The organism is Ruegeria sp. YTSC192 (assembly GCF_059609705.1).
In genome coordinates this window covers 1-54,609 of the sequence record NZ_JBXWMG010000016.1, presented here as the reverse complement: position 1 = coordinate 54,609, position 54,609 = coordinate 1, and the positions used below count along the sequence as shown (strand labels likewise).

Here is a 54,609-nt window from a genome sequence, read left to right as displayed (position 1 = left end):
GGCGCAAAGCCGCGTGAAGAACCATGTCTTCCACGTGGATGCCGAGGAACTGGTCACGGGTCATATCCATGCCGTCGACCTGCCCGAGGATTTCCCCGAACTGGTCTATGTCAGTTTCGATGTCGATGGGCTTGATCCGGCGCAGATGCCCGCCACCGGAACCCCGGTTCCCGGCGGTTTGGGCTATTATCAAGCGCTCCGACTTGTCGAACACGCACTGAAGGGGCGCAAATGCGTGGGTTTTGACGTTGTAGAACTTGCCCCAAACGACAATGCCGCCTGGGACTTCACGGCCGCACAGATCGTCTATCGGCTTATGGCCGCCTGTTAACCCTCGGACGTCTCGTTCAGTTCCATATGCCCCTCGCCCTTGTTCAAGACGCGACGCAGCATCGGTTCGAAGAATTCCAGCGGTTTGGTCGGATAGTTCGGGTCAAACGCCTTCTGATCGTATTCGTGACAGCTCACCATGGTTGTAGGGGGTCAGGATATCGCCCGTGTCATGGATCAGCGCGGCGACCACAAGTTCTTCATCCCCGCCATCCTCATAGGCCCGCGTCGTAGCCTGCAGGGAGTGTTGGTAGCGGTCCACCGGATACGGTGTCCATTCCTCATCCAATGAGCGAATCGCGTCCAGAACCGATCTGGCAGGGCGGCGTTTTAGGCCTCTTGATAGTCTAAAACTGCGTCCCAGTCGGCCTTAGTGGCCTCTTCAAAACTGGTTCAGGTCGGCTTGTGGCTTTTGTCCAGCATGGCATATCCTATGTCCTGTTCAGGAACAGAATAGCGCAACTCAGGCCACACAGCCGTTGGTTTCAGACACACCAGTCCATAATTTTCATCCGGGAATGAGCAAAGCCTAAGCCGCAACCCTGGAGCGACGCCAGATTGGCCGCCCAGCCACCGCCAGAAACAGGCAAGAGATCAGGATGCCGATGACCGCCGGCGCATAAAGAATGATCCAAACACCCGGGTCATCAATCACGACCGGAGAGACAAAGCCCCGGACCCCTTCCAGAAGAACCAGAATGGTAAACGCCCCCAGAATCTGAGGCCACAATCCAAACCGCGAGAAACTGCCCAGCATCAGGGTGGCATATCCGACCAGCCCGACCGCAACGCAAATCGCGATCCACGAGAATCGCTGGTGCAGTTCATCGGTCAGTTCACCCGGGCTAAACCCTTCAGCGGTGGCTATGGTATCGCGATCCCGGATCAGTTCCATCGTTGGGATCGCCTCAAGACTGCGGATGTTCATACCGCCGGCACTGGCCAGCGCAGAGATATCATATGAGGCATCCTGAAACAGGGTCGACGACAGCGTACGCCCGTCCTTGTCCAGACGCAGGGCGACCCCATCCAGCATAACAAGGTTAATCCCCGCCGCGTTGTTCACCAGATAAGCGGTTGAACTTGAGTAGCTGACAGAATTCGCTGGGTCCCGTCGATCCGAAACAAACACCTCGTGCAGCGTACCGTCCAGATCAATCCGACCGATATAGACGGTGACTCCATTGGCGGGGTGCAGAAACTCACCATCATTCAACAATTGAGCGGTCACATCGCCTGCGACCTCGGCCTGCCGGACCTCTAGCTGTTCGACGGAAGCCGGACGAAGGAAGACGCTGATCGCCGCCATCATGACGCCCGTGACCAGACCGAACAGTACCACCGCCCGCGCCAGACGCCATGGGCTGGAGCCGGTCGCCAGCATCACCGTCATTTCGCTTTCCCGGCTGAGGCGGTTCGTGGCGTAAACGGCCGCAGCAAACACGGCCATCGGCATCACTGTCCGGATCAGGGTCGGCAACGTCAGAGCGGTGAATTCAAGAAACACAATAGCCGATTGACCGCCGCTGATCACACGATCGAACAGGCTGACAGACCGCGTGATCCAGAAAACACCCACCAGAACCAGAGTGAAAAAGCCGAACAGCACCAGCAACTGCCGCAGGAAATATCCATCGAAACGCGACATGTACCCTCATTCCTGGTGTCTGCGATTTGCGGGGACTTTAGGCCATCCCGCGGGCAGAGGAAAGGCGATCCACGTTGTGCTTTGAGATCAGGTGGGGTTTCAGATGACCAGCAAATCGACTTGATGTTCAATCTGCTTAAACTCGCTCCGCGACACAGGGTGAAAGCCCCCAACATGACGATAAATGCCCTGGTAGTTTTCAAACAATAGCTCGCACAGCTCTTGCCGGGTGCTGGACTGCCCGTCCGGAGTGTATTCCAGAAAGATGGGCGGCCTGTATTCAGCGATCAGCGTATTCATCCCTTTCAGGGCCGACAGCTCATGGCCCTCAACATCCATCCAGACCAGCCCGATCTGATCAGCCCGAAGGGTGCCCGACTGCACCAGATCGTCGATCTGGACGATCTCGACCGGAAAACTTTCTCGGGTTTTGCCGCTTGTACGTTTGGCGCCCAAACGTGAGCCGCCGCGGTTGAACAGATCTCGGGTAAATTCTGCCGTTCCAGTCGTGTCAGAGGCCGCGATGCCCAGAATCTCCACTTTGTCTGTAAGCCCGTTCAAAGCAAGATTGTGTCGCAGCAGGTTTATGTTATCCGGGTCCGGCTCGATCGCCACAACGGTTTCACACTGAAGATCGAGAAAGAAATAAACGGTTTGAGTGCCGATATTGGCCCCAACCTCCAGAACGGACATGCCGGGCGTGTAGGCATCGTTTTGGTCAAGGAATTTTCGCAGATCCATGACCGAGTCTCGTGCAAATTCACCGTTTTGACACAGCGAACGCCCGATAGCATCCGTGGGAAAGAAGGCAAAGGCATGATCGCCCAAGTCCCGAAACAGCAACGTATCCTGATTCAGAAGCTCATTCATTACAGCGCGCCGGGTTTTCCCGTTGCCAAGAACGCGAGAGGCAATCTTTTCGGCAATCAGGCTTCGCAATCCCATTCAACACCTTTGAACACAATTCAAAAATTATCTTCGGTGGATAACCCTACGTTCGCCACTCAGCAACATGGGCATCCGACTCAGACGAAAGTTGGTGCATTTGTACCAATTCGACCCAAGTGGGATGGCGGCTGGCTTACATTCGGAATGTGCCGGAATTCTCGCCGCGTGTTCGCGGCTTTTTCATCTCAAGCAATGTCGTTTGAAACAGATTGCGGAATTCAGCCTCTTTCACCGTCGGTTCGCTTGTTTCTTCATCATCGGCAAGTGGCTCTTCGCACCGAGACCGCATTTGGCGCGCCGCGTGCCAGCCGGATTCACGAAAGGTCGACCAAAAACTCTGTACCAAATTCCTTCCCTCCCAACGAACTGCACAAATCTTGTCACTGCGGGGCCGATCCGAACCTCAATGGTTGGACGAGGCTCAAGGATCACAATCCGTGAGTGGCACCCCGCAGCGACGAGGTGCATCTAGGGATTTCATCTTGAGACGTAAGGGGGAAGAAAACGCAGGTTTTCGTCACTTTTGTGCATGTATAATAAAATATCGAGTACAAGCTTACGCTTACGTCAACTGCATCCGGTTGGAAGAATTTTCGCGACGCTACGTCAAATCCTGACCCACCGAACCGAACCTTCAGGACAAGGCCGCAGCCATGGCTGATCCAAAGGTATCGCGAAAGGAATTCGGCCGGACGGGTCCGGGATTCGGCATACCCTCAAACGCGACCATTTCAGTTTTCGGAAGGTTTTTAATGGCAGGGGCAGCAGGGTTCGAACCCGCGACCTACGGTTTTGGAGACCGTCGCTCTACCAACTGAGCTATACCCCTGTGATGTGCCTCAGATATGCCAGCCGCGCGGCGGACTCAAGAGGCTTTTTCAGATTCTCAACCACTTCTCGACAAGACAAACAAGTTGCGCCACGCGCGCAGTGCGGTATGACAAGATTTGTTCAGAAAAAGGAACCACGCGTGAGCCTCCGCAAGAAGATCGCCGACAGCGAAACTGTACTGAACTGGGCCGCGCGGCGGATTGCCAGCTATATCCGGATGGTCAATCGCAACACGCGCTGGCAGCGTATCGGGTATGAGGAACTGGATCAGCTGGCCGAACAGGGTGAGCCCGTGATCGTGGTTCTGTGGCACCAACGCCTTGCGCAATCGCCCTATTTCTTCCCGTTGGACAAGGGGCGCATCTGCTCGATCACTTCCTCGGCGCGGGCGGGCAGCATGGTGGGCCGCGTGCAAAAGCTGTTCGGCATGGACACGATCGCCATGGCCAGCAAACACAAAAGCAACGTCGCCGTGTCGCGCGAAGTTCTGGGCAAGATGAAACAGGGGATATCCATTGGCATCGCCGCCGACGGACCTCGCGGGCCGGAACGGGTGCTTTCCACAGTGCCTCTGGTCTGGGCGCGTACATCCGGCAAACGCGTGTTCGGGATCACCTTCTCGGCTCGTCACGGCAGCGAGGCTGGTACATGGGACCGCCTTTTGATGCCTCGGCCCTGGCGCAACGAAGGCGTGCTCCTGTGCCGGGAATGGACAGAAACCGTCCCGCGTAAAGCCAGTGAGGAGCAGATCGAATCTCTGCGCCAAAACCTTGAGCAGCACATGAATGACATCACGGCCGAGGCCGACCGGATGGTCGGGCGCGAACCGTGGTCGCCCAAACCCTAAAGCGTTTTTCGTTTTACTTGAGGCAAGACCATCGCAATACGCGTTCGACCGCAGGGAGAGGCAGCGTATTTCGATTCAAATCAAACGCAAAGCGCTAGCCGCCGCGCAGCCTCTGCATCAGATAAACTTCGCTGCCTTCCGGAATTGGTTCTGTCAGGCCCGTTGCAATCACGCGCCCGTCGATTGCGATTGAGACACCCGCATCAATGGGGGCCTGCAATTGCGGATGCGCGCGCACCAGGGCACGCAGCAACTCTCCGGTTGTTTTGGCCTCGACCTCAACAACTGCCAGACCCCCGGTCAGAGACCGGAGGCCGGACCAGAGGTGAACCTCAACCATTGCCCTTGAGCGCGGCCAGAATGCGCGGAGGCGACATCGGCAGTTGCTTCATCCGCACACCCGCCGCATTGGAAACGGCGTTTGCGATAGCGGCAAGAGGCGGCACAATGCCGGTTTCCCCCACTCCGCGCACCCCAAACGGGTGGCCGGGGTTGGGCACTTCGACAATCACCGTGTCGATCATAGGCAGGTCGCTGGCAACGGGAATCCGGTAGTCGAGGAAGATCGAGTTCTGCAACCGCCCGTCCTCGCCGTAGATATATTCCTCGTTCAGCGCCCAGCCGATGCCTTGTGCGGCACCGCCCTGGAACTGGCCTTCCACATAGGTCGGGTGGATCGCTTTGCCGGCGTCCTGAATGACCGTGTAGCGGGTCACGCTGGTCTTGCCGGTTTCCGGATCGACCTCGGCATCGACGATATGGGTGCCAAAGGACACGCCTGCGCCTTCCGGAGTTGCCTCGAAATGGCCCGAGATCGGTCCGCCAGTACGCCCCATATCCGCCGTGATGTCGGACAGGGCCAGCGGATCGAAATCGCCTGCGTTGGGGCCTGAGGGCACGGCGCAGCCGTCCTCCCACTTCACGGCCTCAACCGGGATACCCCACTTGGCTGCTGCGCGTTCGCACAGTTTTTCAACCGCGTGTTTGGCCGCTTTGATGGTCGCCAGACCCGACGCATAGGTCACGCGCGAGCCGTGTGAGACGTCGTTATAGCCCAGCGTCGCGGTATCCGCGATGGTCACGCGGATGTTCTCGTATGGGATGCCCAGAACCTCGGCCGCCATCAGCGCCATCGACGCGCGAGAGCCGCCGATATCCGGCGTTCCCACCATCAGCTGGGCCGAGCCGTCCTCGGACAAGGCCAGCGAAACGCTGGTCTCGCCGCCGTGGTTGAACCAGAAGCCACAGGAAATCCCGCGCCCCTGCCCCGGCTTCAGCGGGGCCGAATAGTGCGGGTGCGCCTTGGCGGCCTCCAGCGTTTCGACCAGACCAATGCGTTCGTAGGTCGGGCCATAGCTGGCCTTCGTCCCTTCATGAGCGGCGTTTTTCAGGCGGACATCCACAGGATCGAGACCCAGCTTGTTGCACAGCTCATCAATCACCGACTCAACCGCAAAGGCACCCATGGGAGCGCCCGGCGCGCGGTAAGCGGCCTGTTTCGGACGGTTCGACATCACGTCATAGCCGATCTGCTTGACGTTGGTCAGGTTGTAGGGCGCAAAGGCGCACATGGCGGTCATGTCGCCGGGCGCACCGGGGAAGGCGCCACCCTGCAAGCGGAAGATGCCCTCAGCGGCAGTGATCGTGCCGTCTTTCTTCATGCCGATCTTGATATCCATCGAGGCCGACGAGGTCGGCCCGGTGGCCCGGAACACCTCGGACCGGGTCATAACGATCTTGACCGGACGGTTGGCTTTCCGGCTCAGCGCAAGCGCAACGGGTTCGATGAAAACAGTGGTCTTTCCGCCGAAGCCGCCACCAATCTCGGACGCGGTGACGCGAAGTTGCGAGGTCTCGATCCCCAGCAGCGCAGCGCATGTCTTTTGCGCGATCCAGTGGCCTTGCGTGGTACACCACAGCTCACCCTTGCCGTCATTGCCCAGCATACCCAGACAGGCATGCGGTTCGATATAGCCCTGATGGGTCGCTTCGGTGACAAAGCTGTCTTCGATGACCAGATCCGCTTCGGCAAACCCGGCCTCGACATCGCCATGACCGCTTTCGTGGTAGCGAACGACGTTCGGGTGCAGACCTTCGGGCACCGAATAGTCCGCCGCGCCTTCCCGAATGACCGGCGCATCCGACGCCATCGCCTTGTCCACGTCGGTCACATGGGGCAGAACTTCGTATTCAACCTCGATCAGCTTGAGTGCATCCCGCGCCGCCAAGGCCGACGTGGCCGCAACCGCAGCGACAGCGTGACCATCATAGAGTGCCTTTTCGCCCGCCATGACGTTTTCCAAAACGTTCCAGAACTCGCCCTCGAGACCCGGTTTGAACGGGACATCGGCAAAGTCCGCGCGGGTGACGACGGCTTTGACATCCTTATGCGCCTCGGCCTTCGAGGTGTCGATCTTCACGATCCGCGCGTGGGCATGGGGAGAGCGCAGAACCGCTCCGTGCAACATGCCGGGCGCATAGGCATCAGCCCCGAATTTGGCGCGGCCCGTGACCTTGTCTAACCCATCGGGGCGATCCGGGCGTGTGCCAACGAAAGTGAATTCAGATTTGCGATCGTCGAGTGCCATTACGAAGCCTCCCGCAGTTCTTCCGCCGTTTCCATCACGGCGCGAATGATCTTGTCATAACCGGTGCAGCGGCAGAGATTGCCTGCCAGCCAGTACCGGGTTTCCTCTTCGGTCGGGTTTGGGTTCTTCTCGAGCAGCGACTTGGCCGCCACCAGAATGCCCGGCGTGCAGATCCCGCACTGAAGCGCCGCATGTTCGATGAACTTCTTTTGCAGCGGATGCAGAACGTCACCGTCGGCAATCCCCTCGACGGTTTCGATGGCCTTGCCATCCGCCTCAACGCCCAGCATCAGGCAGGAACAGACCAAACGGCCATCGACAGTCACGGAACACGCGCCGCAATCGCCGGTGCCGCAGCCCTCTTTCGCGCCGGTCAGGTTCAGCTTGTCGCGCAGACAGTCCAGCAGCGTTTCACGCGGGTCGCAGAGGTATTCGACCGTGTCCCCGTTCACGGTGGTGGATACGTGGAGCTTGCTCATGCGTTTTCTCCCTTCGCGCGGGCATAGGCGATTTTCGCGGCGCGCTTGGCGAGCACGCCGGCGACCTCGGTGCGGAATTCAATCGTGCCGCGTTTGTCGTCAATCGGGTTGCAGGCCGCCGAGGCCGCAGCCGCCAACGCGTCCAGCGCGGCGTCATCCAGCATGCTGCCGATGATGGCTTTGGCACAGTCTTCAACCAGCAGCACGGTGGGCGCGACAGCACCCAGCGAGACACGCGCCTCGGTGATCACATCGCCGTCCAGACGCAGGCTGACGCCCACGCCAACCACGGCGATGTCCATTTCGGTACGCGGGATGAAGCGCAGATAGGCGTCGCCTGCATTGTCGCCCCGTGCGGGGATGTTGACGGCCGATACCACCTCACCCTTCGCCAGCGAGGTCTTGCCCGGTCCGGTGGGGATGTCCTCAACTGCAACCTCGCGCGCACCATCCGGGCCGGTCACAGTAACCGTTACGCCCGCCGCGACCATCGCAGGCACCGAATCCGCCGCCGGAGAGCCGTTGCACAGGTTGCCCGTCAGTGTCGCGCGGCCCTGTACCTGAGTCGATCCGATCAGGTCCATCGCCTCGACCACACCGGGCCAATCGCGGCCCAGCTCGGGATGCTCGCTCATTTCAGCGCCGGTAACTGCCACGCCAAGCGTCCAGCTGCCATCATCGTTGCGCGTGATCTGACGCACACCGTTGATTTTCTTGATGTCGATCAGCGTATCGGGCGTCACCAATTCCGAGCGCAGCTGCACCAACACATCGGTGCCGCCTGCCAGAAACCGTGTCGTGCCCGACGCGTTTGCAGCCAGAGCCGACGCCTCGGCAAAGCTGGCGGGGCTGTGATAATCCATGAAAATACCTCGCACCTGTCAATCAGGATTCACTGGGTTCAGAGGGGACGTTAGTGCAGCAGCCCCCCGGCGTCCATGGCCGGAGCGACCAATTTTTTCGCAACTTCATGTCGTTTTTCGACCTCGGATCAGAGGTCGATCTCAATCACGCCATCCGGTTGCGCGGCGCGGCTTTGGCACAAAATGATAGCGCTCTCGCGTTGTTTGTTGGATAAGACGAAATCGCGATGTTCGATTTCGCCCGAAACAACACGGCATTTGCAGACGCCGCAGATGCCATCGGCGCATTTCACATCCACGTGAATGCCCGCCTCATTCAACACCTGCGCGGCATCCTTGTCTTCTGGAACGGTCAGTTCCTGACCTGATTTCGACAGCTTTAACCTGAACGGAAAGTTCTCATAGTCTGGTTGCTCGGGGACCGAGAAATACTCCAGATGCCGCGCCGCGTCCGGGAAGCCCTGCCGCTCGGCCGTTTGCATGACGCCGTCCATGAAACGATCTGGCCCGCAGGTATAGACGTGCCAGCCGTCCTGATAGCCTGAGAGGACCGCATCCAGATCGGCCCGCGTGCCTTCATCCGAGAAATGGTAGTGCACGTGGTCTGCCCAAGGCATCGTGGCCAAGTCGTCCAGATACCCGGCCCCAGAGCGGGTGCTGGCCGAGTAATGCAGCTCGAACGGTCTACCCAGCGCATGCAGACGGTGGGCAAAGGCAATCATCGGGGTGATGCCGATCCCTCCGCCCATCAGGAAGGTTTTGGTGGCTGTCTCGTCCAGCTCGAAATGATTGATCGGCTTCGAGACGAAAACCTTGCGCCCTTCGTTGAAGATACGGTGCAGCAGGGCTGAACCGCCGCGCCCCTCGTCCTCGCGCAAGACACCGATCTGGTAGATCGCCCGGTCCGAAGGGTCTCCGGACATCGAATACTGGCGCAGGAACTCGGGGGCGACCAACACATCCAGATGCGCGCCTGCGGACCATTCTGGCAGAGGTGATCCGTCCAGTGTCGAGAATTCGTATTTGGTCACATCTGTCGTCATCTTGTCGACCTTGGTCAATTCAACCCGCATGACTGGCGCATCGCCTGCGATCTCATAGCGGTGAACGACCGACATATCGCCCGCCGCTTTGCGCGCTTTGTATTCCTTGGCACTTACCATCGCCTCATAGGCGGCAATCCCGGCCTCGCGGTCCATGGCAAAGGGATAGGGCCACGGATGCGGGGCCAGATAGGCAGGATAAACGGCCAGCGTCTGATCTTGGTATTTCAGATCCAGATCGGGCTGCAGGTCACGCCGGTTCAGAGGGTGCACCGAGGGGCGATAGGCGCCGTCCGACTGCAGCTCGATATCCCACCACCACTTTTTGACATCGTTCAGCCCGCCATTGCCCACGGCGTCATCCAGCCTCGCCAATGCCGGGGCGGCCTGAGGGATGTTCATCGCCGCCCATCGGAAGGGGCGTTCTTTGAAAATCCCCTCAAGGTTCCACGGGCAGGTCTTCATGCAGCGCCCGCACATCGACCCTCCGGGCGTTGTTATGCGATAGGTCGCGCATTTCTGGCTGTCGGATTTCCAGATTTCATAGCCATTGAACATCAGCTTGGGCCCGGCAGTAATCGCCCCCGAGGGGCATTCGCGGGCACATTTGTTGCAGCTTTCACAGAAACTCTGCAGGCCGAAATCAATCGGCTTGTCATGCGCCATCGGCATATCGGTGGTCACCGCGCCGGATTTCAGACGCGGTCCGAGATAAGGGTTCAGGATAACCTCGCCGATCCGGCTGACCTCGCCCAACCCCGACAACAGCAACAGCGGCGGCTGCAACATCTCGCCATCCATCACTGTGTGGGCCTTGGCCTTGTATCCGAGGTTGCGGATCTGCTGCGCGATGACGCCACCCAACAGCGAAAATCGCAGATAGGCGCGCATGGATTGCGCGACGCTGATCCAGTCATCGCCGCTTGCGCCCTCCATCGTCTCATAGCCCTGGTCGATGATCATACTGATGGCCTGATCATGGGGCGGCGTGATCTCTTCCCCCGTCGCATCGTGGGAATACCACGCCCAGTCCGGGCAACGGCTGAGGCCAACCGCATCGACCCCAAGGAAGTAACTGGCAGCCTTGATGTTGGCGGCATTGCGCTGCGCATCTGTCGGGGGCGAGACTTTCGTGCTTTCGCCATCCTGCAACAGAACAAACGCGCCCAGCGCCCGGCGTTGCGCGAAACTGGGGGCCGATTTGCGCACGTAATATCCGCCCTTGGCCGCATCCTGCAGGTGTTTGCCCATATCGCCAAACTGCGCTCGCGCGAACATATCGGCGCGCTTGGGAACGCGCGCAACGTTGAGTTCATCAATATAGGTAGTCGGCATCTCGACCCGCTTGAGCCGTTCAAACGGATGCGCCCCGTCCACATAGCGGCGTTTGGCATAAGCATCACGGTTCAGAGCGCTCTTGGCAAACCCGGTACCCAGCCACCACGCCGGGCCTTGGGTCCGGAACCACGGTTGCTGCCCCATCGGCTGCAAGGGCCGATCGTGGGCGATCTCCATCTCGGTTGTGACAGCAGCCAGACCAAAGCGACGCCCTAGCCACGGGGCAACAAGCGTGCCGTCCTCGACCGAGGCCAGACCCGCCGCGACCGCCAGCTTGCCCAGATCAACCTCGGACGACATGGCTGTATGCGCACGCGCATCGAATCCCAGCAGCCGGATGTAGTTGGCTATCACAACGGCATTCTCGGTCGCCAGCAGGCAGGCCCGGTGGTCCTGCGCATCCGTGATCCACTCGGACCCCGGCTCGTCCGGGTTCGGATCGCGGTTGTGTTCATACAGGAACACCAGAACATGACGATGCGAGGCCATCGGACGCGGCGCGGCCTCCATGCTTTCCTTGAGATCGGCCATGATGACGTCGATCCCCGAGGCCAGTGTTTTGGTCTGACGGGTTTTCAGCGCATGGGCCAGACGGTCGATATCGGGATTGCGTCGCGGATCGTCCAACAGCGCCTCGGGCGGCAGCGGCCCGCAGCCCATCATCGAGGCATCGTTGAAATAGCCAAACGCCTTAAGGTGATCTGCCCGCGCCTGCGGGTCCTGCGGGATGTCCGAGGCGACAGGGTTCACCAGCCCATCCCGGATCGTGTCCAACATAGCCTGAAACTCGCCCATCGCATTCACGATGCTCTCGGGCCGGTCAGGCCGGTGAAAGCTAAGCTCGGGCATCGGGGGCAATTGGGACAAATCGGGCATCACCTGCTGACGCGCCAGACGCTCTAGCGGGTACGACCCCATGTGAACGGGTCGGTTTTTGTCCGAGAAAAAGCGAAGTCCCATATGCGTGCCCCTTGTTTGCAACTGAACTAGCGCCCTCTCGACAGCAAAACCATTCATACTTAATCATAGATTGTATGAGCAAAATCGATTTCACTGATCTGGACGGCAAGGTCCTGCGCATTTTTCTGACGATACTCGAGGAAAGCTCGGTCTCGAAAGCGGCGGATCGGCTGGGGGTCACACAATCCGCCATCAGCCACACCTTGGCCAAGCTACGGCAGGTTTTGGGCGATCCGCTATTCGTGCGATCCGGTCAGGGCCTGACACCGACCGAACGCGCGCTTGCCCTGCAAGAGCCGGTCCGCAACGTTCTGGACGGCATGCGCGCCCTGACGGATGAGCGCCCCTTTGATCCCCTGTCCGAGCAGATGGAAATCCGCATCGCCACCAACGATATGCCGCGAGAGCTGATTTTTCCCGACCTCCTGCGCGCGACCCGTGCCGAGGGGATCAGGCTGCGGTTGGAATTCATCTCATCCGGGGTGCCGGGGCCGGACATATTGCGCAGCGACCGGTGCCAGCTGATGCTGACGCCGCTGCCTCCGGACGGGCCGGACATCTTTCAGAAACAGCTGTTCTCAAGCCCGTTGATGGTGTTTTTCGACCGGACCCAGCGCATCGCGCCCGAGACGTGGGAGGCCTATTGCCAGAGCGAGCATGTCGAGGTCCGCTTTCCCGACGGTCGCAATGCACGCGCGGTGATGCGTGGCGTGGATCAAAGCCAGATCCGCCCGCCCACAGTCGTGCTGCCGCATTTCAACGCGATCCCGTCTTTCATCGCAGGTAGCCCCCTGATTTCCACCGACACGGCGCTGATGAAAAACGGACCACTGGCGGCACTGGATTGCGCGCCCTTGCCGTTCGACTGTGAGCCGGTCTCGATCTACATGGTCTGGCACCAGCGCTCGGCCAATGACCCGGCCCATCGCTGGTTGCGCGACCGGATCGAAACCCTCGCCAGCGCTATTCAAGCTAAAACCTGAAACAGAGCCTAGCCCGTCGCCAGCGCCCTCTGATCCTCGCGCCCCATGGCCAACAGAACCGGTGAGCCCTCTTGCCGCGCGGTGAATGAGGCCTTGTCGGTCATGCCGCTCCACCCTGCCATGGTCAGAGACTGCGCCACCGCACCACTTAGCGTCGCCCCCGGCCCCGTCACTATGAACAGGTCCGGTGCGAACTCTCGCGCGGCGGTTTGAATGGCATGGGTGAAATCGTAGGTCTCGGTCACCTGATGGCCCAGCGTATAGTCCCACAGCGCCTCGGCATCGGTGGCGCCCGGCCACCAGATCTTGCCGCGCCCGTCGATCATCGGGTGACGGGGCTGGCCGAACAGATCGGCCTTCAGCCGCGCCCGACCCTCAGTGGCAATCGGGGCCTGTAGCGAGGTATGGAACGCCGCATGGTTCGGCAGCCGCATGGGAAAACGGTCCTGAATGGTGGGATGAGACGCTTCAAATGCGGACAGACCGGCCTCATTCCCGGCCAGCACCAGCATACCGCCCAGATCAATCGACAGCGCCAGATCCTGCCCCTCGACCGTGTTGATGTCAGAGACGTCCTGCAACAGCGCCTGTTTCTGGTTCGCGCTGTCGACCCAGCTGTCATCGGTGAAGGGATAGACCAACTGCCCGCCGATCAGATGTTCCTGCATCAGAGTGCCCATGGTGTTCACCACGCGGAACCCGTTCTCAGCGCTCAGTGCGCCAGCGGCGGCCAGCGCGATATACCAACCCATCGAGTTGCCGGTCACGGCCACCACCTCGATATCATCGGCCAGCGACTGCGCATCCGCCAGCGCGGCAGCATAGATCAGGGGCGAGGCTACATCGCCGCGCGAATAGGTACTGACCGCAAAGCGCGCGGCCCCGTCCAGCGCTATTACCCCCTCTTGTCCGGCCTCGGCGCGCATGGCGTCAAAGCGCTGAAACATCGGCATCTTGTCCGCGTGATGACGGTGCAGGTAGCCCAGTTCGGGCTTGTTATAGGTGCCCCGACCGGGGCAGATGACGACAGCCGTTCGGGTCATTTCCGCACTCCGGTCAGGTTCATGGCCGCGGCAACAATACCGTCCTTGGACGGCAGGGGCGCGGCATAGGCCGGGCCGGTCGCGATAAAACAATCCTCTGCAGCAACGCGGGCAACCCGCGTCTGGGCGCTTTCTTCGCGGAAGAGGGTCATCAGCCCCTCGGACTGGCTGCCTGTGCGGCGGCATTCATCCACGATTAGAACGTTTTCGCAGTCCTTGGTCGCCTCTAGCAGCGCCTCAGCCGGTAGCGGGGCCAGCCAGCGCAGATCAACGATGCGAGCGTTCACCCCAGCCGCCTGCAGCTCAGGCAGCGCCTGACGCGACAGGTAGTGACCATTGCCATAGGTCACGATGGCCAGATCAGTGCCGTCGCCATGCACCCCAACCTCGCCCAACGCAATCCGGCGGTCGGGCGAGGGGTAGGTCGTCATCCAGCCCCCGTCCTGCGCCGCACTCAGATCACGCATGGGATAGAGCGCGATCGGTTCGAGGAATACAACGACCCTCTGCTCTTCCCGCGCCAGCCGCACGCATTCGCGCAACATCTGTGCCGCGTCTTCCCCGGTCGAGGGACAGGCAATGATCACACCCGGAATGTCGCGCAAAACGGCCAGAGAGTTGTCGTTGTGGAAATGCCCTCCAAAGCCTTTCTGATACCCCAGCCCAGCGATCCGTAGCACCATCGGGTTGGCGAATTGCCCATTGGAGAAGAAGGGCAATGTGGCAGCCTCACCGCGGATCTGGTCCTCGGCATTGTGCAGATAGGCGAGGAACTGGATTTCGGGGATCGGAACAAACCCGTTGTGGCCCATGCCAATGGCGAGGCCGAGGATGGATTGTTCGTCCAGCAGAGTGTCGATCACACGGTCCTGTCCGAACCGCTGCTGCAGCTTCTGCGTCACGCCGTAGACCCCGCCCTTGCGGCCCACATCCTCGCCCATGCAGACGATCTCGCCATGTTCCAGCATCAGATCGGTCAGCGCCCAGTTGATCAGGCGGCTCATGGGCTGCGGGTCAGCCATCGCGCGCATGTCGCCCCCGAACGTTTTTGCGCGCGCATCCGCGCTGGGGCCATTCGTCGGCTTGCAGGTGCGTTTGGGCGGGATCAGGCTGGCCATGACATCCTGCGCGGTCGACAAATGCGGACGCGTGGCAGCCTCGGCAGCAACACGATCCGTTCGGGCGCAGCAATCCTTGTAGATTTTCAGCGCCTCATCCGGAGCCAACGCCCCCGCCTGATCCAACAGGCGAACGGAGTGGAGAAGCGGATCATTTGCCTCATCCGCCTCAACCTCGGACTTGCTGAGATATGTGGTCGGCACATCCGCCCCAGCATGACCGTAGAGGCGTACGGTCCGCAGGTGCAGGAAAGCGGGCTTACGGCGCGTGCGGACATAATGCGCGGCTTCTTGAGCCACGGCGTAGGTCTCGTAGATGTCCAGCCCATTGGCCTGAGAATACTTGATGCCCGGGCGATGCGCCATCGACGCCTCGATCCAACCTTTGGGTGTTTTCACTGAGATCCCGATGCCGTTGTCCTCGCATACGAACAGCAGGGGCAGCGGTGTGGATTGCACGCTGGTCCAACCCGCCGTGTTGATCGCCCCCTGCGCGGTCGAATGATTGGCCGAGGCGTCTCCGAAGGAACACATAGCGATGCCATCTTCAGACAGCACCCGATGCTCGGGGGCATGCCGCCGCGCGGCCCCCAACGCATAGGCCGCGCCAACTGCTTTGGGCAGGTGGCTGGCAATGGTCGAGGTCTGAGGCGGGATCATCAGAGCCTTGGAGCCAAGAACCTTATGACGCCCGCCCGAAGTCGGGTCCTCTTTAGAACACCCAAAGCTCAGCAGCATATCCCAGGCGATCTGTTGGCCGGGAACCTGCTCGGCCCGGGCAATCTGGAACGCCGCATCGCGGTAGTGCAGAAAGGCAATATCAGTTGGGCGCAAAGCATGGGCCACAGCAGCCATACCCTCATGTCCGGATGAGCCGATGGTATAGAACCCCTGCCCCGCCTTTTGCATCACCCGGCTGGTGCGATCTAGCGCCCGACTGAGGACCTGTGAACGATAAAGCGACACCGCTTCTGGATGGCTCAGCCCGCCGACCGGGGGCGCACCTTCAGGAAAATCCCGGTTTGCCACGCGGGAGAGGAAATTCTCATGGACGATCTGCGCGCGATCCATAGCTCGGCCTTCTCAAATGGTGCGGGTCTTGTTCTCGAACGGCGCAGGCGCGCGCGTCACAGGCCAGTATATCCGACTGGTGTCGGGAAAAAGCCAGTGATAATCAAACTCAAAGGTATGAGGAAATGTAATATGATCGCGCCCCGCCGCTTTCTTCCGTCAATTTCATCCCTCCTCGCGCTTGAGGCCGTAGACAGGTTGGGCAGCGCGTCCGCCGCAGCCGAGGAGCTGTCGCTGACCCAAAGCGCCATCAGCCGCCAGCTGAAAACGATGGAGGAGCAGTTGGGCATCGAACTGATCCAACGCACCCAGATGCGGCTGCACCTGACCCCGGCCGCGCAAGAGTATGTTCAGACGGCCCGCACGGCCCTGCACCAATTGGCGCAGGCCTCGCTGAAACTGAAGGCAAACCCGACCGGCGGCTCCCTCAATCTGTCCATTCTGCCGGCATTCGGAATGCACTGGCTGGCCCCGCGCCTTCAGGACTTCGCCCGCAATCACCCTGAGGTGACAGTCAACCTGAACACAAGGCTGCGACCTTTCGATTTCGAGACCGAGTCCTTCGACGCGGGTTTTCACTTTGGCCGCCAGAACTGGAGCGGCGTGAACTACCTAAAGATCATGACAGAGTATGTCGTGCCCGTCTGCGCACCTGATCTTTTACCCGACCAGAGTGATCAAATCGACTGGCTGGAAAAGGCGCCTCTTTTGCACATGGAAACGCGCCCCGACGGATGGGAACGCTGGTTTACTGCTCAGGGTCATTCGGTTAGCGGCTCGCGCGGGATGCTGTTCGATCAGTTTTCAACGATGATACAGGCTACGATCCATGGCTTGGGTGTCGGTTTATTTCCCAGCTATCTCGTCGAGGAGCACTTCAAAACCGGCCGCCTCGCCTTGGCTTGGGACGGGCCCGAGGTCAGCTTGGGCGCGTACTATCTGGTATGGCCCAGGAACAGGATCGAGTCTGAACCGTTGAAGTCATTCCGGGCATGGCTCGATCGGCAGCTGACCCCGGAGATCACTTAGAGGTCTGAACAGGCCCCCAACCGAAATACTGCGCGGCCTACGGCCTTGCGTCCTGCGGACGGCAGGGGGCCGGGCAGGCGCGGGCTGCGCCCGCGCCTGCCCGGCCCAACGGGAGGAGATGTTCCGACAGGAACCTCGACGACGGGCGGGAGGGCCTCAGACGTCTATCGAGCGTGCAATGAGTTCCTTCATGACCTCATTGGTGCCGCCATAGATCATTTGCACGCGTGCGTCGGCATAAAGGCGGGCAATTGGGTACTCCATCATGAAGCCATAGCCGCCAAAAAGCTGCAAGCATTCGTGCATGATCTCGTTCTGGACCTCGGACCCCCAGTATTTGACCATGGATGCGGTGGCAGCATCCAATTCTCCCGCCTCCAGTTTTCCAATGCAATCATTCACGAAACTGCGCAGCACTTCCGCCTTGGTTTTGCACTCGGCCAGTTTGAACCGTGTGTTCTGGAAATCCATGACCCGCTGACCAAAAGCCTTGCGCTCCTGCACGTATTTCACAGTCTCAGATATGGCGAAATCAATCGCACCCAGCGCCATGATACCGATGGTCAAACGCTCCCACGGAAGCTGTTTCATCAACTGGTAGAACCCCTGTCCCTCTTCCGCACCAAGCAGGTTGGTCATCGGCACTTTGACATCTTCAAAGAACAGCTCGGCGGTGTCATTGCCCTTCATGCCCAGCTTCTGGAGGTTGCGCCCGCGGCGAAAACCCTCGGCCCCGTCCGTCTCGACCGCGATCAGAGAGACCCCTTTGGCACCCAGCGTCTTGTCCGTCTTGGCGGCAACGATGATCAGATCCGCGCTCTGACCGTTGGTGATGAAAATCTTCGACCCGTTCAGGCGATAGGAATTGCCGTCCTTCTCAGCCGACGTCCGCACCGCCTGCACGTCCGAGCCCGTGCCCGGTTCGGTCATGGCCAAGGCTCCGACCATCTCACCCGAAGCCAGCTTGGGCAACCAGCGTTGCTTTTGGTCTTCGCTGCCATAGGCCGTGATATAGTGCGTCACGATCGACTGGATACCGTATCCCCATCCGGCATCTCCACGCGCCGACTGTTCGTACAGTGTGACCGAGTCGAACCCCATGCCCCCACCGACGCCGCCGTATTCCTCCGGGATTGCACCGGCCATCAGACCTGTTTCCCCGGTTTTGTGCCAGAATGCACGGTCTACGATGCCATTCGCGGCCCATATTTCCGCATTGGGGACCAGTTCATCATCCAAAAACCGCCCCGCCATTTCGGCAAACATCCGGTGTTCGTCTGTGACCCAGGCTGCGGTCGAGGTAAAAAGCGACATGTGGTATTCTCCGATCAGGTGTTGCCTGAAAGGCTATCGCGGCACCGCAGACAGGCCAATCCACGTAACGCCGCGTTCCGTCAATGCAACGCAGCGTTCTTTCGGGTCAGGGCGGCATCCAGCAGCAATTGCGCGGCGACCTTGGCGTCTTCTGCAGGATTGCCGTTTTTCAGTAGAACAGCAGAGACGATCGCTCCCTCTTGTAGCAAAACAATCTGACGGGCCAGAAGCTCTGGCTGATGCGCGCCGGATTGGCGCGCCAATAAGGTCAGATAATCCAACATAGCCCGTTTATGCTCGGCTGCCTGCACATGAATCGGATGGTTGGCGTCCTGATATTCGGCCGCTGCTTTCAGGAACATGCATCCACGAAAATCATCCTCTTCGAACCATTCTTTCAGCGCATCAAAAATGGCAATCAATTGCCCGGCTGGCGTGTCTGCCAGCTGCTCAACCCGCCGCATAATCCGGTTGCGAAAACTCTCATCCCGCAGGCGCAGAATGGCTAGGATCAGATCTTCTTTGGTGCGGAAGTGTTTGTACATCGAGGTCTTGGACACACCCGTTTCCACCACCAGCTTATCCATGCCAGTCGCGTGAAATCCGTCACGATAGAAGACCTCCATCGCCTTGCGCACCAGTTCATCGCGTTTGTTTGGACGCATCAGCAAATACCCGAATGTTTTGATCTGTGCATGTCTCTGTCCCGCTTTCGTTGCAGCCCCCACACCTTGCGGCGCATCACGAACCTCGTGCCTCAATACCTCTTCACGGTTTTGAAACGTTTTTCCTTGCAAAACCATAGCGGACCGGACCCTGTTGAAAAGGGTTGCCGATACGTTCACTCTGGGAACTGACGAAGAAACGTCACACCAGCCTTGTTAGCCCGCGATATGTAGCGATCCCGTCGGCGGCAGCACTGCAGAGCGTGGCAAAGGCGGGGTCGGCAATCCTTGCCGGAAGGCTTTTTTCAGCCCAAGGACCGCTGAATATTCACAAATATCGCGTTGCCCTCTTGACCTTCCCGTCACTGGAACCCCCATGTGGGTGGCAAGATTTCTGTCAGGATGAGTCGCATGACCCAGGGCACTCAACTAAAGATTACAGGCATGAACTGTGCCTCATGCGTTGGACGCGCCGAGGCTGCTTTGCAGGCTGTTCCCGGTGTGCAGGATGCCTCGGTCAATTTTGCAACCAAAACGGCTCAGGTCACGTTTGACGGCCCGATCTCGGCCCTCAATGATGCTTTGGAGGCCGCGGGCTACCCGGCAGCCACGCATCAGACCGCCCTGCAGATCAACGGGATGAATTGCGCGTCCTGCGTGGCCAAGATCGAACGCACCCTGCAAGCCAGCCCCGGCGTTCTTGAGGCCAGTGTGAATCTTGCCAACCAAAGCGCATCGATCACCTATGTCGAAGGCGCGACCACGCCGCAGGCACTGGCACAGATCACAACTCAGCTTGGATTTCCCGCGCAGCTCAAGACCTCTCCGGGGTCGGAAACGCGGTCCGATGACACGCCGGATGAGGCGCGGGACCTGAAACGCGCGACAGTGCTGGCCGCCATTTTGGCCCTACCCGTATTTGTTCTGGAGATGGGCGGGCATATGTTCCCCGCATTCCACCATTGGATTCACGCAACCCTCGGGCAGCAGACCAGTTATCTGATCCAGTTTGCCCTGACCACGGCCCTTCTGGTTGGTCCGGGTCGCGTGTTTTACGCCAAGGGCATTCCATCCTTGCTGCGCGGGATGCCGGATATGAACGCTCTGGTCGCTTTGGGGACGGGGGCGGCCTATCTGTTCTCTATTGTGTCGACCTTCGCGCCCGGACTGCTGCCGCAGGGCGCGGCGAATGTGTATTTCGAGGCCGCGGCCGTGATCATTGTGCTGATCCTTTTAGGCCGCATGATGGAGGCGCGCGCCAAGGGCAAAACCGGCGCGGCCATCCGCGCGCTGATCGGGCTTCAGCCAAAAACCGCGCGCGTTGAGCGAAATGGCGTGACCGAGGATCGCCCCATTGCAGAAATAACAGTGGGCGACGTACTGCAAATCCGCCCCGGAGAACGGGTTCCGGTGGATGGAGATATCCTCGACGGAACCTCTTACGTCGATGAAAGCATGATCACCGGGGAGCCCGTACCGGTTGGAAAATCCGCTGGCGACCCGGTGGTGGGCGGCACTGTGAACGGAACCGGCGCGTTGCGTGTTCAAGCAACGCATGTTGGGGCGGATACGGTTCTGGCCCGGGTCATCGCGATGGTGGAACAGGCGCAGGGGGCCAAGCTTCCCATCCAAAGCCTGGTCGACCAGCTGACCTACCGCTTTGTTCCTGCGGTGATGCTGGTTGCGGCTTTGACCATCCTTGCATGGCTGATCTTCGGGCCTTCTCCGTCGCTGCCGCTGGCTTTGGTGGCCGGGGTATCGGTCCTGATCATCGCCTGCCCCTGCGCCATGGGTCTGGCCACGCCGACCTCGATCATGGTGGGAACAGGCCGAGCGGCGGAACTGGGTGTTTTGTTCCGCAAAGGCGACGCGCTGCAACATTTGCAGCAGACCAAGGTGATCGCCTTCGACAAAACCGGCACGCTGACGCTTGGGCGCCCCGAACTTGACCACGTGACAACCACCAACGGCTTTGAGCGGGATCAAGTCCTACGACTGGCCGCCGCGATCGAGGCGCGCTCGGAACACCCTATTGCTACTGCGATCACCCGCGCCGGGCCTTCTGATCTGCCCGAGGTTTCTCAGGTTCAGTCCCTCACCGGTCTTGGCCTTCAGGGCCGTGCAGAGGGGCATGATCTGCTGATTGGCTCATACAAGCTGATGCATCAGAAAGGCGTGGATATTTCGGATCTGAAACCGGACGCCGATGCACGGGCCGCGCAGGGGGCGACTCCTCTATTTCTGGCCATTGATGGGGTGGCGGCGGCGAGTCTTGCCGTCTCGGACCCTGTGAAGCCGGGCACGGCCGAGGCACTTGCAAGGTTACATGAATTGGGCCTGACGCTTGCCATGGTGACAGGGGACAACGCGCAAACGGCGCACGCACTGGCCGACAGGTTGGGCCTTGATCACGTGGCCGCCGACCTGCTGCCCGGTGACAAACAGAAAACGCTTGAGGGATTGGGCCGCGAATTCGGCGCGCTGGCCTTTGTGGGCGATGGGATAAACGACGCGCCTGCACTGGCGGCGGCTGATGTCGGCATCGCCATCGGCACCGGAACGGATGTCGCGATCGAGGCCGCCGATGTGGTTTTGATGTCCGGCGATCTGCGCGGCGTGGTGAACGCCATCGACATCAGCCACCGGACCATGCGCAACATCCGCCAGAACCTTGGATGGGCGTTTGGCTACAACACATTGCTGATCCCGGTGGCAGCCGGAGTGCTGTACCCGTTTGGTGGGCCTTTGCTGTCCCCGGTGCTTGCAGCGGGCGCGATGGCCCTGTCCAGCGTCTTTGTCGTCACCAATGCGCTGCGTCTGCGATGGGTCCGCCCCCACGTCGCCGAAGGCGCCCAGAATACCGCGAAGGAAGCCCACGCATGAATATCGGTGATGTCTCAACCCGCACCGGCCTGCCTGCGAAAACGATCCGCTACTATGAGGACATCGCGCTGATCAAACCTTTACGCGATGACAATGGCTATCGCCGGTTTCGCGAACAGGACATCCACAAGCTGACCTTTCTGGGCCGCGCCCGCGCCTTGGGGTTTACCATCGAAGACTGCCGCACGTTGCTGGCGCTCTATGAAGATGAAAGCCGGGCGAGCGCCGATGTAAAGCAAGTTGCGCGGGATCATCTGGCGCAGATCGATGCAAAGATCGCCGACCTAAAGGCGATGCGCGACACGCTGAGCCATCTGGTCGAGGCCTGCGCCGGAGATGACCGCCCGGACTGCCCGATCCTGAAGGATCTGGGCGGGAACGGCTAACGCGGGGTTGCCCTTTCGCGCAGGCTTTGCTTTGTCAGTGCCAGACATTCCGGTACGCCACTTGAGTACCGGTCAGCGGAGAGGATCATCCCATGGCAAAAGTCGCGTTTCTTGGTTTGGGTGTCATGGGCTATCCCATGGCCGGGCACCTTCAGGCCGCAGGTCATCAGGTCACCGTTTTTAACCGGACCGCCTCCAAGGCCGAGGCCTGGGTGGCTGAACATGGCGGAGCAATGGCCGCGACCCCAAAGGGTGCTGCAGAGGGGGCCGAGTTTGTCATGGCCTGTGTCGGCAATGATGACGACCTAAGGATGGTTTGCGCTGGCGCGGATGGTGCCTTTGCCGGAATGTCGGAAGGCGCAATCTTTGTCGACCATACGACCGTCTCGGCCAAGGTGACGCGTGAGCTTTACGAGGCGGCCAAAGGGCGAGGGATCTCTTTTGTTGACGCGCCGATCTCGGGCGGTCAAGCGGGGGCCGAGAATGGCGTGCTGTCGATCATGTGCGGCGGCGATCAGATGGTGTTTGATGCGGCTGAACCTGTGATGCAGGTCTACTCGAAAATCTGCCGCCGGATTGGCGACAGCGGGGCCGGTCAGATGACCAAGATGTGCAACCAGATCGCCATCGCCGGTCTGGTTCAGGGCCTCAGCGAAGCGCTGCATTTTGCCGAAAAGGCCGGTCTGGACGGGCGCGCGGTTGTTGAGGTGATCAGCCAGGGCGCGGCGGGCAGCTGGCAGATGGCAAACCGGTACGAGACCATGCTGGACGACCATTTTGACCACGGCTTTGCGGTCGACTGGATGCGCAAGGATCTGGGTATCTGTCTGGATACGGCAAACGAAACGGGCGCATCTTTACCTGTCACCGCGCTGGTCGATCAATTCTACAAAGATGTGCAAAAACTTGGCGGTGGACGGTGGGATACCTCGTCGCTGATCAAGCGGTTGCGGGCGTTGGATTAAGGGGGCTGTCTGCCCCCTCTTGGCCCTGTGGGCCAATTCACCCCCGAAGGTTTTTTTGGCCAGATGAAGAGATCCGCGTTGCGCGGCGGATAGGGATGAGAATGAAAGACATGAGTGATTTCTGGGCAGATGCCCTGCGCAAGTATTGGGGGCTCGACGCCCGTCTGACACGGCTGGACGGAGAGTATGACCTGAACTTTCTGGTCGAAGCGAAGAACGGACAGGACTATGTTCTGAAAGTCATGCGCGCCGGGTGCGAGCCAGAGTTCGTCGACCTTCAAATCAAGGCTCTCAAACATATCGGGACCGAGGCTCCGGGCCTGCCCTTCCCCAAGGTATTCCCCTCGCTGGATGGTGCTGTCCTGCCCGAGATCGAAGATCAGGACGGTCAACCACGCCTGGCTTGGTTGTTGGAACGCCTTCCGGGTCAGTGCTACGCCAAGGTTGAGCCGAAATCCGAAGACTTGATCCTGAAGCTCGGACGCGTTCTTGGCGCGACAGATCGCGCTTTGGCCGGGTTTGCGCATGACAGCCTGCAGCGGGACGATTTCAAATGGGACCTGATGCAAGGCGGTTGGATTGCGGATCAACTAGACGCGGTCAGCGACCCGGCCCGCCGCACGCTGTTGGAAGAGATCGTTCAAAGATTCTCCGCGATCTTGCAGACGCTGCAAAGCCTTCCCACGCAAGCCATTCACAACGACGCCAATGACTACAACATTCTCGTCGAAGGTGAGCTAAGTGAACGCCGCGCCGTATCCGGCCTGATCGACCTGGGCGACATGTGTACCGCGCCGCGTGTATGCGAGGTCGCCATTGCCGGGGCCTATATCGTTCTGGATCACCCGAAACCAGAACGCGCGCTGACCGCTCTGGTCCAAGGCTATCATGCCGCTAATCGACTGAGCGCTGAAGAAGTTGATCTGATCTGGCCCCTTTTGCGCATGCGGCTCGCGGTGTCCGTGGTGAACTCGACCCTGATGGCGGCGGAAAACCCCGATGATCCTTACGTGACCATCAGTCAGGCCCCGGCCTGGCGGTTCCTTGAGAATGAGGCCGTCAATGGCGGCCTGATGTCCGCCCGCTTGCGCTGTGCCTGCGGCTTGCCGGTGGTCGATGGGGCCGAGCGCATTCACGCTTACCTCTCCGACCATCGCGGCCACTTTGCCGAGATGTTTGGCCAGGACCTGAGCAATGTGCCGATGGGGTCTCTTTCTGTTGAGAACTCCACCTGGCCGCAGAACCCGTTCCACATGCCGCTCGAAGAAGCCGCGCGGGTGGGTGAGGAATTCGGTGAAGGACTGTGGCTGGGCTACTACAACGAACCCCGCCTGATCTATGCCGAGCCCGGGTTCCGCAAGGGGCCGTGGAAAGCCTCGGACCGGCGCACGGTGCATCTGGCCGTAGATGTCTTCGCCCCTGCTGGCACCGTTTTGCACGCCCCGATGAGCGGCCGGGTCGAAGTGGTCGAGAACCGCGACAGCCATCTGGACTATGGTGGCGTGGTGATCCTGCATCATGAAACGCCCGAAGGGGATCCGTTCTATACGCTCTACGGTCATCTGGACCCAGAGGTTTGCGATCGTCTGAAACCGGGCGATCCAGTTGCGCAGGGCGCTGCCTTTGTGCGGCTTGGGGATGCTTCGCAAAACGGCGGATGGGCCCCGCATGTGCATTTCCAGCTTGCCCTGACAACCGACGGCATGGAGGCCGACTGGCCCGGCGTCGCCGATCCCGATGAGTTGGAGCTGTGGAACGCGGTCTGTCCAAACCCGGCGGCCATGCTGAACCTCGCTGATGACAAGGTTTGCTACCAGCCGACGGACAAGCAATCCGTTCTGCAAGGGCGGCACGACCATTTCGGCGGCAATCTGAGCCTGACCTACAATGACCCGGTCATGTTGGTGCGCGGCTGGAAACACCACCTGTTCGACGAGTGGGGCCGCCCCTATCTGGACGCCTATAACAACGTCCCGCATGTTGGCCACGCACACCCACGCATTCAGGCCGTTGCGGCGGATCAGTTGAAGCGGATGAACTCGAACACCCGATATCTGCACCCGGCGCAGACCGCGTTCGCCGACAAGGTGCTGTCGAAGCTGCCGGATCACTTTGAGGTCTGCTTTTTCGTCAATTCAGGCACCGAAGCCAACGAATTGGCCCTGCGTCTGGCCCGAGCGCACACCGGCGCCAAGGGGATCGTGACGCCCGATCACGGCTATCACGGCAATACCAACGCGGCTGTGGCGATCTCGGCCTATAAGTTCAACAAGCCCGGCGGGGTTGGTCAGGCCGATTGGGTCGAACTGGTTGAGGTGGCGGATGACTACCGTGGCTCGTTCAAACGTGACGACGCTGACCGCGCGCAAAAATACGCAGATCTCGTGGACCCGGCGATTGCTGCTCTGGAAGAGAAAGGTCAGGGCGTGGCCGGATTCATCGCCGAGACCTTCCCCTCGGTCGGTGGGCAGATCATCCCGCCCAAGGGGTATCTGCCTGCGGTGTATGAGAAAATCCGAGCGGCTGGTGGTGTCTGTATCGCGGATGAAGTTCAGACCGGACTTGGACGGCTGGGCGAATACTATTTCGGTTTCGAACACCAAGGCGCCCTGCCCGATATCGTCGTCATGGGCAAACCAATCGGCAACGGTCATCCGCTGGGCGTGTTGGTCACAACCAAGGAAATCGCCCGGAGCTTTGACAACGGGATCGAGTTCTTCTCGACCTTCGGCGGGTCCACCCTGTCCTGTCGCATCGGGAAAGAGGTTCTGGACATCGTCGATGACGAAGGCCTGCAGGACAATGCTCGCGCCATGGGCGACCGTCTGATGGCGGGTCTGCGGCAGATCGAATCCGAGTTCGGCTGCATTGGGGACGTGCGCGGGATGGGCCTGTTTCTGGGGGTCGAATTGATCAATCCGGATGGCTCGGAAGGGACCGAGATCTGCAGCTTTGTGAAGAACCGGATGCGCGATCATCGTATTCTGATCGGCAGTGAAGGCCCGAAAGACAACATCCTGAAAATCCGCCCACCTCTGACCATCGAGGCCGAGGATGTGGACATGATCCTATGGGCGCTGCGGGATGTCCTAAAAGGTGTCGGCGACTATACCCCTGCCCCGGTTTGCGACCACGATCACCATCACGCGGGATGTGGCTGCTGCTAAGTAGCAACCCCGGCGCAACCGCCGGGGCTTCATTCGCTGATCAATGCAACACGGCCGAGGGGGTCTGATGACCGGTTGTCGGCATTGGAACAGCGGCTGTCATGCGGCGCAAGGCCATCCCCAGCTCTTCTGACAGAGAGGCAAGAGCGGGCGCAAAGTCCGGGCGCACGATCAATGAGGCCATCATCATCGCATCTTCGCGCGCGCCTTCCGATGCGGCCGCAATCATCTGGGCAAAACAGTTCTCATCCGCGCCCAGACAGGCACATCCCAATCCATGCCGGATCAATGGGCGACGGCCATGACTGGCGCAAAGCGAACACAGCCGATCCAAGGTCAGCATCGCGGCACGCCCTTGATCCGCGCCCAGGGCGAGGTCGAAATCATTGGCAGCGTCTGCGCGGCCTCTCGCGCCTTCGCTCCAGAGGCGCAGATACATCACCGCGCCTGCTTCGATTGGGGCAAGGTCCGTCAGACGGCCAACCGCTGCGCCGCCCCGAGACGACGGGCTGCTCATTTTGTCAGGATCAGCTTGCCGGCACGGGTGATACGCAGCGTGTAAAGCTGATCACCCAGTTCAATATGGGCGAGATTGCCGCCTTTGGTCAGCTCTTCGGCCTTGTGCGAAGGCAGAATGGATACGGCAAAGGACTGGGTGGCGATAGGGGTCTGCGCGTTCATTTGACAACTCCGGGGTATCTCAGGCATGGGCCTGATCTGTTCGCTTTCTCAATGACCTGGCTGACCCGAGTCCGGGGTGGCTGGCGGCTTCTCTCTTTATTCTGATTATTTTAGTAAGGATTGTCAAGTCACGCATTTGCGCTTGCAGAAAGATGCCGTGTTGCGCCTTCTTGGCGGGCGGGTTAGGCCTGAACGCATAGGCAAAACACTGAGGTCACAATGGGCGCGGCAATTGTATTTGATCTGGACGGAACTCTGGTCGACAGCCTGGGCGACATCGTTGCAGCCGCGAACCAGACCCTGAGCGATCTCGACCTGCCCCCTCTGCCACGCGAAGTGATCGGGCGATTCGTCGGCAACGGTCTGCCCCAGCTGGTCGAACGGATGATCCGGCACTGCGAGCTGCCTCTGGATCGTCATGACGAGCTGACGAAAGTGACGCTCGCGCATTACACGGCGGAGGCCAGCAAGACGACGGTGCCCTATCCCGGCATTCCTCAGGCGTTGGCCAGCCTGCAATCGCAGGGGCACATACTGGGCGTCTGCACCAACAAGCCCGAGGCCCCTGCCCGGCATATTCTCGATGTACTGGACCTGTCGCAGTATTTCGATGCGGTTCTGGGTGGCGATAGCCTGACCACAAGAAAGCCCGACCCTCAGCATCTATTTGCAAGCTTCGACGCATTGCCAGCTCATGGGTCGCGTGTTTTCGTGGGTGACAGCGAGGTGGACGCCGAAACAGCCCAGCGCGCCAGGATCCCCTTTCTCCTGTTCACGCAAGGCTATCGGAAGTCGCCCGTGACAGAAATTCCGCACGACATTGCTTATGACACGGCGGAGGAGATTCCGCCCCTGGTCGCGCAAATTGTGCAGATGTCTGATCAGCTGAAATAAGCCTCAGCGCGTACCCTGAAATTTATTGAGGGGCCGGCCGAGGGGGTATGACCAGCCCCTCATCGGGGAAACTCTGTGTGGCCCTGTAAGGCCAGCTGTTGCCCTTTGTCTAACCGGACGTGATGGGTGGCGAAATTGGGGGTTTCCCGTAGGATCGATTTTTTTTGCCTCAGCGTCGTAGTAAAACCTGCGCTTTAGATCAGGTTTGCGGGGCGATCAGCCCCCTGACCACGTGGAACGGACGCACTGATTTCGGGACTTGGCCAACAAACGGCATACAACGGCACCGCACCGTGACAGGGCGCAGGCCCTTTACAAATAAGGGGGCGAAATCTGCGCCAGCGCCTATTGTTCAGGGTCCGCGTAGTTCCGCGCTTTGGACATCTTGCCGACCCCCGGATTGAAAGAGTTGGTCGGATCACAGCATTTGTAATGCGCGGCCAGATCGGGCTTGGCCTTGTACAGGTGCCCCACATTGTGTTCGGCAGGGTATTCCGCGCCGCGTGTGTCGAACGACTCCAACATCGCGGCTTTCAAAGCCTTTGGGTCAGCGCCTTTTTTGACCACGTAGTCCTGATGCATCACGTGGCACATGAAATGACCGTAGTAGAGCTTGTGGACCAGTTGATCCTCAATCTCGGGCGGGAGCGTCTCAAGCCAGTCCTGATCATTGCGCCGCAAGGCCACATCAAGCGCAATGATGTCTTCCACCTCATTGCCATGCAGCGCCATGTACCTGACGGCAGCCCCGGCGGCGGCAAAGCGATGCAACCCTGCGATCTTGGCCTCGCGCGGGGTGCATTCGAAAGCATCGCCGTCCCGATCTTTCAGGAAAGTGGGCAGCCATTCGGCAGCCTCGGAAATCCCTTCATTCTTCATCTTCAGGATCAGATGGTGTTCGTAGCGGTCGCGAAACTCGACCATCCGTTTCGGCAAGACACGCGGCCAGAGCAAGATCGCCATCTGCATGAAGCGGTCGGTAAAGTTGCGCAGGAACGGAATTCGGCGCAGGCGGGCATCGACTGCACCTTTGAGCGCAAAGAACATCGGCAACCGGTCGGTGCCCAGCTTGTCGATCATCACGACCGTATCCTTGCCGTATCGCGCCGTGATGTCGAAGACCTCGCGCTGCATATATTCGGCGGACACAGGCAGCGACTTGAATTCCGACAGGATATGGCGACGCAGGGCGGCCAGATCATCCGGGTTGTTTGTCCCGATGTAAAAGACCTTCTCGACCTCGTTCTTGGGAAACGTATCAAGCCGCACGGCAAAGACGGCCAGCTTGCCAGCCGAGCCAGCGGATTCGAACAGCTTTGCCTTGTCCGCGTTGAACCGCGCAGGCGTTTCGGCGTCCACATCGCGCACGATCTGCGCGTAGTCACTGGCCGAGGCGCGCTTGTTCGTGGCCCCCGGGTTCCGGTCGAACGTGCCTGCATCGAGATTTGCCAGAATCTGTTCCGGCGTGTCGCCCAGATCAATTCCAAGATGGTTGACCAGCTCCAGCTCACCCTGCTCGGATATCCGCGCGTGAACCGAAAGCTCGGTGTAAACGGGGCCTCGTTCCACTAGCGACCCGCCCGAGTTGTTGCAGACCCCGCCCACAATCGACGCGCCGATGCACGAGGACCCGATCACCGAGTGCGGCTCTCGCCCCAGTGGCGCCAACAGTTTTTCCAGCGCAAACAGGGTGGCACCGGGAAAGCTGACGATCTGCTCACCATTGTTCAGTGGCACCAGAGTGTCCATGCGGCGCGTGTTGATCAGTACCACGTCCCGGTCATAGCTGCCCGAGGGGGTCGAGCCCTCGGTCAGGCCGGTGTTGGCCGCCTGCATAATGACGATCTTGTCGGCTGCAACGCACGCCTGCAGGATCTTCCACTGTTCCAGAAGGCTGCCGGGCTGGATGACGCACAGCGCCTCGCCCTCGCCCGAGCGGAAACCGCGCCGGAACCGTTCCGTCGCGCGTTCACCAGTCAGGACATGCCGCGCGCCAACGACAGAGCGGAAATGTTCAATCAACGCGTCATTGGTCATGGCATCCCTCGTGTCTTTATGCGGCGCGGAAACGGATATTCTCGCGGCTCAGTTGGTCGATTCTGGTCACGCCCATCAGCTTCATGTCGCGCTCGATCTCGGCCCGCATGAGGCCCAGCGCGCGTTCGACACCCGGCTGACCAGCGGCGGCCAGAGGATACAGGTACTGACGTCCAACACCGACCGCTTTCGCGCCGATCGAAAGCGCCTTCAGCACATGAGTACCGCGTTGAATGCCGCTGTCCATGATCACGTCCAGCTTGTCGCCAACCGCATCTACGATCTCGGCCAGTTGATCAAACGGCGTGCGTGAGCCATCCAGCTGCCGCCCGCCATGGTTCGATAGAATGATCCCGGTACAGCCAATCTCGGCCGCGCGTTTGGCATCTTCGACGGTCATGATCCCCTTGAGGCAGAACTGACCACCCCAATCGCGCACCATCTGCGCGACGTCATCCCAATTCATCGACGGGTCCAACATCTCGGTGAAATAGCCGCCGATCGAGCTGGCACCGCCACCCATATCCACATGCGCGTCCAATTGCGGCAGGCGGAATTTTTCGTGGGTGACATAGTTGATCCCCCACATCGGCTTGATCGCAAACTGGATCATGCCGCCCAGTGTCAGGCGGAATGGGATCGAGAAACCGGTGCGCAGGTCACGCTCGCGGTTGCCGCCGGTGATGCTGTCGACCGTCAGCATCATGACCTCGACCCCGGCCTCTTTCGCGCGCTGCATCATCGCCGAATTCAGGCCGCGATCCTTGTGGAAATAGAACTGATAGACCTGCGGGTTCTTGTGTTTCTTGCGCAGTTCTTCAAGCGAGACGGTGCCCAGCGAGGACACTCCGAACATGGTGCCATATTTTTCGGCTGCGGCGGCGACGGCCCGTTCACCTTGATGGTGGAACAGCCGCTGCAGAGCGGTGGGCGAGCAGTAGAACGGCATGTCCAGCTTTTGGCCCATCACGGTGACAGACATGTCCACGTCCTTCACCCCGCGCAACACGGAGGGCAGCAGATCGCAGCGGTCGAAAGCAGCTGTGTTCTGGCGATAGGTCACCTCATCATCTGCGCCGCCGTCGATATAGTTGAAGATCGGCCCCGGCAGGCGGCGCTTGGCCAACTGCCGGAAGTCGTGAAAGTTGTGACAATGCTTGAGACGCATAGCGTGATCTCCTTAGTACGCCACAGAGGGCAGCCAGGTGGCGAGTGTCGGCCATAGGAAGACAAGCGCCAATCCGGTCAGTTGTAGCAGCACAAAGGGGATGATGCCTTTGTAGATATGCATCAGCTTGATCTCGGGCGGGCAGACGCCTTTCAGATAGAAAAGCGCGAAGCCAACCGGCGGGGTCAGGAAGCTGGTTTGCAGCGTCACCGCCACCAAGATCACGAACCAGACCAGCGCGGGTTCATCCAGCACTCCGAAGCCCGGAATGTCGATGCCCAAGCCGTTCACGATCGGACGCATCAGAGGCAGCACGATCAGGGTGATCTCGATCCAGTCCAGAACAAAGCCCAGCAGGAATACGATGAACAGGATGAACAAGATCGTGCCATTGGCACCGAAGCCGGTGGATTGGACCACATGTTCGATCAGTTCATCGCCGCCAAGTTCCCGCAGCACATAGGAGAATACCGTCGCGCCAAGGAAGATCGCGAAGATATAGGCGGTGGTGTTGAAGGTCGAAACCAGCACGTTCCACAGTTTCACGAAGGTCAGCTTGCGATATCCCAGCGCCAGCAGCGTCGCGCCCAATGCGCCGATGCCAGAAGCCTCGGTCGGGGTGGTCAGACCTCCAAAGATTGAGCCCAGAACCGCAAGGATCAGCAGCAGCGTTGGAATGACCGCGATCAGAACGTCTTTGACAGCATCCCAGTCGGGCGCTTTTGCGCCTTCGGGCACGGGGGCCGCATCACGCTTCACCTGTGCGAGAATGAAGATGTAGGTCAGGTATAGCCCCCCAATGATCACACCGGGAAAGACGGCGGCCATGAACAGGTCTCCGACGGACAGAGCCATCTGGTCGGCCATGATCACCAGCATTATCGAGGGCGGGATCAAGATACCCAGCGTGCCCGAGGCAGAGACCACGCCCGCTGCCAGCGTCGGCTGATATTTCTGCTGCATCATCGACGGCAAAGACAGCACGCCCAGCAACACCACGGAGGCACCGATAATGCCAGTCGAGGCCGCCAGAATGATCCCGATCAGGGTCACGGTGATGGCAAGGCCGCCCCGCACGGTGCCGAACAGGCGCTGCATCGAGGTCATCAGACGCTCGGCCACACCGGATTCGTCCAGCATCAGGCCCATGAAAATGAACATCGGCAGGGCAACCAGAACCGCGTTCGACATGGTCGCGTAGACCCGGTTCACCACCGCGCCGAGGGTCAAGTAATCGAGCCCGGTAAAGGTGCTCTCCAACCCGGTCCAAAGCATCAGGTCGTTGTCGAACAGATAGGCTAGACCGCAGAAAGCGACGCCCACACCGGCCAGCACCCAAGCCACCGGATAGCCAGTGAAAAGCAGCGCGATGAAGGTCAGGAACATCGCGATGACCAGCTTTTCCTCGGTCGTCTCAACAAGGAAGGTCAGGCCCACACAGACGGCGGCGAACACAGCCAGCACCAGCAGGATACGGCGCAGCGGAGCGCCCTCGCGTTCCGAGGCCGGCCCGTAGATCAGTGCGTGCCCGTCGTGGATGAGCCGCGCCAGAGCGGCCAGCGCCAGCAGAACAAAGCTGATCGGAATGACCGACTTGAAGGCCCAACGCGCAGGCAGACCGGTGGGGCTGTCCGAGCGTTCGTTGACGCGGAAGCTTTCGTAGAAATAGTCATAACCCTGATCAATCATCAGATAGATGAACGGGGTCAGCAGGGTCAGAATGCCGATCACCTCAATGATCCGCTGCGCCCGCCGGGACAGCTGCATATGCAACACGTCGACGCGCACGTGGCTGTCTGTGATCAAGGCATATGAGATGCCGATCATCGTGACGATGCCGTAGAAGTGCCACTGGATCTCATCCAGCTTGGGGTAGTTCTGGCTGAACAGATAGCGCAGAGCGACCTGCGAGAAGATTGCCGCCATCAGCAGCACATTTGCCCACATGACGACATGGCCAACAGCCTTGACGCTGCCATCAATGGCGACGGCGATCTTTTGGCGGTCGGTGTCGGGATGTTCCAGGATGCCTTCATAGGCCTCAACCGGATCTTTGGGGGTATTGGGATTGCTCATGGTCATTCCTCGCCCGGCAGCCCTGTGCAAGGGCGGTGAAAGTTTGGAAAAATCCGAAGATCAGAAATCGACTGGGGCAGCAGTGTCCGCTGCCCCAGAGACGTCAGTAAGGAAGTTACTGACGTGGGAGGAAGGCGTTGGTCTTCCAGAGGTTGTAGCCGTCACGGAACTCGGTCATGTCGGCCAGAACCTTGGCAAAGAAGGCGTCATTTGCGGCCTCTTCTGCGGCGACCTCTTCCCAAGTGCTGCGGAAGGTATCCAGCATCTCGGGCGACCACTGCTTGAGGGTGACGCCGTTGTTTTCAACGTTGTCGATCAGCGCCGCATGCTGGATCGCTTCGCCTTCGGCAAAGCTATCGGCCATCGAAGCCTTACAAGCGGTTTCGATGATCGCCTTGTGCTGCTCGCTGGTCTCTGCCCAGACGTCTTTGTTGATCATCAGCTCGAACACTGTCGCTTGCTGGTGCCAGCCGGGGAAGTAGTTGAACTTGACCAGCTTGTGGAAGCCCAAGCGCGCATCGATCGCGGGCATCGAAAACTCGGTCGCGTCGATCGCGCCTTTTTCCAGCGCCGGGAAGATCTCACCGCCGGGCAGCAACGAGGTCGCAACACCCAGTTTCTGCATCACCTTGCCGCCCAAACCGAAGAAACGCATCTTCAGGCCGCTCAGGTCTTCGGGTGAGTTGATTTCAGTCGCGAACCAGCCCGAGGTCTCGGGGGCAATGACAGCGCAAGGGATCACGTGGACGTTGTAGCCCGCCTGATCATACATCTCTTGGTACAGCGTCATGCCGTTGCCGTAGTAGAGCCACGCCATGTATTCGCCCGCCTCAGGGCCGAAAGGAACGGCCGAGAACAGCGGGGCAGCCGGGATTTTGCCCGCCCAGTAACCAGCGGTGGTATAGCCCGAGTTGATCTTGCCAGTCGAAACCGCGTCCAGAATTTCGAACGGCGGAACCAGTTTGCCCGGCTCATACACCTTCATCTTCAGCGTTCCGCCCGATATCAGGTCCAACTGCTCGGCAACGCGTGGGATTGGCGACCCAAGACCCGGCAATTCGGTCGAGAATGCAATCGGGGTTTTCAACAGCAGCTTATCTTTCGCAACCGCAGGTGCGGCCATCAGGCTGGCGGCTACGGCAAGGCTCGTCAGGGTCTTTTTCATAATGTCTCCTCCAGGGTGGGTCGGGCATCTGCCTCAAACACAAACGCAGACCCTTGCGGGTTTGCACTAGTGGTTCATTAACTTTACCATTGATATTCAGTCAATAATTTTATTTACCAATGGATCTGCGGAATTGCCCTGACAGGGCGCCCTAAGTTTGGATGAATTACTGCATTATTTTGGAAATTATTATTTTGTTGAAAGCGTTAAGTTGCGTTTTCATGCTGGAACTGAATGCTTGAAAAACGCACCAATATGGTTACATTTATTTACCAATATATCTCACTTCGGCATCTTTCTTAAGTAGAGCCCATGAACACCAAGGCGATTTTTGAACCCGTCGGACACGAATCGCTGGCCGATGCCGTGGTGGCGCAGATCGAAGACCTGATCGCATCGGGCATACTGAAACAGGGGCGCAAGCTGCCGTCCGAGCGTGATCTGGCCGAGATGCTTCGGGTCTCGCGTCCGAAACTACGCGAAGCACTGGCCGTGCTGGAGGAACGAGGGCTGGTCACCACCCAGCATGGTGAGGGGACGTTTGTCGCCGCCCTGACCGGGCAAGCGATGCTGCCTGCCCTTCTGGCGCTTTATGAACGGCACGAGCCTGCCTTCTTCGACCACCTGGAATACCGCCGGGAACAAGAAGGGTTCGCCGCCCGTCTGGCGGCCGCCAGGTCCACCAAGGCCGACAAGGAGAGGATCGCCGAAATCCTCGACGAGAACGTGCGGGCGTGGGAGGCGAACGATGCCAAAGCCTCACGCGAGGCGGATTTCGCCCTGCATGCGGCCATCGTCGACGCCAGCCAGAACGCCACTTTGATCCATATGATGGCCTCGATCTACGAACTGACCAAGCGAGGTGTTTTCTACAATCGCAGCTTCCTGAAATCGATTGACGGTTCGGGCAAACAGCTACTGGATCAGCACCTTGCCCTGGGTCAAGCGGTGATTGACGGAGACGAAAAGCGCGCCGAACAGGCCGCACTGGACCATATCGATTTTGTCGAGCGTTCCTTCAGGACGGGGATAGAACAGCAGCGCCGCGAGGTCATGGCCGAGAAACGGCGTCTTCTGTCGCGCTAGACATTTAGTGCCAAAGCCGCCCGCAAAGGACGGCTTTGATCAGTGCATTCAGCAAAACCGACGAGGTGTTCAGGCCTGTACGGCCTTCATGAAACGATCTCGGATCACCACGGGGTCCATAGTGATCGGCGGCATCTTAGCGTTGCCGCTTTCGCATTTGCTGACGATGATGGTCATCTGCCGGGCATCCAGCGCCTCTTGCAGCACACGGCCCGTATCCTCGGCGGCGCATTCTACCACGCGCTCACACCCAGCCGCAGCCGCCATTTTCGCCAGCGACGTCTTCAATCCCGCATAGGTCGGCTGATCCCCGGTGGACCCGTATGAGCCATTGTCGACGATCAGCAGAATGTAATTGTCAGCCACGTTATTTGCGATGGTCGGTAGCGTTCCCAGATTGGTCAGAACGGACCCGTCCCCGTCGATCACGATCACCGGCTTGGGCTGGGACAAGGCCAACCCCAGACCAATGGATGAGGCTAATCCCATCGTGCCCAGCATGTAGAAATTCGTGGGCTGGTCATCAATCGCGTGCAGTTCTTGGCTGGGAATGCCGATGTTACAAACCACCAGTTGATCCCGCAGGATCGGAGCGATTTCTTTCAGGATTTCAGAACGGATCATTGGTCGCCATAGCCTCCCCAGAAGTTGGCATCGGTCAGAATGGCAACCGGCTTGTTGCACATGAACGTGTATTTCAGGATCGCATCCAACTCGGCCACATCCGCTTGATGATGGAAATGGTAAGTCGGGATATTGAGCTGCGCCAGCAAAGCTTTGGTGTGAACCGCCATCTCGACCTGGCAGGCAATCGGCTCGCGCAGCTCACCGCGATACGAGATCAGCATCGGCAGTGGCATCCGGTAATACTGGATCAAAGTCGCCAATGTGTTGATCGTCACCCCGATCGCTGTGTTCTGCATGATGATGGCAGGACGCTTGCCGCCCATCCAGGCGCCTGCACACAGGCCCATCCCTTCGTCCTCTTTGTTCGAAGGGATGTGATAGATGCCCTCACGCTGGTCGATCTCATCAATGACACCAGCCAGTTGTTTGCAAGGGACGGTGGTCACGAACGAAATATCATTCGCCACCAGATCGTCAGTGATCTTCTTGTCTATATTCATCTTCCGGCTGTCAGTCCTGTTGTTGGCGCGCAAGAGCGCGATTGACGGATATCACCTGCGGTACACATGCACCGCGCAAGGGGCATGACGCACCACGCGCGAGGCGGTAGAACCTAGGAAATAGTCGCTGAGATCGGGCTTGTGAGACCCGATAACGATGCAATCGACAGCGTTCTCCGCCGCAAAATCTATGATCGTGCGCCCCGTGTGGCCCTTTACGATTTCGCAACTCACCCCATCCAGCCCTTCGACTTTGCGCGACAGTTCCAGTCGGGCGCGCCGAAACCCTTCTGCCACCACATCCTTGTCCAGAAAAGCACTGACCGAGCCTTGGGGCATTTCGTACACATGCAGCGCGATGATCTCTCCGCCACCCTGCGCCAAAGCTCGCGCCACTTCCAGAGTGTGTTGCGAGATATCGTGATCCAGCGCCATCGGGACGAGAACTTTCTTATACATGTCAAACTCCTTTCGGCCTTATCGAACCAAGGATAATACCCAGAACGGCATCAAGGCCAGCGTACAGTTGAGCAACCTGTCGAACGAGCCGATACGAACATACAGACGGGCAAAAAGAAAACGCCCCTGACCAAGGTCAGAGGCGTTTCCGAAAATCTATCCAGAGAGCGATTAACCGCGCTCTTCGATGATCTCAACCAGATGCGGGATCTTGTTGACCATGCCGCGAACCGAAGGAGTATCCTCCAACTCGCGGGTTTTGTGCATCTTGTTCAGGCCCAGACCGATCAGGGTTGCGCGCTGTTCGGCTGGACGACGGATCGGGGAACCGATCTGCTTGACGACGATGGTTTTTGCCATGACGTGCTCTCCTTATGCTTCTGCTTCAGCAGCAGCTGGGGCTTCGTCCCGCTTGGGCAGGATGTCAGCAACCTTTTTGCCACGACGCTGTGCGACCGAACGCGGGCTCTGCTCTTTGGTCAGGCCGTTGATGGTTGCGCGGATCATGTTGTACGGGTTCTGCGAGCCCAGCGACTTGGACACAACGTCCTTGACGCCCAGCATTTCGAACACAGCACGCATCGGACCACCGGCGATGATACCAGTACCTTCAGGTGCAGTGCGCATAACCACTTTACCGGCGCCGTGACGGCCTTCGATGTCGTGGTGCAGGGTCCGACCTTCGCGCAGTTGCACGCGGATCATCTGACGCTTGGCTTGCTCAGTCGCCTTACGGATGGCTTCAGGTACTTCTTTCGCTTTACCTTTGCCAAAGCCAACGCGGCCTTTCTGATCGCCGACAACCACCAGAGCGGCGAAGCCAAAGCGCTTACCACCTTTTACGGTTTTCGACACGCGGTTGATTGCGACCAGACGATCTGCAAATTCCGGTGCTTCTTCACGGTCGCGGCCACGGCCCCGACGGTTTTCACGTTCTGCCATTTGGCATCCCTTTTCTCATGTGGCGCTTCTCGGCGCCGTTTTCTGCAATCCAAGTGAGCCCCGACTGTTGCCGAGGCCCCCGGATCATCGGGGCGGATCGAAACCCGCCCGCAAGTCTTAGATCTTCAGACCACCTTCACGCGCGGCGTCGGCTACTGCCTTCACCTTGCCGTGGAACAGGAAGCCACCGCGATCGAAATAGGCCTCTTCGACGCCTGCCTTCTTGGCACGCTCGGCGATGGCCGCGCCCACTTTGGTGGCCGCTTCGACGTTGTTCTTGCCAACAACACCCAGATCTTTTTCCAGGGTCGAGGCCGAGGCCAGGGTCACGCCACGTACATCGTCGATCAGCTGAACAGAAATGTTCTTGTTCGAACGGTGTACGGACAGACGCGGGCGACCCGCGTTGACCTTGCGAAGTTTGTTCCGAACGCGCAGGCGGCGCTTCAGAAACAGGGTTCTTTTGCTGTTTGCCATTGTTTGCGTCCTTACTTCTTCTTGCCTTCCTTGCGGAAGATGAACTCGCCCTTATAGCGGATGCCTTTGCCCTTATAGGGCTCGGGACGGCGCCATTCGCGGATTTTGGCCGCGACTTCGCCCACCTGCTGCTGGTCGATACCTTCCACAACGATCTCGGTCTGCTTCGGCGCGGTGATGGTGACACCTTCCGGAGCGGTGAAATCAACATCGTGGCTGTAGCCCAGGTTCAGCTTCAGGGTGTTGCCCTGCATCTGAGCCCGGTAACCAACACCCTGGATCTCCAGCTCTTTTTTGAAGCCGTTGGTGACGCCTTCAACAAGATTGGCAACCATAGTGCGGCTCATGCCCCACTGCTGGCGTGCGCGCTTGGACATCCCACGAGGGTTGATTTGCACAACGTTGTCTTCAACCGACAGCGTTACGTCATCAGTTGCGGTGAAGCTGCGGGTGCCTTTCGGACCTTTAACTTCGATGGTCTGACCCGACACAGCAGCAGTAACGCCGCTGGGCAGCTCGACCGGTTTTTTACCAATACGAGACATTGCAGACCTCCTTAGAAGACGGTGCAGAGCACTTCGCCACCAACATTGTTGGAGCGCGCGTTCTGGTCCGACATCACACCTTTCGGAGTGCTGACAATCGACACGCCCAGACCCTGACGGACCTGCGGGATGTCATTGACGCCCATGTATACGCGGCGACCGGGCTTGGAAACCCGCTTCAGTTCGCGAATGACAGGGGTGCCTTCGTAGTATTTCAGGCTGATTTCGATGGCCGGATGACCGTTTTCACCGGTCGTCGCTTCATAGCCACGGATATAACCTTCGTCCGCCAGCACGTCCAGAACCCAGCCGCGCAGCTTGGAAGCCGGGGTGGAAACGGTGGACTTGCCGCGCATTTGCGCGTTGCGGATACGGGTGAGCATATCGCCGATAGGATCGTTCATATCTATGTCTCCCTTACCAGCTCGATTTCACCATGCCGGGGATCTGACCAGCAGAACCCAGCTCGCGCAGCGCGATACGGCTGACCTTCAGCTTACGGTAGTAAGCGTGGGGACGACCGGTCAGCTGACAACGGTTGTGCAGACGGGTAGCCGAGCTGTTGCGCGGCAGTTTCGCCAGTTTCAGACGCGCTTTGAAACGCTCTTCCATCGGGCGGCTCTCGTCATTCGCGATTTCTTTCAGCTCGGCACGCTTTGCGGCATATTTGGCCACCAGGCGTTCGCGCTTCTTTTCGCGTTCGATCATTGCTTTCTTAGCCATGTCTCAATCCTCCCGGCGCTTACGCGTTGAACGGCATGTTGAACGCTTTCAACAGGCTTTTCGCTTCAGCGTCGGTTTTCGCTGTGGTGGCAATTACGATATCCAGGCCCCAGACCTCGTCGACCTTGTCGAAGTCGATTTCCGGGAACACGATGTGTTCTTTCATGCCCATGGCAAAGTTGCCCTGACCATCGAAAGAAGGCTTAACACCGCGGAAGTCACGAACGCGCGGCAGCGCGATGGTGATCAGGCGATCCAGGAATTCGTACATCCGGTCACCGCGCAGGGTCACTTTCGCACCCAGCGGCATATCTTCACGGACGCGGAAACCCGCGATCGACTTCTTCGCCTTGGTTGCAACGGCCTTTTGACCAGCAATCGCAGTCAGATCTTCGACAGCAGCTTTCGCCTTTTTCGAGTCTTTGACCGCCTCAGCACCACAACCGATGTTCAGAACGATTTTTTCCAGCTTGGGCAGCTGCATGTCGTTCTTGTAGCCGAACTCTTCCTTCAGAGCGGCCCGGATGGTTTCAGCGTACTGAGCTTTCAAACGCGGGGTGTAGGTTGCGGAATCAAGCATCGATCACGTCCCCTGTGGTCTTGGCGAAGCGAACCTTCTTGTCACCTTCCATGCGGAAGCCAACGCGGGTTGCTTTACCGTTCTTGTCCAGCAGCGCCAGGTTCGACAGCTCGATCGGGTTTGCCTGAGGCAGGCGACCACCTTGCGAGGTTTGCGACTGACGTGTGTGACGGATGGCAATGTTGATGCCTTCGACAACAGCTTTACCGGCTTTCGGGTCAACCGAGGAAATGGTTCCCTCTTTGCCCTTGTCCTTGCCGGCCAGCACGACGACCTTGTCGCCTTTGCGGAGTTTAGCAGCCATGATTACAGCACCTCCGGAGCCAGCGAGATGATTTTCATGAAGTTCTTGCCGCGCAGTTCGCGAACAACGGGGCCAAAGATACGGGTACCTACGGGCTCGTTGTTGTTGTTCAGGATGACGGCGGCGTTGCGATCGAAACGGATCGCGGTGCCGTCTTCGCGACGGACTTCCTTGGCGGTGCGTACAACGACGGCCTTACGGACGTCACCTTTCTTTACGCGGCCGCGCGGAATGGCTTCCTTCACCGAGACGACAATGATGTCGCCGACGGAGGCGTATTTACGCTTGGAACCACCCAGGACCTTGATGCACTGAACTCGGCGTGCGCCGGAGTTGTCAGCGACATCCAGATTGGTCTGCATCTGGATCATGTGGTTTCTCCCGACCTGTGGGGGCTGGTCTGGTTAGATCCCCCAGGGTTTCGACAAATGGGAAAATCCCGGAGGCTTACGCTTCCAGAACTTCCCAACGTTTCGTCTTCGATTTCGGCGCGCATTCGATGATGCGTACAGTGTCGCCGACCTTGAAGGCGTTCTTTTCGTCATGAGCCCGGTATTTCTTGGACTTACGAACGGTTTTGTGCAGCAGCGGGTGCTTGAAGCGACGTTCAACCGAAACGGTTACGGTCTGCTCGTTTGCGTCGCTGGTTACGGTGCCGGACAGGATACGCTTGGGCATCTGATTACTCCTCGGATGCCGCGGCAGCGGCCTTTTCGTTCAGGATGGTTTTAACGCGGGCAGCGTTGCGGCGGGCCGCTTTGATGCCGGCGGTGCTTTCCAGCTGACCGGTTGCCTGTTGAAAGCGCAGGTTAAAGCTTTCTTTCTTCAGGTTGGCCAGTTCCTCGCGGAGCTGGTCCGGGGTCTTGTCACGCAGTTCTTGGGCGTTCATCGCCTTTTTCCTTTGCTCAAAACACCAGAAGGCCCCGTACACGGGTCACCTTTGACCTGGTGGATGAATGATAGACATACGAATCGCCCGACTACGCCGGGTGATCGCAAGATGCCGCTCTATAGGGGGTTAGTGGATGGGTGGCAAGAGGAAGTTTGGGGCCGGTTCGGGGAAGCCTAGGGAGTCAATTCGCATTCAAGTCAGCTTGCACGCTTCCAATGTCTGAAACACAACAAAAAACACTGCGCCCAAAGTAGCCATCATAATCAATAGTTCTGCAACCGTTTTGCTGTGCCAACCACGAAACCCAAGGATTTCCATTAGGGTCTCACGAAAGCTCCAACCTGTTCGACGAAATGTCACAAGGACTAGCAATGCAACTCCACCCCAAAGAACAGGTGTTGAGACCTCGACAGCGTATTTGAGGCAGGGATTAATCCCGCTCATAGTTAGAGCCAACACTGATCCGTCCGTCCTCGGCCATGTTCACGGTACCTCCTAGCAAGACCAATCATTACAACGACTTTCCCTAGCTTACAAAACGCAAAACGCGGCCTCGTTTGCACGAGACCGCGTCTGCAACTGTCTAAGTCTGAGTGACTTACGCCAGAGCGATGTTCACAGCCGACTCGCGACCGTCACGGCCGGGCTCGATGTCGAATGTTACTTTCTGGTCGTCGGCCAGGCCGGTCAGACCCGAACGCTCGACAGCAGAGATGTGTACAAACACGTCTTTGCCACCGGTCTCCGGTGCGATGAAGCCAAAACCTTTAGTTGTGTTGAACCATTTTACGGTGCCATTGGCCATATCCGTAGTCTCCTAATAAATTGCCATCCGCGGAATTGCGACAGCGCGGCGTTGTCGGTCTGGATCGAGAGACTGAACGCCGAAAATCGGGAGACAGTGGTCGAAAAAGAAAAACGTATGCGTGGCTCACATGGGGCATTCCACGATACATTGCAAGGCTTATTCCACACCTGCGGAAAAGCGTGATCGCATTTATCCGCCCAGCGTCAGTCCCATTTGTAATTGAAACTCACCGAAATCCGCTCATCCTCAGCCATGTTCATCGGCACCTCATGGCGCAGCCAGCTTTCCCACAGCAGGACATCACCCACCTGCGGCCTCATATAGATGAACGGCTGCAAATCCCGCCGTCCGCCTTTCAGTCGCGTCGGCGCGGCCATCATGCGGCCTGAGCGGGGGTCCTCAAGTTTCAGCGCGCTCGCCCCTTCGGGCATCGCCACATAAGTCGTGCCGGAAATGACGCTGTGCGGATGCAGGTGGCTGGAGTGCATCCCGCCCTCGGGCAGGATGTTGATCCAAAGGTCTTCCAGCTTCAGCTCTCCCTCGCCCAGATCAAACTCAAGATCTTTGGCAAAGGCTGCGACGTGGCTGTCCAGCGCCGTCACCAGATCGGCAAAGATCGGGAAGCGCCAGGGCAGATCGGTCAGCGAGGCATAGCTGGTATAGCCGGGATAGCCGTTTTCCTCACACCATTCCTGCCCGGCCTCGTCATCCTCGGCGATAACAAGACAGGAGTTTTCCAGCTCGCCCGCGTCGATCTTGGGATCGAACTCGGACAATGCTGCGCGATAGAGACGGGTAACGAAGAGTGATTCAATCTGTGCCATGCCCCGCCTATATCCCAGCCCGGGCACAAGGGCGAGAGCAGCCGCCTCAGAAAAGCGGCTGCTCGGGTGCGACTTGTCGCCTGGCGCTTTAGTAGAAGTAGCGCAGCCAGAGGTAGACGTTGGCGATCATCAGGGTCAGGATCATGATCGGGAACGCCATAAGCGCGAACTTGACGAAGCCAATCGGCTGCTTGGCCTTTTCGGCAAAGGCCGCAACCGTCAGGTTGGCGCTGGCGCCCAGCAAGGTCCCGTTGCCGCCCAGACAGGCGCCCAAAGCCAGCGACCACCACAGCGGCTCGATCGCGTCAGGCCCGCCGAAAGTGTCAGCTGTGGACTCGATCAGCGGGATCATCGTGGCCACAAAGGGGATGTTGTCCAGAATGGCGGACAGGATGCCCGAAGCCCAGAAGATGAAGAACGCGGTCCACATCATGTCGCCTTCGGTCAGTTCCAGCACTTTCTCACCGAAGAATTCAAGCAGGCCGACATGCTCGACGCCTGCAACGATGACGAACAGACCTCCGAAGAAGAAGATCGTGATCCACTCAACCTCGCCAAAGATGTGGTGAACGGATTCGGACTGTTCTTCTCCGTGCTGGTGCCCGTAGGCCAGCAGCATCAACAGCGCAGCACCGGCCAGCGCCGAGGTGCCCGGCTGGATACCGTAGCCATGGCCGAGCGTGAAGCCAAGCAGCGTCAGCGCCAGAACCGACAGGGATTTGAACATCAGGCCAAAATCGGTGATCGCTTCGTTTTCATTGAAACGCATGATCTTTTCGCAGGCCGATTGGGGAATGGCGGCCAGTGTACGACGGTTCATCAGGTAGATAATGCCGGTCAGAACCACCAGACAGATGGCCGAGATCGGCGCCAGATTGACTACAAAGTCATTGAAGCTGAGACCCGCAGCCGAGCCGATGATGATGTTCGGCGGGTCACCAATCAAAGTGGCCGTACCGCCGACGTTCGAGGCCAGAATTTCGGCAAAGAAGAACGGATACACGCGCGTCTCAAGCGCATCGGTGATCAGCAAGGTGATCGGCGCGATCAGCAGAACGGTGGTCACGTTATCCAGCAAAGCAGAGAACACCGCCGTGATCAGCGTCAGCATGATCAGGATACCGGTCGGATTGGCCTTGACCACCTTTGCGGCCTTGATGGCGACGAATTGGAACAACCCGCATTTACTGGTGATCCCAACGATCACCATCATGCCGATCAGCAGCGCCAATGTGTTGGCATCAACGCCCGCGACGGCCTGTTGCTGGTTGATTATGCCAAACAGCACCATCAGAGACGCCCCCAGCATGGCCAGAATGGCGCGGTTCACTTTTTCGGTCACCAGGACGGCATAGACTGCAATCAGGATGCCAGTGGCGACCCATAGAGGGTCAATCCCCAACAGTTGAGGAACGGAGAACGCCTGTTCTCCATGCGAAACGGAATGGTCGGTCAATGTTCTGATCCGGTCTTTAGGGGTTAGGTCAGCGCGTGATCAATCAACGAGTTCGGGCTGACAGAGCCAACGAACAGATTGGTCTCGGGTTCCACGAGGAAAACGTGGCGTTTGAATTTGTGGATCAGGAAGATGCCTTCCATCACCGGTGTATCGGGTGCGAGAACCGGGATGTTGGCCGGGTTCGACATGTGATCTCCGACCCGCTCTTCGTGCAGGCGCTTGATCTGTTCGCTGATGTCTTCCTTGGTCAGATCCATAAAGCTGAGATGGCTGATCGCAACGCGCGACGTCTCATCGCTGACGCCAATACGGGCCGCGCTCGGCAGGATCATCTTTATCAGCGTGGGCGCGGTGAAAACGCCTTGGAAGCTACCGTCGTCCCCCACCACCGGCAAGAACCGGGCGCGGCTGTCGCGGATGATCTCAAACGCCTTGGCGACTGTGTCATCGGGGTGAATTGTCATCTGTTTTTCAGGGGGGACCATGACGTCCCTGCAGGTAAGGCCCATAAGTGTCCTCGGTTCTTCAGCGCGGTTTCAGAGCTAAGCCTTGACTAGTGGTCAAACCCTTCCATGAGGTCGATCAACCCCAGCTCTGATCAGGAACAGGTTTGCGGCCGCTTCTTTCACCAGATGAGGGAATATGCCACCCCTGAGCCTCGCATTTTTTGCATTGCCGCTATTGAAATAGCGAAAAGTGCAACTATCGCGGACGAGGAACCCGCAAAACGAAAAAGCCCCCACCGATGTCTCGGCGGGGGCAATGCTGTTCGGGTTTCCCCGGACTGCTTACCAGTCTTCGCGAACCACGACGCGGGTCTTGATCGGCAGCTTCATCGCAGCCAGGCGCAGGGCCTCGCGGGCGATGTCGTCATTGACGCCGTCGATCTCGAACATCACGCGGCCAGGCTTGACTTTGCATGCCCAGCGGTCGACCGAACCTTTACCTTTACCCATACGAACTTCGATCGGCTTGGCCGTGACCGGAGTGTCGGGGAAGATGCGGATCCAAACACGACCCTGACGCTTCATGTGACGCGTCATGGCACGACGTGCAGCTTCGATCTGGCGTGCAGTCACACGCTCAGGCTCAAGAGCTTTCAGGCCGTAGGTGCCAAAGTTCAGATCAGAGCCGCCTTTGGCGAGGCCCTTGATCCGGCCTTTGTGCATCTTGCGGAATTTAGTACGCTTTGGTTGAAGCATATCTTTCCCTCCTTAGCGACGACCGCCACCAGCACCACGAGGTGCAGGGCCGTCCTGGAGTTCCTGTGCTTTACGGTCACGTGCCTGCGGATCGTGCTCCATGATCTCACCTTTGAAGATCCAGACCTTGATCCCGATGATCCCGTAGGGGGTCATCGCTTCGGCATGTGCGTAATCGATGTCGGCGCGCAGTGTGTGCAGAGGCACGCGGCCTTCGCGGTACCACTCGGTCCGTGCGATTTCGGCGCCGCCCAGACGACCAGCGACGTTCACCCGGATACCCAGGGCGCCCATACGCATGGCGTTCTGAACCGACCGCTTCATTGCGCGACGGAACGAAACACGACGTTCCAGCTGCTGAGCGATGGACTCGGCAACCAGCTGCGCGTCAAGCTCGGGCTTGCGCACTTCGACGATGTTCAGGTGCAGTTCGCTGTCGGTCATGCGAGCAAGCTTTTTGCGCAGAACTTCGATGTCTGCACCTTTCTTGCCGATGATGACACCGGGACGTGCTGTGTGGATCGTAACGCGGCACTTCTTGTGCGGACGTTCGATGATCACACGGGCAACACCGGCCTGCTTGCACTCTTTGTTGATGAACTCACGGATCTTGAGGTCTTCCAGCAGAAGATCACCGTAGTCCTTGGTATCGGCGTACCAGCGGCTGTCCCAGGTGCGGTTGACCTGAAGGCGCATGCCGATCGGATTGACTTTATGTCCCATTAGGCTTGCTCCTCAACTTGACGCACCTTGATGGTGATCTCCGAGAACGGCTTCATGATTTTGCCGAAACGGCCACGGGCACGCGGACGTCCACGTTTCATGACCAGGTTCTTGCCAACCCATGCTTCAGCGACGATCAGCTCGTCAACGTCCAGGTTGTGGTTGTTTTCGGCATTCGCGATTGCAGACTGCAGGCACTTTTTGACGTCCTGCGCGACACGCTTGTTGCTGAAAGTCAGGTCGGTCAGAGCCTTCTCAACTTTCTTGCCGCGGATCATTTGCGCAACCAGGTTCAGTTTCTGCGGGCTGGTACGGAGCATGCGCGTTTTCGCCATTGCTTCGTTTTCAGCCACGCGGCGGGGGTTCTTTTCCTTGCCCATGACTTACTTCCGCTTCGCTTTTTTGTCAGCGGCGTGGCCATAATAGGTGCGGGTCGGCGAGTATTCACCGAACTTCTGACCAATCATGTCTTCCGAGACGTTGACGGGGATATGCTTCTGGCCGTTGTACACACCAAAGGTCAGACCCACAAACTGGGGCAGAATGGTGGAACGACGCGACCAGATCTTGATGACTTCGTTGCGGCCCGACTCGCGCGCTGCTTCGGCTTTTTTCAGCACGTAAGCATCGACGAAAGGACCCTTCCAAACAGAGCGAGACATGGATTAACGTCCCTTCTTCTTGGCGTGCCGCGAGCGGATGATCAGCTTCTGGGACGCTTTGTTCTTGTTGCGGGTACGCTTACCCTTGGTGTCCTTACCCCACGGTGTAACCGGTGTACGGCCACCCGAGGTACGACCTTCACCACCACCGTGCGGGTGATCGATCGGGTTCATTGCAACACCACGAACCGACGGACGCACGCCCTTGTGGCGCATACGACCGGCTTTACCGAGGTTCTGGTTGCTGTTGTCGGGGTTGGACACGGCACCAACGGTGGCCATGCATTCCTGACGGACCATGCGAAGCTCGCCCGAGCTCAGACGGATCTGAGCGTAGCCGCCATCGCGACCAACGAACTGAGCGTAAGTACCGGCCGCACGCGCGATCTGACCACCTTTACCAGGCTTCATCTCGATGTTGTGGACGATGGTACCGATAGGCATGCCCGAGAACGGCATTGCGTTGCCCGGCTTGATGTCGGCCTTGGCGGATGCCACGACTTTGTCACCAACAGCCAGACGCTGCGGAGCCAGGATATATGCCTGCTCGCCGTCTTCGTATTTTACCAGTGCGATGAATGCGGTCCGGTTCGGGTCATATTCGATCCGTTCGACGGTTGCCGCGACATCAAATTTGTTCCGTTTGAAGTCAACGATCCGGTAGAGACGCTTTGCGCCACCGCCGCGGCGGCGTGAAGTGATCCGTCCGGTGTTGTTCCGGCCGCCCGATTTGGTCAAACCCTCAGTGAGAGACTTGACCGGACGTCCTTTCCAAAGCTCCGAACGGTCGATCAGCACCAGCCCGCGCTGGCCCGGCGTCGTCGGCTTGTACGACTTGAGTGCCATGCTTTCTGTCTTCCGTTTAGCAAGTGCAGGGGGGTTTCCCTGCTATGTGATAGGCCCCCGTAGGTGCCAAGGGTATAGGGCCCCGAAGGTCCCCGGTTACAAATATCAGAGGCCCCGGAACGAATCCGAGGCCGCAAGATTGGGTGCGTATAGCCGTGTTGGGGGTGGGTGTCTATAGGAAACTCTGGGCCTGACTCCACAATGGTTTAATCCAACTACTTACCCCCGCGGATCAAAATCCGTCAGTTGACCGGAAAGCTCTCATCAAAAGCCTTTAGGAAAGCGATATTTCCTGAGGTCAACGCGCTATCTCTTAGCGCCTCAATCTCTCCTTCTTTTTGGGCAAAACGCTTGATCATCCTATAGCATGGATGGCTAACGTGAGCGCTCATACCGTCAAGAATGACGCGAGAAAAACCGGCGTCGTTTTCAAAGAAGTACGTCAAAAGAGGAAAGTTTGGCGAGTACTCCGCGAACTTATCGGAGTTGGCGATTTCACAGTAAGCCCAGAGAAGACCCCCGTCTCCTCCAAAGTCTATTCTAGATGTAAGATGATCAGAGTAGTCATATCCGCTTGGCGATTTGGTAACAGATTGTATACCTCTCGGAATGTGCCCATTAAAAGAATGCGAGTACGTGACATCAAACTCGACTGCACTGCCGACAAAGTGTAAAAACACTTTGTTTATTTCTCGTGAACCATTGGCTTTGACTTCATAAGGAACGATGGTATGGAGAACAATCAAAGGAACCAGCCCAGAATCAACGGCATTGTTGCCATTGCCGTTTAGCTGAGCGCCAATTTTTTTCAACCAGAGCAAATCATCCTTAAACGTTATGCCCCTGTACGAGACATCCAGTATCGTACAGCTTTTGTTGAACCCGCCCATGCTCTCCACTGTGAGTGGTATATGGCCGCTATCAGTCGTTCGTCCCCTAGATCTTGTCAGGCAAAGAAGATCAGCTCTCGAAAGGTCCAACGGCCTGATCTTGGACAAAAGTCTGTATGCCTCAGGGCCACGTTTGAAGAACGAACTCTCAGTTGGCCTGCCGGATGAAACATTGGGGTTTCGACGAGCATGCGAAGCCAACACAAAAACACTTTCCCAGTCGTAGTCGGTCGGCAACAAGTCATTTTCGATGTAATATTCTGCGGATGAAAAATCGATATCGTCGTTGTACCAGTACTCGAATGCATTCTCAATTTCAGCAAGAAACCCATTGATGTACTTGGTGTCAGTTGTCTCCGCTTGAACAAGATTCGAAAAAAAGAAAATCGCTGCGGCGAAAGTGGAGAAAAAAGGCTTCACAATTGATACTCCCAAGCTAGTCAAAATCGAACCTGCATCGATCAGACTTTTTTTGTCAATTGCTTCTAAATGACTTCTACCATTTTATGTACCTTAGCAGAAAATCGATGTGGCAAGAGATCCGGGAACTAGCTACTCGCCTAAAAAAAGCGCTTCCGCGGGGGGCCATTGTTTCTCTCCAAAGACGGGTCCGATCAGCGACCAGTGGACACATCAATGGCTCTCCCCACTTCCAGGGAAACAATGTAACCTTGACGTCTTTCCGTTTGCCCAACCGGCCTCGCACGATCACTTCTTGTCGCGCGCGGCCTTCTCTTCCTTGGTCAGCTTGGCGTTCCAGACATTCTTGCTCAGGCCCAGCTCAGCCGGCGCGGGTTTGGTTTTGCCAATGCTGACTTTGCCGCCTTTATCCAGGTACTCCTGAATAAGGGCCTCATCTGTCGTTTCTTTGGGGACATGTTTCATGGCGCTGACCCTATCCGCATCACACGCACGGGGCAACGGCAGCAACGCAGGCAAACTTGATACAGTCCCGAAATTGTCCGGGTGGCGTTCAAAACCTCTGGCCGAACCCCTCAACCATACAGCGCACGGGCCTCGGCGAAGGACAGCAGACGACGACTTTTCTCATCCCACAGGTGCAGGCGCGCGTTGGCAAGGCTTTCGCGGATGGTCATCTGGTTGCTGTTTTCCAGCTCATCATGATCGCGCAGCACTTCGGTCAGGCGATAGAACGGGATGCGGCTGTACAGGTGGTGTACGTGGTGGATGCCGATATTGGCGCTGAACCACTGCAACACCGAAGGCAGGATGTAATGCGAACTGCCATGCAGGGCGGCCTCGTGCAGCTGCCAGTCCTTGTCGGGATCCCACTGCGTCTCTTCGAACTGGTGCTGCACGTAGAACAACCAGACGCCTGCTGTCGCAGCCAGAAGGGTCGACGGCAGGAAGATCAGCAGCAACGGCATCAGCCCGCCAAAATAATATATGGCCAGCAGGGCCAGTAGTATCGCCAGATTGGTGGCCATGGCGCTGATCCAGAACTTCAGGTGGCCTGTCAGGCCAAGTGGCAATCGGTTCTGAAACAGAAACAGGTAGCCGGGACCAAAGCCGAACAGGGTGATCGGGTGGCGGTACACGCGATACCAGAACCGGTTCATGGGCGATTTCGACTGATACTCGGCCACCGTCAGCGTATGAATGTCGCCCATACCGCGTTTGTCCAGATTGCCAGAGCTGTTGTGATGCGTGGAATGCGTCCGGCGCCAGACATCATAGGGTGTCAGGGTCAGCACGCCGATCACGCGCCCAACCCAATCGCTGACCACCCGGTTCTTGAAGAACGCCCCGTGCCCGCAATCATGCTGAATTGCGAACAGTCGCAACAGGAAGGCCGCGTTAAGCACAGAAATCGCAAAAGCCAACCAATAGCTTAGCGACAGCGACATCCAGGACAGCGCCCAAAGCGCGAAGAAGGGAACAATGCTGACACCCAGCTCAAAGGAACTGCGCCATTGGTTCGGCTCACGGTATTTCGCAAGCGTCGTAACCCAATCCCGCGCAGCGATCACATCCGGCTTGTTCCGGGTCGAGAGATAGGGTTCTGTCATGCGCCTGCCATGTCTTTTCTATGTAGGGACCGGATAGACTACCAACCCCGCTTAGCAAGCGATTTGTGCAAAACACGATTGTTTTACGCTCAATTTCTTGTGTCGCTGCCAAAGAAAAACCCCCGCTTTCGCGGGGGTCTTGATGGTTTGTCCAAAGACCGTCCCGATCAGAGACCGGTGGACACGTCGATGGTGTTACCCTCTTCCAGGGTCACATATGCTTTTTTGACGTCTTTCCGACGGCCCAGCTGACCGCGGAACCGCTTGACCTTGCCTTTGGTCACGGTGGTGTTCACCGCTTTGACCTTCACACCAAACAGCGCCTCAACGGCCTCTTTGATCTGCGGCTTGTTGCTGTCGATCGCCACTTCAAAGACAACCGCGCCGTTTTCGGACGCCATGGTCGACTTTTCGGTAATGATCGGCTTGCGGATCACGTCGTAGTGTTCTGCCTTCGCGCTCATTTCAGACGAGCCTCCAGTGCTTCGACAGCCGCTTTGGTGAGCACCAGAGTGTCACGCTTGAGGATGTCATAGACGTTTGCGCCCATCGACGGCAGGATATCCAGACCTTCGATGTTCTTGGACGCTTTCAGGAACCCTTCGTTCACGGTCGCGCCGTCGATGACCAGAGCGCGTTTCCAGCCCAGGTTTGCAACCTGTTTGGCCAGGGCGGCGGTCTTGCCTTCGGCTTCGGCGTTCTCGATTACGACCAGTTCACCTGCCTTGGCTTTTGCCGACAGAGCGTGGCGCAGGCCAAGCTTGCGGAACTTCTTGGGCAGGTCGTGGCCGTGCGAACGCACGACGGGGCCTTTGTAGATACCACCACCACGGAAGATCGGCGCGTTACGGTCACCATGGCGTGCGCCACCGGTGCCCTTCTGGCGATAGATCTTCTTGGTCGAGTAGCTGGTTTCCGAGCGGGTCTTGACCTTGTGGGTGCCGGCCTGCGCGTTGTTGCGCTGCCAACGGACCACACGGTGCAGGATGTCCGCACGCGGCTCGAGACCGAACAGATCGGCGTTCAGCTCGATGTCGCCGGCTTTGCCGCCGTCCAGTTTGATTACATCAAGTTTCATGCTTCACCACCTTCCGCGGGCGCTTCTTCCGCAGGTGCTTCAGTTGCAGCACCTTTTACGGCCGCCGGGAAAGGCAGACCTTCGGGTGCTTTCTTCTTGACGGCGTCCTTGACGGTGACCCAGCCCGATTTCGGTCCGGGAACGGCGCCTTTGATGAAGACCAGGTTCCGGTCGGCGTCGGTTTTGACGACTTCCAGGTTCTGGGTGGTGACACGGGCAGCACCCATGTGACCGGCCATCTTCTTGCCTTTGAACACCTTGCCCGGGTCCTGACACTGACCGGTTGAACCGTGCGAACGGTGGCTGATCGAAACACCGTGCGAAGCGCGCAGACCACCGAAGTTGTGGCGCTTCATTGCACCGGCAAAGCCTTTACCGATCGAGGTGCCCGAAACGTCAACCTTCTGACCTTCCAGGAAGTGTTCTGCCGAAATCTCGGCACCCACTTCGATCAGGCCGTCAGCAGAGACGCGGAATTCGGCCAGCTTACGCTTGGGCTCGACCTTGGCAGCGGCATAGTGGCCGCGCATGGCCTTCGAGGTGCGTTTTGCCTTGGCAGCACCCGCACCCAACTGAACGGCGGTGTAGCCGTCTTTGTCATCGGTGCGCTGTGCAACAACCTGCAGATTGTCCAGGTGAAGAACGGTCACAGGGATCTGCTTGCCGTCTTCCATGAACAGGCGGGTCATGCCAACTTTTTTTGCGATAATACCAGAGCGCATAATCTATACCCTCCGATCTTACGACTGCAGCTTGATCTCGACGTCCACACCAGCAGCGAGGTCGAGCTTCATCAGCGCGTCAACGGTCTGGGGGGTCGGATCAACGATGTCGAGAAGACGCTTGTGCGTGCGGATCTCGAACTGGTCGCGGGATTTCTTGTCAACGTGAGGGCCACGGAGAACCGTGAACTTCTCAATCTTGTTCGGCAGCGGGATCGGGCCGCGCACGTTCGCGCCGGTCCGCTTGGCAGTGTTGACGATCTCTTGCGTGCTGGCATCCAGAACGCGATAGTCAAATGCCTTCAGCCGAATACGGATATTTTGGCTTTGCATAGATACAGCCTTTTATCAGGCGTTGAGGTTGAGAGGAGGACAAGCGCGCATCGCCAACCCTCTTCGAACCCAAAAGGCGGGAATCACCCCGCCTTGATGTTCTTATTGAGAACTCGCGCGATATACAGGCACGCAGAGGGGCTGGCAAGAAGAAATCACGCGTTGCTTCGTGCCGTTGAGTCATCAACGTGTGTCGTCGATCACCCTTGGTCAAACACGGCCATCATCGCATTGCGAAGCCGGACAAGATCCTCGTCAACACTGGCATGCGGATCGCAGTGAAATGGCTCCAGCACCCGAATACGGATCGTACCGCTTTTTGGGAAAAACCGGCTGCGCGGCAACAGGCTGTCACTATCGAGAACTACGATGGGTCGGATGGAGCGACCAGCTTCGCGGGCGACAACAACTGCCCCGGCTCTGAACTCTCCTAGGCTCTCGCCTTTCGTGCGCGTCCCTTCGGGAAACAAAACAACGGAACGGCGCGCGGGCATTTCGCGAACGGCGGCGCTCAGGGTCTCCATCGCAATTTTTCCGCTCTTTCGGTCAATCTCGACCAGACCCGCTCCAGTGAACCCGGTGTGCAGCAGCGGCGATTGAAAAAGCTCCTTCTTTGCGGCGAAGGTGAACCATTTTTGATCCGGAATAGCGTCCATCAGGGTGAAACCATCGAGATGAGAGCGATGGTTGATGACGATGACGCTATTTGCGTCACATGCCATCGCCTCCTGCTCTTGGGGTGATATGTGGACGCGGATGCTCAGGAGCCAGAGAAGACGGGAACAGGCACGTTTGACTGTTCGCCAATACCAGCCGCGAAAGCCCTTTCGTTTACCACAGAAAACCGGCGCAACTGCGATAACCAGAAAATAGATCGGCCCGAACAGAACAAGACATATGCGCTTTAACAAACGCAACGCCCACGGATCTGTGGATCGGGTCAAAGTCTGAGTGTTCATGAAAGTCCATCGCTTTAGCGTGCCCCACCGGGGTTAGCCGTCTATCCGCCATTCCTGGCGACAATTCAATGGATAAGTGACGCTAGGGAAATGGCCCCATTGAAAAAGGTCGCCCCCTAGGGAGCGGCCTTCTTTAGTTCACCCGAGTTGCTCTCGGCAGATTTTCCGTTGGAAAATCGCCTGCCGCAACCAGTCGGCAAAGCCGCCTTACTCAGTGATTTTCGACACACTATTTTTTGTGCGTCTCGGGATTATTGAATTCAAACAAAAAGGGCGTCCCTCGGGACGCCCTTTCTGTCTGATCATTCACTTGCGCGAATTATTCAGTAATCTTCGACACGACGCCGGCGCCGACGGTGCGGCCGCCTTCGCGGATGGCGAAGCGCAGGCCCTGCTCCATCGCGATGGGCGCGATCAG

62 protein-coding genes and 1 tRNA gene (1 of these 63 only partly in view) are annotated in these 54,609 nt (G+C 58.6%); 11 read left to right on the top strand and 52 right to left on the bottom strand.

All coding sequences use genetic code 11. The features are described 5' to 3' along the window. A protein-coding gene (gene speB / locus AC2FD8_RS18875) for an agmatinase (protein ID WP_496858647.1) crosses the window boundary here: on the top strand, positions 1-331 show its end. It extends 512 nt beyond the left edge of the window; the window shows 331 of its 843 coding nt (coding positions 513-843); the start codon falls outside the window, past its left edge; it ends in the stop codon at positions 329-331. On the opposite strand, the gene AC2FD8_RS18870 is transcribed toward speB, so the two are convergent. The 4 genes from AC2FD8_RS18870 to AC2FD8_RS18855 form a co-directional block, all read right to left on the bottom strand. Continuing rightward, entirely contained in the window at positions 328-468 is a 141-nt protein-coding gene (locus AC2FD8_RS18870) for a hypothetical protein (RefSeq protein ID WP_496858649.1), read from the bottom strand. The genes speB and AC2FD8_RS18870 overlap by 4 nt on opposite strands. After that, the gene (locus AC2FD8_RS18865) at positions 434-592 is read right to left on the bottom strand and encodes a hypothetical protein (RefSeq protein ID WP_496858651.1); all 159 of its coding nucleotides are present in this window, start codon (positions 590-592) and stop codon (positions 434-436) included. Before AC2FD8_RS18865 ends, AC2FD8_RS18870 begins: the two co-directional genes overlap by 35 nt. 267 nt (positions 593-859) lie before the next feature. Beyond that, positions 860-1,978, bottom strand: coding sequence for an LPS export ABC transporter permease LptF (gene lptF / locus AC2FD8_RS18860; RefSeq protein ID WP_496858653.1), 1,119 nt, complete (start codon positions 1,976-1,978; stop codon positions 860-862). 99 nt (positions 1,979-2,077) lie between these two features. Further along, the gene (locus tag AC2FD8_RS18855) at positions 2,078-2,719 is read right to left on the bottom strand and encodes an FkbM family methyltransferase (protein WP_496858655.1); all 642 of its coding nucleotides are present in this window, start codon (positions 2,717-2,719) and stop codon (positions 2,078-2,080) included. 75 nt (positions 2,720-2,794) lie between these two features. Between AC2FD8_RS18855 and AC2FD8_RS18850 the strand changes: the two genes are divergently transcribed. Continuing rightward, a complete protein-coding gene (locus AC2FD8_RS18850; RefSeq protein WP_496858657.1) occupies positions 2,795-3,367 on the top strand; it encodes a hypothetical protein in 573 nt (190 codons plus the stop codon). A gap of 312 nt (positions 3,368-3,679) precedes the next feature. Here AC2FD8_RS18850 and AC2FD8_RS18845 read toward each other — a convergent pair. Continuing rightward, positions 3,680-3,755, bottom strand: a tRNA-Trp gene (locus AC2FD8_RS18845). A gap of 141 nt (positions 3,756-3,896) precedes the next feature. Between AC2FD8_RS18845 and AC2FD8_RS18840 the strand changes: the two genes are divergently transcribed. Continuing rightward, positions 3,897-4,604, top strand: coding sequence for a lysophospholipid acyltransferase family protein (locus tag AC2FD8_RS18840; RefSeq protein WP_496858659.1), 708 nt, complete (start codon positions 3,897-3,899; stop codon positions 4,602-4,604). Positions 4,605-4,698: 94 nt separating this feature from the next. Here the strand turns inward: AC2FD8_RS18840 and AC2FD8_RS18835 are convergent, their stop codons facing one another. The 5 genes from AC2FD8_RS18835 to AC2FD8_RS18815 form a co-directional block, all read right to left on the bottom strand. After that, on the bottom strand, positions 4,699-4,944 hold the full coding sequence (locus tag AC2FD8_RS18835) for a MoaD/ThiS family protein (protein ID WP_170468530.1): 246 nt from the start codon (positions 4,942-4,944) through the stop codon (positions 4,699-4,701). Next, positions 4,937-7,192 carry a xanthine dehydrogenase family protein molybdopterin-binding subunit gene (locus AC2FD8_RS18830; protein ID WP_496858661.1) on the bottom strand — a complete coding sequence of 752 codons (2,256 nt, stop codon included), beginning with the start codon at positions 7,190-7,192 and terminating at the stop codon, positions 4,937-4,939. Before AC2FD8_RS18830 ends, AC2FD8_RS18835 begins: the two co-directional genes overlap by 8 nt. After that, entirely contained in the window at positions 7,192-7,671 is a 480-nt protein-coding gene (locus AC2FD8_RS18825) for a (2Fe-2S)-binding protein (RefSeq protein ID WP_170662786.1), read from the bottom strand. The genes AC2FD8_RS18830 and AC2FD8_RS18825 overlap by 1 nt, the downstream gene beginning before the upstream one ends. Further along, positions 7,668-8,534: an FAD binding domain-containing protein gene (locus tag AC2FD8_RS18820; RefSeq protein ID WP_496858664.1), complete on the bottom strand. Its 867-nt coding sequence runs from the start codon at positions 8,532-8,534 to the stop codon at positions 7,668-7,670. The genes AC2FD8_RS18825 and AC2FD8_RS18820 overlap by 4 nt, the downstream gene beginning before the upstream one ends. A 128-nt stretch (positions 8,535-8,662) precedes the next feature. After that, complete coding sequence (locus AC2FD8_RS18815) at positions 8,663-11,875, bottom strand: reductive dehalogenase (protein WP_496858666.1); 3,213 nt, start codon at positions 11,873-11,875, stop codon at positions 8,663-8,665. 74 nt (positions 11,876-11,949) lie between these two features. On the opposite strand from AC2FD8_RS18815, the gene AC2FD8_RS18810 reads away from it, so the two are divergent. Beyond that, positions 11,950-12,858, top strand: coding sequence for a LysR family transcriptional regulator (locus AC2FD8_RS18810; protein ID WP_496858668.1), 909 nt, complete (start codon positions 11,950-11,952; stop codon positions 12,856-12,858). An 8-nt stretch (positions 12,859-12,866) separates the two neighbouring features. Here AC2FD8_RS18810 and AC2FD8_RS18805 read toward each other — a convergent pair whose 3' ends face one another. Together AC2FD8_RS18805 and AC2FD8_RS18800 are read right to left on the bottom strand one after the other, a co-directional pair. Beyond that, entirely contained in the window at positions 12,867-13,901 is a 1,035-nt protein-coding gene (locus AC2FD8_RS18805) for an ACP S-malonyltransferase (RefSeq protein ID WP_496858670.1), read from the bottom strand. Next, positions 13,898-16,090, bottom strand: a complete 2,193-nt coding sequence (locus AC2FD8_RS18800; protein WP_496858672.1) for a dehydrogenase E1 component subunit alpha/beta — start codon at positions 16,088-16,090, stop codon at positions 13,898-13,900. Before AC2FD8_RS18800 ends, AC2FD8_RS18805 begins: the two co-directional genes overlap by 4 nt. Positions 16,091-16,222: 132 nt before the next feature. On the opposite strand from AC2FD8_RS18800, the gene AC2FD8_RS18795 reads away from it, so the two are divergent. Continuing rightward, positions 16,223-17,119 carry a LysR substrate-binding domain-containing protein gene (locus tag AC2FD8_RS18795; RefSeq protein WP_496858674.1) on the top strand — a complete coding sequence of 299 codons (897 nt, stop codon included), beginning with the start codon at positions 16,223-16,225 and terminating at the stop codon, positions 17,117-17,119. A gap of 156 nt (positions 17,120-17,275) precedes the next feature. Here AC2FD8_RS18795 and AC2FD8_RS18790 read toward each other — a convergent pair whose 3' ends face one another. Together AC2FD8_RS18790 and AC2FD8_RS18785 are read right to left on the bottom strand one after the other, a co-directional pair. Beyond that, positions 17,276-18,433, bottom strand: coding sequence for an acyl-CoA dehydrogenase family protein (locus tag AC2FD8_RS18790; protein WP_496858676.1), 1,158 nt, complete (start codon positions 18,431-18,433; stop codon positions 17,276-17,278). 80 nt (positions 18,434-18,513) lie between these two features. Next, complete coding sequence (locus AC2FD8_RS18785) at positions 18,514-19,098, bottom strand: TetR/AcrR family transcriptional regulator (protein ID WP_496858678.1); 585 nt, start codon at positions 19,096-19,098, stop codon at positions 18,514-18,516. A gap of 411 nt (positions 19,099-19,509) precedes the next feature. Between AC2FD8_RS18785 and AC2FD8_RS18780 the strand changes: the two genes are divergently transcribed. The 4 genes from AC2FD8_RS18780 (at position 19,510) to AC2FD8_RS18765 (ending at position 26,499) form a co-directional block, all read left to right on the top strand. Then, positions 19,510-21,981 (top strand): heavy metal translocating P-type ATPase, encoded by a 2,472-nt coding sequence (locus AC2FD8_RS18780; RefSeq protein WP_496858680.1) that lies wholly within the window; start codon positions 19,510-19,512, stop codon positions 21,979-21,981. Further along, the gene (gene cueR / locus AC2FD8_RS18775) at positions 21,978-22,367 is read left to right on the top strand and encodes a Cu(I)-responsive transcriptional regulator (RefSeq protein ID WP_496858682.1); all 390 of its coding nucleotides are present in this window, start codon (positions 21,978-21,980) and stop codon (positions 22,365-22,367) included. The genes AC2FD8_RS18780 and cueR overlap by 4 nt, the downstream gene beginning before the upstream one ends. Positions 22,368-22,459: 92 nt before the next feature. Beyond that, positions 22,460-23,332 (top strand): NAD(P)-dependent oxidoreductase, encoded by an 873-nt coding sequence (locus tag AC2FD8_RS18770; RefSeq protein ID WP_496858684.1) that lies wholly within the window; start codon positions 22,460-22,462, stop codon positions 23,330-23,332. Positions 23,333-23,433: 101 nt separating this feature from the next. Continuing rightward, a complete protein-coding gene (locus tag AC2FD8_RS18765) occupies positions 23,434-26,499 on the top strand; it encodes an aminotransferase class III-fold pyridoxal phosphate-dependent enzyme (protein ID WP_496858686.1) in 3,066 nt (1,021 codons plus the stop codon). 40 nt (positions 26,500-26,539) lie between these two features. Here the strand turns inward: AC2FD8_RS18765 and AC2FD8_RS18760 are convergent, their stop codons facing one another. Together AC2FD8_RS18760 and hemP are read right to left on the bottom strand one after the other, a co-directional pair. After that, positions 26,540-27,016, bottom strand: coding sequence for a hypothetical protein (locus tag AC2FD8_RS18760; RefSeq protein WP_496858688.1), 477 nt, complete (start codon positions 27,014-27,016; stop codon positions 26,540-26,542). After that, on the bottom strand, positions 27,013-27,180 hold the full coding sequence (gene hemP, locus AC2FD8_RS18755) for a hemin uptake protein HemP (protein WP_496858690.1): 168 nt from the start codon (positions 27,178-27,180) through the stop codon (positions 27,013-27,015). Before hemP ends, AC2FD8_RS18760 begins: the two co-directional genes overlap by 4 nt. A 219-nt stretch (positions 27,181-27,399) precedes the next feature. On the opposite strand from hemP, the gene gph reads away from it, so the two are divergent. Beyond that, positions 27,400-28,074, top strand: coding sequence for a phosphoglycolate phosphatase (gene gph, locus AC2FD8_RS18750; protein WP_496858692.1), 675 nt, complete (start codon positions 27,400-27,402; stop codon positions 28,072-28,074). Positions 28,075-28,419: 345 nt separating this feature from the next. Here the strand turns inward: gph and dld are convergent, their stop codons facing one another. From dld to AC2FD8_RS18730, 4 genes are all read right to left on the bottom strand, one after another. Further along, on the bottom strand, positions 28,420-30,111 hold the full coding sequence (gene dld / locus AC2FD8_RS18745; RefSeq protein WP_496858694.1) for a D-lactate dehydrogenase: 1,692 nt from the start codon (positions 30,109-30,111) through the stop codon (positions 28,420-28,422). Positions 30,112-30,127: 16 nt separating this feature from the next. Further along, on the bottom strand, positions 30,128-31,279 hold the full coding sequence (locus tag AC2FD8_RS18740; protein ID WP_496858696.1) for an alpha-hydroxy acid oxidase: 1,152 nt from the start codon (positions 31,277-31,279) through the stop codon (positions 30,128-30,130). A 12-nt stretch (positions 31,280-31,291) separates the two neighbouring features. Further along, positions 31,292-33,355 carry a TRAP transporter large permease subunit gene (locus AC2FD8_RS18735; protein WP_496858699.1) on the bottom strand — a complete coding sequence of 688 codons (2,064 nt, stop codon included), beginning with the start codon at positions 33,353-33,355 and terminating at the stop codon, positions 31,292-31,294. A 115-nt stretch (positions 33,356-33,470) separates the two neighbouring features. Next, positions 33,471-34,520, bottom strand: coding sequence for a TRAP transporter substrate-binding protein (locus tag AC2FD8_RS18730; protein WP_496858701.1), 1,050 nt, complete (start codon positions 34,518-34,520; stop codon positions 33,471-33,473). A 312-nt stretch (positions 34,521-34,832) separates the two neighbouring features. On the opposite strand from AC2FD8_RS18730, the gene AC2FD8_RS18725 reads away from it, so the two are divergent. Continuing rightward, entirely contained in the window at positions 34,833-35,606 is a 774-nt protein-coding gene (locus AC2FD8_RS18725; RefSeq protein WP_496858703.1) for a FadR/GntR family transcriptional regulator, read from the top strand. Between the two features lie 69 nt (positions 35,607-35,675). On the opposite strand, the gene comE is transcribed toward AC2FD8_RS18725, so the two are convergent. The 32 genes from comE to AC2FD8_RS18565 form a co-directional block, all read right to left on the bottom strand. Further along, entirely contained in the window at positions 35,676-36,230 is a 555-nt protein-coding gene (gene comE / locus AC2FD8_RS18720) for a sulfopyruvate decarboxylase subunit beta (RefSeq protein WP_496858705.1), read from the bottom strand. After that, positions 36,227-36,733, bottom strand: coding sequence for a sulfopyruvate decarboxylase subunit alpha (locus tag AC2FD8_RS18715; RefSeq protein WP_170468582.1), 507 nt, complete (start codon positions 36,731-36,733; stop codon positions 36,227-36,229). Before AC2FD8_RS18715 ends, comE begins: the two co-directional genes overlap by 4 nt. Before the next feature lie 51 nt (positions 36,734-36,784). Then, positions 36,785-37,192 (bottom strand): universal stress protein, encoded by a 408-nt coding sequence (locus AC2FD8_RS18710; RefSeq protein ID WP_496858707.1) that lies wholly within the window; start codon positions 37,190-37,192, stop codon positions 36,785-36,787. Between the two features lie 171 nt (positions 37,193-37,363). Beyond that, positions 37,364-37,552, bottom strand: coding sequence for a 50S ribosomal protein L30 (gene rpmD / locus AC2FD8_RS18705; RefSeq protein ID WP_008757946.1), 189 nt, complete (start codon positions 37,550-37,552; stop codon positions 37,364-37,366). Positions 37,553-37,564: 12 nt separating this feature from the next. Beyond that, entirely contained in the window at positions 37,565-38,134 is a 570-nt protein-coding gene (gene rpsE / locus AC2FD8_RS18700; protein WP_496858709.1) for a 30S ribosomal protein S5, read from the bottom strand. A gap of 117 nt (positions 38,135-38,251) precedes the next feature. Continuing rightward, complete coding sequence (rplR, locus tag AC2FD8_RS18695) at positions 38,252-38,611, bottom strand: 50S ribosomal protein L18 (RefSeq protein WP_010437103.1); 360 nt, start codon at positions 38,609-38,611, stop codon at positions 38,252-38,254. 11 nt (positions 38,612-38,622) lie between these two features. Beyond that, positions 38,623-39,156 (bottom strand): 50S ribosomal protein L6, encoded by a 534-nt coding sequence (rplF, locus tag AC2FD8_RS18690; protein WP_480921794.1) that lies wholly within the window; start codon positions 39,154-39,156, stop codon positions 38,623-38,625. 11 nt (positions 39,157-39,167) lie between these two features. Beyond that, the gene (gene rpsH, locus AC2FD8_RS18685) at positions 39,168-39,560 is read right to left on the bottom strand and encodes a 30S ribosomal protein S8 (protein ID WP_008757119.1); all 393 of its coding nucleotides are present in this window, start codon (positions 39,558-39,560) and stop codon (positions 39,168-39,170) included. Positions 39,561-39,573: 13 nt separating this feature from the next. Further along, on the bottom strand, positions 39,574-39,879 hold the full coding sequence (rpsN, locus tag AC2FD8_RS18680; RefSeq protein ID WP_068340744.1) for a 30S ribosomal protein S14: 306 nt from the start codon (positions 39,877-39,879) through the stop codon (positions 39,574-39,576). Between the two features lie 19 nt (positions 39,880-39,898). Further along, positions 39,899-40,459 carry a 50S ribosomal protein L5 gene (gene rplE, locus AC2FD8_RS18675; RefSeq protein WP_170574985.1) on the bottom strand — a complete coding sequence of 187 codons (561 nt, stop codon included), beginning with the start codon at positions 40,457-40,459 and terminating at the stop codon, positions 39,899-39,901. Beyond that, positions 40,452-40,763: a 50S ribosomal protein L24 gene (rplX, locus tag AC2FD8_RS18670; RefSeq protein ID WP_068340764.1), complete on the bottom strand. Its 312-nt coding sequence runs from the start codon at positions 40,761-40,763 to the stop codon at positions 40,452-40,454. The genes rplE and rplX overlap by 8 nt, the downstream gene beginning before the upstream one ends. Before the next feature lie 2 nt (positions 40,764-40,765). Next, positions 40,766-41,134 (bottom strand): 50S ribosomal protein L14, encoded by a 369-nt coding sequence (rplN, locus tag AC2FD8_RS18665; protein WP_008757934.1) that lies wholly within the window; start codon positions 41,132-41,134, stop codon positions 40,766-40,768. Between the two features lie 76 nt (positions 41,135-41,210). After that, on the bottom strand, positions 41,211-41,441 hold the full coding sequence (gene rpsQ, locus AC2FD8_RS18660) for a 30S ribosomal protein S17 (protein ID WP_085823139.1): 231 nt from the start codon (positions 41,439-41,441) through the stop codon (positions 41,211-41,213). 4 nt (positions 41,442-41,445) lie between these two features. Beyond that, complete coding sequence (rpmC, locus tag AC2FD8_RS18655) at positions 41,446-41,652, bottom strand: 50S ribosomal protein L29 (RefSeq protein WP_037311745.1); 207 nt, start codon at positions 41,650-41,652, stop codon at positions 41,446-41,448. 601 nt (positions 41,653-42,253) lie between these two features. Beyond that, the gene (locus tag AC2FD8_RS18650; protein ID WP_010437077.1) at positions 42,254-42,460 is read right to left on the bottom strand and encodes a cold-shock protein; all 207 of its coding nucleotides are present in this window, start codon (positions 42,458-42,460) and stop codon (positions 42,254-42,256) included. 206 nt (positions 42,461-42,666) lie between these two features. Next, positions 42,667-43,287, bottom strand: a complete 621-nt coding sequence (locus AC2FD8_RS18645) for a 2OG-Fe(II) oxygenase family protein (RefSeq protein WP_496858713.1) — start codon at positions 43,285-43,287, stop codon at positions 42,667-42,669. Positions 43,288-43,375: 88 nt separating this feature from the next. Further along, entirely contained in the window at positions 43,376-44,743 is a 1,368-nt protein-coding gene (locus AC2FD8_RS18640) for an ArsB/NhaD family transporter (RefSeq protein ID WP_496858714.1), read from the bottom strand. Positions 44,744-44,766: 23 nt separating this feature from the next. Next, a complete protein-coding gene (locus AC2FD8_RS18635; protein WP_496874328.1) occupies positions 44,767-45,231 on the bottom strand; it encodes a CBS domain-containing protein in 465 nt (154 codons plus the stop codon). Between the two features lie 303 nt (positions 45,232-45,534). Continuing rightward, a complete protein-coding gene (rplP, locus tag AC2FD8_RS18630) occupies positions 45,535-45,948 on the bottom strand; it encodes a 50S ribosomal protein L16 (protein ID WP_058283513.1) in 414 nt (137 codons plus the stop codon). A gap of 12 nt (positions 45,949-45,960) precedes the next feature. Beyond that, positions 45,961-46,671, bottom strand: a complete 711-nt coding sequence (gene rpsC, locus AC2FD8_RS18625) for a 30S ribosomal protein S3 (protein ID WP_008758042.1) — start codon at positions 46,669-46,671, stop codon at positions 45,961-45,963. After that, positions 46,671-47,051 carry a 50S ribosomal protein L22 gene (gene rplV, locus AC2FD8_RS18620; RefSeq protein ID WP_039538267.1) on the bottom strand — a complete coding sequence of 127 codons (381 nt, stop codon included), beginning with the start codon at positions 47,049-47,051 and terminating at the stop codon, positions 46,671-46,673. Before rplV ends, rpsC begins: the two co-directional genes overlap by 1 nt. 3 nt (positions 47,052-47,054) lie before the next feature. Further along, positions 47,055-47,333 carry a 30S ribosomal protein S19 gene (gene rpsS, locus AC2FD8_RS18615; protein ID WP_005980699.1) on the bottom strand — a complete coding sequence of 93 codons (279 nt, stop codon included), beginning with the start codon at positions 47,331-47,333 and terminating at the stop codon, positions 47,055-47,057. Positions 47,334-47,336: 3 nt separating this feature from the next. Beyond that, a complete protein-coding gene (gene rplB / locus AC2FD8_RS18610) occupies positions 47,337-48,179 on the bottom strand; it encodes a 50S ribosomal protein L2 (RefSeq protein WP_008757664.1) in 843 nt (280 codons plus the stop codon). Between the two features lie 242 nt (positions 48,180-48,421). Next, complete coding sequence (locus AC2FD8_RS18605; protein WP_496858717.1) at positions 48,422-49,513, bottom strand: hypothetical protein; 1,092 nt, start codon at positions 49,511-49,513, stop codon at positions 48,422-48,424. Positions 49,514-49,777: 264 nt separating this feature from the next. After that, a complete protein-coding gene (locus AC2FD8_RS18600) occupies positions 49,778-49,954 on the bottom strand; it encodes a hypothetical protein (protein ID WP_496858719.1) in 177 nt (58 codons plus the stop codon). A 110-nt stretch (positions 49,955-50,064) separates the two neighbouring features. Next, entirely contained in the window at positions 50,065-51,099 is a 1,035-nt protein-coding gene (locus tag AC2FD8_RS18595) for a fatty acid desaturase (RefSeq protein WP_496858721.1), read from the bottom strand. 167 nt (positions 51,100-51,266) lie between these two features. Then, the gene (locus AC2FD8_RS18590) at positions 51,267-51,563 is read right to left on the bottom strand and encodes a 50S ribosomal protein L23 (RefSeq protein WP_008757532.1); all 297 of its coding nucleotides are present in this window, start codon (positions 51,561-51,563) and stop codon (positions 51,267-51,269) included. Next, positions 51,560-52,177 carry a 50S ribosomal protein L4 gene (gene rplD / locus AC2FD8_RS18585; protein ID WP_008756644.1) on the bottom strand — a complete coding sequence of 206 codons (618 nt, stop codon included), beginning with the start codon at positions 52,175-52,177 and terminating at the stop codon, positions 51,560-51,562. Before rplD ends, AC2FD8_RS18590 begins: the two co-directional genes overlap by 4 nt. Beyond that, complete coding sequence (gene rplC / locus AC2FD8_RS18580; RefSeq protein WP_496858723.1) at positions 52,174-52,899, bottom strand: 50S ribosomal protein L3; 726 nt, start codon at positions 52,897-52,899, stop codon at positions 52,174-52,176. Before rplC ends, rplD begins: the two co-directional genes overlap by 4 nt. Positions 52,900-52,917: 18 nt before the next feature. After that, a complete protein-coding gene (rpsJ, locus tag AC2FD8_RS18575) occupies positions 52,918-53,232 on the bottom strand; it encodes a 30S ribosomal protein S10 (RefSeq protein WP_008756422.1) in 315 nt (104 codons plus the stop codon). A gap of 200 nt (positions 53,233-53,432) precedes the next feature. After that, a complete protein-coding gene (locus AC2FD8_RS18570) occupies positions 53,433-54,191 on the bottom strand; it encodes a lysophospholipid acyltransferase family protein (protein ID WP_496858725.1) in 759 nt (252 codons plus the stop codon). A gap of 319 nt (positions 54,192-54,510) precedes the next feature. Next, the coding region (locus tag AC2FD8_RS18565; RefSeq protein ID WP_480547327.1) for an EF-Tu C-terminal domain-related protein at positions 54,511-54,609 on the bottom strand (99 nt) is incomplete at its 5' end.

Bases quoted from the DNA above. Each gene is read 5' to 3' on its own strand.
- gph (WP_496858692.1), top strand. From the start codon at position 27,400: ATGGGCGCGGCAATTGTATTTGATCTGGACGGAACTCTGGTCGACAGC.
- AC2FD8_RS18710 (WP_496858707.1), bottom strand. From the start codon at position 37,192: ATGTATAAGAAAGTTCTCGTCCCGATGGCGCTGGATCACGATATCTCG.
- rplE (WP_170574985.1), bottom strand. From the start codon at position 40,459: ATGCTTGATTCCGCAACCTACACCCCGCGTTTGAAAGCTCAGTACGCT.
- lptF (WP_496858653.1), bottom strand. From the start codon at position 1,978: ATGTCGCGTTTCGATGGATATTTCCTGCGGCAGTTGCTGGTGCTGTTC.
- rpmD (WP_008757946.1), bottom strand. From the start codon at position 37,552: ATGGCAAAAACCATCGTCGTCAAGCAGATCGGTTCCCCGATCCGTCGT.
- rpsQ (WP_085823139.1), bottom strand. From the start codon at position 41,441: ATGCCCAAGCGTATCCTGTCCGGCACCGTAACCAGCGACGCAAACGAG.
- AC2FD8_RS18830 (WP_496858661.1), bottom strand. From the start codon at position 7,192: ATGGCACTCGACGATCGCAAATCTGAATTCACTTTCGTTGGCACACGC.
- rplF (WP_480921794.1), bottom strand. From the start codon at position 39,156: ATGTCTCGTATTGGTAAAAAACCGGTCGAGCTGCCCAGCGGCGTTACT.
- AC2FD8_RS18770 (WP_496858684.1), top strand. From the start codon at position 22,460: ATGGCAAAAGTCGCGTTTCTTGGTTTGGGTGTCATGGGCTATCCCATG.
- dld (WP_496858694.1), bottom strand. From the start codon at position 30,111: ATGACCAATGACGCGTTGATTGAACATTTCCGCTCTGTCGTTGGCGCG.
- AC2FD8_RS18800 (WP_496858672.1), bottom strand. From the start codon at position 16,090: ATGGATCGCGCGCAGATCGTCCATGAGAATTTCCTCTCCCGCGTGGCA.
- AC2FD8_RS18635 (WP_496874328.1), bottom strand. From the start codon at position 45,231: ATGGTCCCCCCTGAAAAACAGATGACAATTCACCCCGATGACACAGTC.
- rplV (WP_039538267.1), bottom strand. From the start codon at position 47,051: ATGGGCAAGGAAAAGAACCCCCGCCGCGTGGCTGAAAACGAAGCAATG.
- rpsH (WP_008757119.1), bottom strand. From the start codon at position 39,560: ATGAACGATCCTATCGGCGATATGCTCACCCGTATCCGCAACGCGCAA.
- AC2FD8_RS18650 (WP_010437077.1), bottom strand. From the start codon at position 42,460: ATGGCCAATGGCACCGTAAAATGGTTCAACACAACTAAAGGTTTTGGC.
- AC2FD8_RS18855 (WP_496858655.1), bottom strand. From the start codon at position 2,719: ATGGATCTGCGAAAATTCCTTGACCAAAACGATGCCTACACGCCCGGC.
- rplX (WP_068340764.1), bottom strand. From the start codon at position 40,763: ATGGCTGCTAAACTCCGCAAAGGCGACAAGGTCGTCGTGCTGGCCGGC.
- rplN (WP_008757934.1), bottom strand. From the start codon at position 41,134: ATGATCCAGATGCAGACCAATCTGGATGTCGCTGACAACTCCGGCGCA.
- AC2FD8_RS18645 (WP_496858713.1), bottom strand. From the start codon at position 43,287: ATGGCACAGATTGAATCACTCTTCGTTACCCGTCTCTATCGCGCAGCA.
- AC2FD8_RS18715 (WP_170468582.1), bottom strand. From the start codon at position 36,733: ATGAATATAGACAAGAAGATCACTGACGATCTGGTGGCGAATGATATT.
- AC2FD8_RS18835 (WP_170468530.1), bottom strand. From the start codon at position 4,944: ATGGTTGAGGTTCACCTCTGGTCCGGCCTCCGGTCTCTGACCGGGGGT.
- rpmC (WP_037311745.1), bottom strand. From the start codon at position 41,652: ATGAACGCCCAAGAACTGCGTGACAAGACCCCGGACCAGCTCCGCGAG.
- AC2FD8_RS18600 (WP_496858719.1), bottom strand. From the start codon at position 49,954: ATGAAACATGTCCCCAAAGAAACGACAGATGAGGCCCTTATTCAGGAG.
- AC2FD8_RS18735 (WP_496858699.1), bottom strand. From the start codon at position 33,355: ATGAGCAATCCCAATACCCCCAAAGATCCGGTTGAGGCCTATGAAGGC.
- AC2FD8_RS18730 (WP_496858701.1), bottom strand. From the start codon at position 34,520: ATGAAAAAGACCCTGACGAGCCTTGCCGTAGCCGCCAGCCTGATGGCC.
- AC2FD8_RS18790 (WP_496858676.1), bottom strand. From the start codon at position 18,433: ATGTCGCTTTTTACCTCGACCGCAGCCTGGGTCACAGACGAACACCGG.
- AC2FD8_RS18805 (WP_496858670.1), bottom strand. From the start codon at position 13,901: ATGACCCGAACGGCTGTCGTCATCTGCCCCGGTCGGGGCACCTATAAC.
- rpsC (WP_008758042.1), bottom strand. From the start codon at position 46,671: ATGGGACATAAAGTCAATCCGATCGGCATGCGCCTTCAGGTCAACCGC.
- rpsN (WP_068340744.1), bottom strand. From the start codon at position 39,879: ATGGCTAAGAAAGCAATGATCGAACGCGAAAAGAAGCGCGAACGCCTG.
- rplP (WP_058283513.1), bottom strand. From the start codon at position 45,948: ATGCTTCAACCAAAGCGTACTAAATTCCGCAAGATGCACAAAGGCCGG.
- rpsJ (WP_008756422.1), bottom strand. From the start codon at position 53,232: ATGCAAAGCCAAAATATCCGTATTCGGCTGAAGGCATTTGACTATCGC.
- AC2FD8_RS18815 (WP_496858666.1), bottom strand. From the start codon at position 11,875: ATGGGACTTCGCTTTTTCTCGGACAAAAACCGACCCGTTCACATGGGG.
- AC2FD8_RS18570 (WP_496858725.1), bottom strand. From the start codon at position 54,191: ATGAACACTCAGACTTTGACCCGATCCACAGATCCGTGGGCGTTGCGT.
- rplD (WP_008756644.1), bottom strand. From the start codon at position 52,177: ATGAAACTTGATGTAATCAAACTGGACGGCGGCAAAGCCGGCGACATC.
- AC2FD8_RS18785 (WP_496858678.1), bottom strand. From the start codon at position 19,098: ATGCGTCCAAACAAACGCGATGAACTGGTGCGCAAGGCGATGGAGGTC.
- comE (WP_496858705.1), bottom strand. From the start codon at position 36,230: ATGATCCGTTCTGAAATCCTGAAAGAAATCGCTCCGATCCTGCGGGAT.
- AC2FD8_RS18760 (WP_496858688.1), bottom strand. From the start codon at position 27,016: ATGAGCAGCCCGTCGTCTCGGGGCGGCGCAGCGGTTGGCCGTCTGACG.
- rpsE (WP_496858709.1), bottom strand. From the start codon at position 38,134: ATGGCAGAACGTGAAAACCGTCGGGGCCGTGGCCGCGACCGTGAAGAA.
- AC2FD8_RS18810 (WP_496858668.1), top strand. From the start codon at position 11,950: ATGAGCAAAATCGATTTCACTGATCTGGACGGCAAGGTCCTGCGCATT.
- rpsS (WP_005980699.1), bottom strand. From the start codon at position 47,333: ATGTCTCGCTCTGTTTGGAAGGGTCCTTTCGTCGATGCTTACGTGCTG.
- AC2FD8_RS18725 (WP_496858703.1), top strand. From the start codon at position 34,833: ATGAACACCAAGGCGATTTTTGAACCCGTCGGACACGAATCGCTGGCC.
- AC2FD8_RS18590 (WP_008757532.1), bottom strand. From the start codon at position 51,563: ATGAGCGCGAAGGCAGAACACTACGACGTGATCCGCAAGCCGATCATT.
- AC2FD8_RS18595 (WP_496858721.1), bottom strand. From the start codon at position 51,099: ATGACAGAACCCTATCTCTCGACCCGGAACAAGCCGGATGTGATCGCT.
- rplC (WP_496858723.1), bottom strand. From the start codon at position 52,899: ATGCGCTCTGGTATTATCGCAAAAAAAGTTGGCATGACCCGCCTGTTC.
- AC2FD8_RS18825 (WP_170662786.1), bottom strand. From the start codon at position 7,671: ATGAGCAAGCTCCACGTATCCACCACCGTGAACGGGGACACGGTCGAA.
- AC2FD8_RS18740 (WP_496858696.1), bottom strand. From the start codon at position 31,279: ATGCGTCTCAAGCATTGTCACAACTTTCACGACTTCCGGCAGTTGGCC.
- rplR (WP_010437103.1), bottom strand. From the start codon at position 38,611: ATGGCAAACAGCAAAAGAACCCTGTTTCTGAAGCGCCGCCTGCGCGTT.
- rplB (WP_008757664.1), bottom strand. From the start codon at position 48,179: ATGGCACTCAAGTCGTACAAGCCGACGACGCCGGGCCAGCGCGGGCTG.
- AC2FD8_RS18795 (WP_496858674.1), top strand. From the start codon at position 16,223: ATGATCGCGCCCCGCCGCTTTCTTCCGTCAATTTCATCCCTCCTCGCG.
- AC2FD8_RS18820 (WP_496858664.1), bottom strand. From the start codon at position 8,534: ATGGATTATCACAGCCCCGCCAGCTTTGCCGAGGCGTCGGCTCTGGCT.
- AC2FD8_RS18780 (WP_496858680.1), top strand. From the start codon at position 19,510: ATGACCCAGGGCACTCAACTAAAGATTACAGGCATGAACTGTGCCTCA.
- AC2FD8_RS18765 (WP_496858686.1), top strand. From the start codon at position 23,434: ATGAAAGACATGAGTGATTTCTGGGCAGATGCCCTGCGCAAGTATTGG.
- hemP (WP_496858690.1), bottom strand. From the start codon at position 27,180: ATGAACGCGCAGACCCCTATCGCCACCCAGTCCTTTGCCGTATCCATT.
- AC2FD8_RS18850 (WP_496858657.1), top strand. From the start codon at position 2,795: ATGATCGCCCAAGTCCCGAAACAGCAACGTATCCTGATTCAGAAGCTC.
- cueR (WP_496858682.1), top strand. From the start codon at position 21,978: ATGAATATCGGTGATGTCTCAACCCGCACCGGCCTGCCTGCGAAAACG.